This window comes from Acinetobacter sp. V115_6 (genome assembly GCF_031799025.1).
Classification (GTDB): Bacteria; Pseudomonadota; Gammaproteobacteria; order Pseudomonadales; family Moraxellaceae; genus Acinetobacter; species Acinetobacter pittii.
On sequence record NZ_JAVQNO010000020.1, the window covers coordinates 115,343 to 159,103 of the forward strand.

The window sequence follows — 43,761 nt, forward strand, 5'->3', positions numbered from 1 at the left end:
CAAATATAAATCTTGTATTAGGTACTTTGTACCAGCCTTTGATTTTAGGTTCTGATGGTAAAAACTTTAGTTTAGAAATTGCCCGTATTGCGAATAAACCAGAAATTTATAAACAAATTTATACTGACTATAGCGGTGTGGATACCTCTTATAAAGGCTCAACTTGTAACGTTTATCAATGTGGTAACCAACTAACTTTAGGCGGTAAAAATTATCAAGGCTATAATGCAACACACAGTAGTATTACCATTGGTACTGCCTTTAGTGAGGATGGCGGAAAAACTCTAAGAGCTTCAACCGATGAAGGAGCAGTAGGTATTTCGTTTGGTAAGTTAAATTCAGGTACGGTTTCACGAACAACTTATTCAAATCAGATGACTGAAGTACATTATAAACAACGTGGAGTAAATACTCAGACGTGGGTTCAGTCTTATAGTTGTACTCTATTTATTTGTGGTGCTGGTACAACAGGATATTTATATCAGTGGGAATATAATAATGGCTCAACACCTTGGGCAATTTTAGCTCCAACAACAAAGCCTGCTGATGCTACATGTTCTCCAACTATTGGTTGTAGTAGCACTTCTGGAACTACACCTATGTATGGTTCAATTGCAAACCGTGTTTGGGCAAACTCATCAGCTGTTTGGTTAACTGCAGCAAATAATGAAGTAAATAATTTAATTGGCGCTAATAATGGAATGACAGGTACAACTTTTCCAACATTAAATCAGGCGCCCACACCTGTTATAAATTCTAGCCCAATAAATAACCTGGGGTCTGCTGTCATTGACGGTGTTTTAATCCAGCACTTGAAACTTACAACTAAAGGCCTATAAGAGGAGGAGAGTGATATGAAAAAAATAACTGCTTTAATCCTCGCTCTTTGTGCAACGGTCACTCATGCAGAGCTACAAACTTTAGATAATGAAGCATTACAGGCGATTAATGGTCAGGCGGGTGCTGATTTATCTTTAATGCTTAATTTAAACCAGACAGCTAACGGTGTATTTGACAATGGTAGTGGAGGTGTCTGTGAGAACGTAGAGTTTTGCCATATTGGCTTGGCAATTAATAAGCGTTTTGTACAAGCAGATTCGACCAAACCAAGTGGTTGGGCCGAAAATAGTGATAGTGGTAATAAACTTTGGCTTGTATTTAAAGGCGTACAAGGTACTTTAAATATTCAAAAGATGGGTTTGGATGGCGCTGATTTAAAGTATTTGGATAAAAATAATACTGAAATGATTAAGCCTGCTATTCAGCTTAGTTTTAGTGCGGCACAGCCAATTTTAATTCGTAACTTTGGTTTTAATGCTTTATCAATTGAGCAAGATAACTTTACCAGCTCAACAACAGCGCAAGGGTCGAGTGCAAATATGTATGATTATGCATATTTCAAAAAGCCAACTTATGCGGCCACTGCTAATAGTGCAAACCAGCAAGTTGCTACTGCAACACCATCGGCGTATGACCATGGACGTGAAACTGGCTTTATGGGCTTGATGATGAATGGGAATTTGGCTATCCAAGGAAAAGTCATGGTCTTTAGCTGTGATGGCAGCCATCCTCGTTGTTAAGGGTTAATGTAGATTTCAAAGGAACTGAAGTGATGAAAAAAAATAAAGAAAATCACAGCTCAAAGTTTATTTTAAACGCATTAACAACCAGCATGTTGTTAGTGAGCGGACATGTTTTTGCTTTAGAAGCTTTAACAGATGCTGATTTAAGTGCTGTTAATGGACAAGATGGAATTTCGATTCAAACGACGTTTAATGAAATCAATATTGATAATGCTTACTGGGATGATCATGCAGGTACACCTAGTAGTGCTGATCAGGTCTTAAGAGCACAAGCGGGCGGGATAAAAGTTCAAAAAAGTAATGCATCTAGTCAACCTTTAAGTACAAATTATCGGTTAGATGTAGGGAGCAATGCAACTACGGGTAAAACTGGACTCGACTTTTCTATGCAAAGCAGTCCATCACTCATTACTGTAAATAGTTTTAAAGTATGTAATAATTCTGCTACTTGCTCACCGACAATGGGGCAGTTGGCTATTCAAACAACTTCTCCTCTAAATTTGGCACTTACAACCCAAGATGGTCTATTTAATGCAAATAGTCAGTCGAGCATGACGCTTGGTATTAATAATGCCAATATTTATTTAGGGCAATTAGATGCTCGTAGTCAGCTAAATCAGTTAATTTTAAGAAATTTTAACTTTAATTTTGTTGGGAAAGGGGCAATGTTGATTGACCCAACTCGTGGCGTAGTTTTACAGACAAATACTGGAACTAATGTCGCTGGTGTAGGGCAAACACCGAATAGTACCTATGGTTATGTTGATTTTAACCGTGTAGCAGATTCAGCTTCTGGTTTAACTGCGGGTACTTATGTTGACAGTAGTGGAAAAGTAACTAATTCAGGCCTGAATATTGAGGTCATGTTAAGTTCTAATGTAGATAAAACTAACCCTTATGCTTTAGATGCAACCAATAGTCCCCAAAATGCGAAAGGTTTGATTCGTTTAGGTGCTAGCGGACGTATGGTAAATAGTTATTTACAAGTCCGTGGCATGGATGGTACGGCGGACACCACCACTTTAGGCACTGCAAATACCGCTACGGGTACGGGCTCAAGTAATAGTATTTTAGGTAATTCTGGGATTGCCTTTCGTATGAAAGGTGAATTCACTAAAGACAATGACTCAATGTTGGGCTCAGATGGCAAAGCAACCACTTTAGAAATTGGTGGGGCAGGTCTGAATGCCTATGGTTTCGAATTTGGTAATTTAACAGGTCTTAACTCAGCTACACGCGGTTATTTTGACAGCGGAAATATTTATTTAAATCTTGCTGATACAAAAACATTATTAATGCCAAACAACGCGACTTTAAATGCAATTCGTTTAGGATCTGGCACTTTAACGACAGCTGCTGATTATCAGCATAATATTCACCGTGATACGGTGACTAATCCGTTTAGCTTAATTCTTGCGATGCGTGGAGCAGAGTTTCAAGCATTTTCAAGACGCGGTCGTTTTACGACAAGTGCAAATGTTGCTGCTGCCAATCAGTTTGCAGACAATGGTGCAAATAACCAGTGGGGCTTAGCATTACCTTTTTATAATTTAAATGCTAACGCTGCTGTATATGGTTTAGATGCACCAGCAAATAGTGCCTATTACTATACCAAAGATGCAAATGGTAAGCCTATTCGAAATGCTGTAGCTGCATCTGGAACCACTTCGCGTTTAGGTTTTGGTATTGCTGCTGGAACTACGGGACGTGATACGACTGGAACTAAAACAACCTCAATTTTATTAATTGATGGTTCTCCAAATGCTAATAATGGTGGTAGTCCTACTGATTATTACATGGGCTTACGTAATATTGATATGTTCCTCAAAGGCAATGGAAGTATTGGTTTAGAAAATGGCAGTCTTAATATTAGTTTAAAAGAGATGCTACTTGCTTTATCAATGGAAATTGCAGCTGGTTATTTACCAGGGGCTAAATATAAAACTTGTCCAGCGACGGGTTCATGTACTTCACCTATTGATAATTTTGCCAAAAATAATGATGTGTTATTTGGTCTAAAACTCCGTTTAGGTGGCGATCTTAACTTATCAATTGTGCCAAATAGTTCAATTGCAGATGGTAGTGCCTTAACTGTACTCGGCGATTTCACAGTGCCTGCGACAGCAACTGGAAATACGGTTCAAATTAGTGATCCGATTGATGGTTCTGCAATTGGTTTTGATAATATTACAGGAAAGCTAGCGTTTAATAGTGCTTTGGTTGTGGGTAAAGATACAACAAGTGGTTTAGGTAAAGTTGGCGTAAATACGGCGGTTTATTTTAACCCTGATAAGAGTATTGACGGTGCATTACGTGTTAAAGATATTAATTTCTATCCGCCTTCAACAGGAGCGGGAGCACGTTTAGGTGAGCTTGCAATTACGGGTGGACGTTTAAATAGTAGCTTCAGTATTGTGCCTAGAAATGGGGCCTTTAACTAATAAATAAAAGTGACAATTATCGTCACTTTTTTATATAAATTTTATTTTAGTGTGATTGGATTTGCATTCGTCGGGTTATAGAGATAATTGCTTTGTACTTGAATATTATTCTGATAGTCTGAACAAATAATAAGCGTTTGTCTCTTAAGGATTAGAGCGACATGAAGAATAAAAATATAGGGTTTTGGCTGCTACTTGCCAGTAGTTCAAGTGTTTTTGCAATGCAACCTTTGGATGATCAAAGCCTTGCAGCAGCGACGGGTCAAAATGGCTTAACTTTAGGAATTCAGGCCGATAAAGTTAAATTTAATCAAGTCGCACTTATTGATACTAATGGTATTGCTTCAACTTCTTATAACAGTAAAGCTGGTTTTGTCATTGCTGGAAACTCTACTAACCCAGTTCCTGGTATAGAGTTTATTAAAGCCGCTGTATCGGGTAATCCTTCTTTTAATATTGCAATGGATACCGATGCTGGGGGTGGAAATCCTTTTTTAAATTTAGCTATATCTATGGGGAATGATGTAAACGGAATTCGACTTCTACCTTTTTCAGTTTATTTAGCCCCAAGTACATCTTTATCTAGCCCATCCGATTATGCATTAACAAGTTATGCACCAAAATCAATTTTTAGTTCGGGAACGACAGTAAATACGGGTGTAAAAGAAATCATTCGCTCTACTGGAAATCTAGATATTAACTTTTTATCAACCAATAAACCCCGCTTAAATATTCAACTGGGTCATGCTGCCCAATCCGTTATGGTTAAATTTGGTGGAGCAATTCAGTCTATTTGTTCTGCTGCTACGGGTTGTCCAATTACTTTAGTGTCCGATAATACAGGTGCTACATTTGGGTTTAAGTTTGCAGGAACAAATACCTCAACTGGTTTTGTGTTAGATGGTTTTTATGCAGGTGTTGAACCAACTGGATTAACTTTTGGGAATACAGGCGCATCTAGTAAATTTGATGCTTCACTTAATAATGTCACTTTAGGGAATATGGGTACTCAAAATACAACAACGTTTAATAATTTACCTAATGGTTCTATGGGGAGTTTTGGTGTCACTGGCGTTTCTGTAACTGACTTTAAAATGAAAGTAAGCGGCTTTTAAAAAAGAATAATAGCTTAACCTGAAATACGAAAGAGGGCAGTTGTGAAAACAATTGTCCTCTTTTTTAAAAGGTTATGCCGAGTTAAATAGTATCTGATCTGGTGTGTTCTAATTGTTGAACAATTTCATCTAAAGCTTTAATACGTTTCACTTGATCCCATAATTCTTTCGCTTGAGGATAGGCTTTGGTCATCATGCCTAACCACTGCTTATAACGACCAACCATCCCAATTTCTGTTTTTGCTTGACCGTTTAAAAAGCGAATTTGTAAGTCAACGAGTTGTTCCCAACTAAATAATGCTTCATCCATATTTTGGCGAATGCATTGGGTTAAATCTGGAGTCGTTACCGCACCACGGCCAATCATTAAGTCTTCACAGCCAGATTGTTGCTGACAGGCTCTAGCATCAGCATTGGTCCAGATTTCACCGTTAGCAATGACATTAATTTTTAAAGCTTCTTTAATAGGTAGAATTTTTTCCCAATAAGCTGGTGGTGTATAGCCATCTGCTTTAGTTCGAGCGTGTACAGTTAACCAGCTTGCACCTGCATCTTCGACAGCGTGGGCATTTTCCATTGTATGGTTTTCATCGAGGTAACCTAAACGCATTTTTGCTGAAACAGGAATATGAGCAGGTACAGCATCTCTCACTGCTTTAATCAGCAGATGTACCACGTCTGGTTCATCAAGAAGGACTGAACCACCACGATGTCGATTAACGGTTTTTGCAGGGCAACCAAAATTAAGGTCGATTGCAGGTGCACCCAATTCAACAACTTTTGTTGCATTTGCTGCCAGCATATCTGGGTTATTACCTAGGAATTGAACATGAACAGGTGTACCGGCTGCCGTTTTACCGTCATTTTTTAGTTCAGGACAAAAACTATAATAGATGTGGTCTGGCAAAATACTGTCTGTAACGCGAATAAATTCGGTCACACACCAGTCGAAATCACCAACAGATGTGAGTGTATCCCGCATGATCGGGTCAGTTAAACCTTCCATTGGAGCGAGTATGAGTTTCACAGTCTGTGTCACCTGAGTAAAACGAAAACAGCGTTATACGGGATATGTATAACGCTGTCTAGTATCGATTAAATTTTAATTTCTCTAGCGCCCTAAGATCATCTCAAGTACAAATTTACTGCCGATAAATCCAATCGCTAAAAGTACAAAACCCATTAAGGTAAAACGAATTGCTTTTTGGCCTCTCCAGCCAAGTTTGTAATGGCCGATCAGTAATGAGCCATAGATAAACCAAGAAATAATACTAAATACGGTTTTATGAGCGAGATGCTGAGCAAAGAAGCTATCAATTGTTAAAAAACCAAATGTAAGCGCAATCGTTAATAAAATAAAACCAGTAATGATTAGGTCAAATAATAAAGATTCCATCGCCTGAATTGGCGGGAGTAAGTTGACCCAGAAACGTTTTTTTTGTTTCTTTTTGAGTTCACGATTTTGGAACCACATCAAGATCGCATGTATGGTTGCCATCAGTAAAACTGCATAGGCAGAAAGCGAAAGAATGATATGAGTATCAAGTCCTAACGAATGCTGTTCAATAAATTGATTTGGTCGACTAAAGGCAAACCCTAAAATAAGACCAATAGCTGCGACAGGAATGCCTAACAAATTTAACGGCAGAATAGGGCGAAAAGTACTAAAAATTAAGCTTAACAATAACATAAGCCCTGATGTAAAAGACATCAGGTTAAATACATCGTAGTTAATTCCCGCTGGTGTAAGCATGGCATCGCATAAAACTGTGCCGTGCAGTACTAATGCCAAGATAGTAACAAAAGCAAATAACCATGAGTTTGGTTCACGTTTTGACATTAAACGAATAAACAGATACCAGAAAGAAGTGGTATATGCGATGAGTGCCAAAATTGTATAAACCAAGGGGAGGCTAATCATGTCAAACCTTTTTCAGGATTAATTCATCTATATAAGATATAAATTCGCTGCGAACTAAAGTATCCTATAGCATTCTATGCATAAATTTTCTATTTCGAGAAAGATTTTTTTGCAACTAGCCATTTTAAGCGGATTTTGCAATGTTTGATACCTTAACAGAACGACTCACACAGAGTTTAAGAAATGTTACTGGCTCAGGGCAGCTGACCGAAGACAATATTAAAGATACCTTACGTGAAGTACGTATGGCACTTCTTGAAGCCGATGTCGCGTTACCTGTAACTCGTGAATTTATCGCGAAAGTTAAGGAAGAGGCATTGGGCCAAGAAGTGATGACTCAGTTATCACCAGGCCAGGCATTTGTAAAAATTGTCTATGACGAACTCACCAAGATGATGGGTGAGGCGAATGAAACACTTGATTTAAGTGCGAAACCTCCTGTTGTAGTATTACTTGCTGGTTTACAAGGTGCAGGTAAAACCACAACTGCTGCCAAGCTGGCACGTTTCTTAAAAGAACGTCAAAAGAAAAAAGTAATGACTGTCTCTGCCGACGTTTACCGTCCGGCAGCGATTAAACAGTTAGAAACTGTTTCAAATGAAGTTGGTGCAGGCTTTATTCCTTCAGATCCTTCTGAAAAGCCAATTGATATTGTTAATCGTGCAATTGAACAGGCAAAAATCCAGTTTGCTGATGTGTTGATTGTCGATACGGCAGGCCGTCTACATGTCGATGCAGACATGATGGATGAAATTAAAGAATTGCATGCAGCAGTTAAGCCGACTGAAACTTTGTTTGTGGTTGATGCCATGACAGGTCAGGATGCTGCAAATACAGCAAAAGCATTTAATGATGCTTTAGCACTTACCGGTGTGATTCTTACTAAAACTGATGGTGATGCACGTGGTGGTGCAGCGCTTTCTGTGCGTGCGATTACTGGTAAGCCAATCAAGTTCTTGGGTATGGGCGAGAAGCTTGATGCCTTAGAACCATTCCATCCGGATCGTGTTGCTCAACGTATTTTAGGCATGGGTGACGTACTTTCTTTAGTCGAAGAAGTTGAACGTAAAATCGACAAAGAAAAAGCCGAAAAAATGGCGAAAAAATTGCAAAAAGGCGGTAGCTTCAACTTTGAAGATATGCTGATGCAATTTGAGCAAATGAAAAAAATGGGCGGCATGATGGGCTTCTTAGACAAGTTGCCCGGCATGAGCGGTGCAGGAATTCAGCAAGCGATTGAGCAAGCGAACCCTGAAAAACAAGTCAAGAAGATGGAAGCGATTATCCAGTCAATGACTGTTAAAGAGCGCCGTAATCCAGACCTGATGAACCCAAGTCGTAAAAAACGTATTGCGGCAGGTTGTGGTATGGATGTTGCTGAAGTGAACAAACTCATTAAGCAACAAGCGCAAATGGCTAAAATGATGAAGAAATTTGCGAATCCATCTGGTATGAGCAAAATGATGCGTTCATTAGGCAATATGCAAAAGCAATTTGGCGGCGGCGGTGGCGGAATGGGCCCACTCTTTGGTAATAATGACCAAAAGAAGTAAATCCATAAAATAAAAGGCGCATATAGCGCCTTTTATTTTGTTGTGTATTTTAGTCTTTAGGATAATGAGCAATATATTGCTGTAGTCCTTTGAGTAAAAGGTCGGTTTCCACAACAGGCTTATATTTTTGTAAGAACTTGGCAAATAGTGTTGCATCGCCACCAGTTAGCAGCAGCTTTTTAGGAGATTGCTGCATAATATTTTCAATGGTACTAATGAGGCCTAATAAAATACCGTGATGTACTGCATCTACAGTGTTATTGCCCGGATTTAGGTTATCAAAAGCTGAGTCTGGAATTTTAATACCCTTGGTATTTTGAATAAGAGCATCTCGCTGCAAATACAAATTAGGCAGGATGTAACCTCCTAAATGCTGTTTACCTTGGGTTAGGTCAATTGTGAGCGCTGTACCACAACCAATAATACAATAGTTTTCATCTGCTTGAGCTACAGCGAGTACTTGTAACCAGCGGTCAATTCCGAGCTGACTCGGAACTTCATAACCACACTGTAAACCTGCATATTCAGAGTGAACTTTCGCAAAAACTACTGGAATTTCAAGCCATTTTAAAATCTGCTGAATGCGTTGATTATTCTCGGTATCAAGTACCGAAGAAATTCCAATGCGATGTAGACCTTGATGTTTAAAGTGTTGGATTAACCCAAGTAATAAATCGGCAGGAGACTGCAAATGTAGCTCAGCTGCATGTTCAATAATTTGCTGATTTTCAGTAATCCAGTATTTTAAACGAGTGTTTCCGATATCAAGCCATAAACTTTTCATGGAGAAAACACCTATTTACTGAGTTGTGTGTGGTCTTAAACGACCTTGATAAAACTGCTGTGGTTCTGGAGTTTCAATAATTACTGCACCTTCATTAGAGATTCCAACAAAACGACCATGTACCAGTCCCTGACTATGTTCAAACTGAACTAGCTGATTAATCCATGCCGCATGATGGTTAAAACGTCCCGCTAAATTGTAGCAGCCATGATCAAACCAGCGAGCAGCATTTTGAATAGCAACATAAAGCTCTGAAATTAACTCAAGACGACCCATTTGCTCTAGACCTAAATCCTCTAAAGAGGTAATTGGTTGGTCACTATCAGTCACTGGTGGTGTTTTTAAATTAATGCCTACGCCCACAATAGCTTGATGCTGGGAAAGCGGTTCGACCAAAATTCCACCCCATTTTCCATGCGTACTATACAAATCATTTGGCCATTTCACTTGCAAATTCAGCGCTTGTAACTGCGGGATTTGCAAAATATTCAGAGCAACTTCAAGTGCTAAGCGACCATCTAAGGGTGTTCGAGTTTGCACCAATGTGCTTAAATAAATGTTTCCTTCAGGTGAAATCCATTGCCGTTGATGTTGACCTCGCCCTTGAGTTTGTTGAGCACTGCAAACCAAGCCCGTTGTAATGCCTTTTTGGGCAATTTCACGAATATCATCATTGGTCGAAGTTGTGGTTGCTTTTAATAAAACCACTTCTGGAAGCTGGTTTTTTGCGCTTAAAAGTTGTTGTAGTTGGCGAGTCTCTAAATCCATGTTGAATATGAGCAGAGTGGTAAAACATTTATGGAGTTAATCATATATTTACTCATTGGCGCAATTGCTGGTTTTACTGCCGGATTGTTTGGAGTTGGTGGCGGACTAATTATTGTACCAATCCTCTATGTCGTTTTTACCCAATTGCACTACGATCCCGCGGTAATCATGCATATTGCAGTCGGAACATCGCTTGCAACCATTATTGTGACGTCTTTTAGTTCTGTTTCAGCTCATCATAAAAAGGGTGCAGTACTTTGGCCTGTTTTTCGTCATTTAGCGCCTGGACTGGTGTTGGGCTCATTTTTAGGGGCGGGTATTGCCGACCTGATGTCTGGCCAACATTTGCAACTTCTTATTGGTATTTTTGCGGTTGTGATGGCTTATCGGATGTTTAAAGGAGCACATGTAGTTGTTGATCCAACGCGTCAGCTCCCTTCAACCCCTATGCAATTCATGGCGGGTGGAGGCATTGGTATTGCCTCTGCAATTTTTGGAATTGGGGGAGGAAGTTTAACCGTTCCATATTTAAACCGTCATGGCGTGGTCATGCAAAAAGCAGTCGCGACTTCTGCCGCTTGCGGTTTACCAATTGCGGTTGCTGGAGCGATTGGCTTTATGTGGTTTGGTGCAAAAGAACAAATCTCAGTGCCTAACACGATTGGTTATGTGCATATCTATGCTTTTATTGGCATTAGTGTCATGAGTTTTGTCACGGCGAAGTTTGGAGCAAAGGTTGCTCATGCGTTGTCGCCGCAGATGTTAAAAAAATGCTTTGCTTGTTTGTTAGTCGTGGTGGGTAGTTATTTTATTTATAAAGGCATTATGCACTAGAGACTAAAATCTCAAATTTATAAGACTGCGGTGTAAGAGCTTGAATTTTTAGGAATTCGAGCTTTTTTTATTTATAAAATATAAGAGCGTTCCAAGCTTTTATTCATCTGATTTTGGTGTTGTTTTTAAATGAGTTGGCTTAAAATGCAATAAAATTGTCAGACAATGACATAGTTTTTAATCGATGGGATCAGTTAAAAACAAGGATGCGAAAGAAAAGCATGGATTAATGCATATAAAAAGTAGCGGGTGATTTATGAATCTCGAAGACACAGAAAGTCTTTCTGAGCAAATTGTCAAATATATTAGCGAACAGATCATTAGTGGCGAGCTAGTAGAAGGCGAACGTATTCAAGAACTACGTATTGCCAAAGAACTTGACGTTAGCCGAGGATCAGTTCGTGAAGCATTGTTATTATTAGAGCGTACTCATTTAATTGAGATATTTCCACGCCGTGGGGCAATTGTTTCAGAAATGTCTGCACAACAAGTTAAAGCGTTGTTTGATACAAATATGATGTTACTGGGGCATATTGTACAACGCATGAGCGAAACATGGCGTGCGCATGAAGCAGATCAATTACAGTTGTTATTAGAGCAACTTCTTGAGCATGTCAAAGCAGGTGATATCGAAAAATTTTATGATGGGGTGTTCCAATATTTAGCTGAACAGCAAGATATGGTGGGTAATCCTTATCTAATGAAATTTTATAAAGAGTTATTACCTTCATTACGTCGTAGTTATTTTTTGACCTTAAATACCTCTAAGCGGGAACTACAAGAAGCATTTGCATTATTTAAACTCGTGACTGATGCAATTTTAATCCGAAAATCACAACAAGCCGCTTTATTTATGGAAGATTTTTGTCGACACTTACGTAACCTTGTGTTGGAATCGCTGACACGAATGAAACAGATTGAATTGGCTTGGGCAAGACGCTCACGCCGCTAGTTAGGGCATTATGCGTTTAAGCAGTTTAAAACTTTCCGGCTTTAAATCTTTTGCAGATAGTACAACCTTAAATTTTAAGGCTAACCGCACAGCAGTGGTTGGTCCAAATGGTTGTGGCAAATCCAATGTAATCGATGCAATCCGCTGGGTGATGGGTGAGTCAAACGCTCGTCAGCTCCGTGGTGGTAGCATGCAAGATGTTATTTTTACGGGGACTTCCAAGCGTAAACCCGTTGGTGTGGCCAGTGTTGAGCTACGCTTTGATAATACTTATGGAAAGTTGGGCGGATCGTATAATGCTTATAATGAGTTAGCCGTTCGCCGTCAGGTGACCCGTGAAGGTAAATCAGAATATTTCTTGAATGGTACACGTTGTCGCCGCCGTGATATTACCGATATTTTCTTGGGAACAGGCTTAGGACCACGCTCTTATGCGGTCATTGAGCAAGGCATGATTAACCGCTTGGTTGATGCCAAGCCTGAAGAAATGCGTGTGTTCATTGAGGAAGCCGCGGGTGTTTCTCGTTATCAGGCTCGTCGCCGTGAAACTTTGCAGCATCTTGAACATACAGAGCAAAACCTTTCACGCTTAGATGATATTGCACTAGAGTTAAAATCGCAGCTTAAGACGCTTAAACGTCAGTCGGAAGCAGCGGTTCAATATAAAACTTTAGAAAGCCAGATTCGTACGCTTAAAATTGAAATTTTATCTTTTCAGGCAGAGAAAAGTGTACGCCTACAACAAGAATATACCGTTCAAATGAATGAATTGGGTGAAACCTTTAAATTGGTTCGCTCAGAATTAAGCACGATTGAACATGATTTAGAAGCAACCAGTGCTTTGTTTCAGCGACTTATTCAGCAATCTTCACCGCTACAACAAGAATGGCAACAAGCTGAAAAGAAACTATCTGAGCTGAAAATGACTCTTGAACAAAAACAGAGTCTATACCAGCAAAATAGTACCACTCTCGTTCAGTTAGAGCAGCAAAGATTCCAAACTAAAGAACGTTTACAGCTTTCTGAATTGCAACTCGAAACACTGAATAATCAGCTAGAAGAACAAACAGAAGCTTTAGCTGGAGTTGAGCATACAGCGACGGAGGCTGAACAAAACTTTGCTGATTTACAATCTCAGCAAAAACAAGCACAACAACAGTTTGAACAAATAAAAGCTCAAGTTGAAAAACAACAGCAGCAAAAAATGCAGATGTCAGCTCAAATTGAACAGTTGGGTAAAAATGTTCAGCGCATTGAGCAGCAAAAAGAAACTTTGCAGCATCAAGCAAATCAAATTCAATCGCATGTTCATGAAGATGAGCAGGGTGAGCTTGAGCAACTGCAACAACAGTTGTGTAGTGAAATTTCGACGCTTGAAACTGAAATTGAGCAGTATGTGCAGCATATTAAACAAGCTCAACAAGCGCATCAGGCAAATAAAAACCAGCAGCAAATACTGAAAACAGAAATCCAAGTTTTACTATCAGAGCAGAAAAACTTAAGCCAGCTTGTTGCTAAACAAAGTCCAAAGCAAAACCAAGATACGTTACGTTTAATACAGGCTCTAGAGTTAACAGAGCAAGGCAAACCGCATGCGCAGATTGTTGAGAAGTTTTTAGCAAAATGGTTACAAGCTCATATTCTTGAGACAGAACAAGTCTTTCAAGAAGGACTTGCTCGTCAGTTAAAACCTTCAGAGCAAACAAGTAAATTTAACGGGAACTTGGCTTGTTTGAATGAGTGGATTGCATCGCCACAGCTATCAATCTTTTCGAACGTAGCGATTGCACAAGATTTGACTCAAGCTTTAAATGAGCAAAAGCAATTGCAACATGGTCAGTCTATTCTGACTTTAGATGGTTATCATGTCGGGCAAGATTGGGTGATTGCTCTTATGTATGATGACGAAAGCCAAAGTGCACAAGGTATGCTGAGCCACCGTATTCGTCTAGACGAAATTGAACAAGCTCTTGAAAAGCAGCAACCTCAATTACAAACACTAGATCAAATCGTAGTTCAGCAAAAAGATGAGTTAGCGCACTTACAGTCAGGTGTGCAGCACAAACAGCAAGTTGTGAAACAAAAGCAAAAAGACTTACAACAGCTTGATGTGCAAATTGCCAAACAACAAACCGCGGCACAAGCATTTTTACTGCAAAAACAGCAATTAAAAGATCAACTTGGTCAGTTAGACATGCAGCTTGAAGAAGATGCAATGCAAAAAGACGATCTTGAAATTGATTTGCATGCATTAGCAATTAAGCTCGAAACTATTTTACCTGACTATAAAACTTTGCAATTTCGGGTAGAAGAATTAACAGAACAGCTAGACGAGCAGCAACACGCCCTGCAACATCAGCAACAAGAACGTGAAATTTTACGCCGTAATAGTACGCAGACTACTCAACAGATTGAGTTGCTTGAAAAAGATATCTCATTCTTGCAAAGCCAATATCAGCAAATTAATGTTCAAATGGAGCAAGCGAAAAAGTTTGTTGACCCTATTCAATTAGAGCTACCGAATCTTGAGTCAGAGTTTCAGCAACAATTTGCTCAAACTGAAAAGTTGCAAAAGAACTGGAATGAATGGCAGCTTGAACTCAATAGTGTGCAGGAAAAACAGCAGACTTTGACCGATCAGCGTCATCAATATCAACAAAAAGATGAGCAGCTCAGAGAACAACTTGAAGCGAAACGGTTGGCATGGCAAGCAGCCAAGTCAGATCGTGAGCATTATCAAGAGCAGCTTAAAGAGCTAAATGCCGAACTCCAAAAAGGCTTACAAATAGATTTAGCCGAGCACCAGCAAAAACTGGAAAAAGTACAGAAACAGTTTGAAAAAATTGGAGCGGTTAACCTTGCCGCTTCACAAGAGTTTGAAGAAGTTTCTCAGCGTTTTGATGAGCTGAGTCACCAGATTCAAGATTTGGAAAATACGGTAACTCAATTAAAAGATGCGATGAAAAGCATTGACCAAGAAACCCGTAAGCTGTTTATGACAACTTTTGATCAGATCAATCAAGAGTTGCAAAACCTGTTTCCAAAGGTTTTTAATGGTGGTGAGGCGAGTTTAAGTCTTGAAGATGACTGGCAATCTGGTGTTAAACTGATGGCAAGGCCACCGGGTAAGAAAAATAGTTCTCTAGCATTACTTTCTGGTGGAGAAAAGGCTTTAACAGCGTTAGCATTAGTATTTGCGATTTTTAGATTAAATCCGGCACCGTTTTGCGTATTAGATGAAGTGGACGCACCACTTGATGATGCGAATGTTCAGAGATATTGTAATTTGGTAAAAGAGCTTTCTGAACATGTACAATTCATTTACATTACACATAATAAGCTGGCGATGACCATGGCAACTGATTTGTTGGGTGTGACCATGCCTGAACCGGGTACATCAAAATTAGTCACTGTCGATCTAGAACAGGCAAAAGAATACGGGTTAGTTTCGGAGTCATAGAATGGAAATCAATACGATTATTGGCATCGTTGTTGCCATTATAATTATGCTAATTGGCTTAAAAATGATTTTAAAAAAGCCAAACCATGCTGAACCCTCATTAGACAGTGATTTGCATATTAATCCTGATAGTAATCAACCGGTTATACCTAGGCACGTGAGAGACCAGCTTGAGAAAACTGAAGCTGTATCTGTAGCGGTTACTAGTGCAGAGCGAGTAGAACCGACTTTAAGCGAAGCTGCGCCGTCACAAGTACCTGAAACAAAACAGTCAGAAATTGAGACCGTAGAACCCGCTAAAGCAATTCAAGCCGAACAAACTCAATCAGTTGTTGAAAACGCTTCTGTAGAAGAAATTAAATCTCAAGAAACAGTACCAAGCTCTGCCATTCATAAAGATGGTTCAGTTGAGTTGGTTGATACAGTTTCTGTTAAACCGGAAGCTGAAGCTTTAGCAAAAGAAAATCTGGAAGCTGAAAGCGAAAAAACTGAGCCTGAGTTGAGTTTAAATCCGAATATTGAAACTGCCGAAATTGCTGAGTTTGAAGGCGAGAGTAATATTCTGGATGTGCATTTACATGAACAGCAACGTTATGATGATGAAAGTGCATTAGCGATGGCTGAACAGATTATTGCGCTAAATGTTTATCCAAACCCTCGTCGTGCATTGTCTGGCGATAAAGCGCTTAAAGTGCTGTTGAAATATGGTTTACGCTACGGCGAAATGTCGTGCTTCCATCGTTATGAAAATACCGATGAGCCGAGTGTACTCATGTTCTCTGTATTGCGTATGACAGACAATGGACCAGCTGGTTTTGATCTTGAAACTCTATCTACTGAACAAGTTCAAGGGTTAGCATTTTTCCTTGCGCTTCCAAATAGTAAAGCCGTGACTGGTTTTGACATGATGGCGAGTATTGCAGGTTTAATTGCTCGCGAAATTGATGGCAAAGTTTACGATGAGAATAATCTTGAATTTACGCCACAGTTAAAAGAGCACTGGCGTCATCATGTGATTGATTATCGTCCGGCACAGGCGACCGCCTAGTTTTAATTTTTTACGTTCGTTGCGATAATTGCAACATATCTAGTCGCAGCTCAGGGTGGAGAAATTTCCACCCTTTTTTATGGTGAATAACATAATGGCAACAACTTCCGTGATCGAACAGATGCGTCAGCTTATTCAACTGATTGCAAAGCATAACCATGCCTACTATGTCATGGATCAGCCGACAATCTCGGACAGTGAATATGATCATTTATTTCACCAGTTAAAAGCTTTAGAAGAGCAATATCCTGATCTTGTTCAATCAGATTCACCAACTACAAAAGTAGGGGGACAAGCACTCTCTAAATTTCAAAGTGTGACTCATGTAGTTCCGATGCTTTCTTTGGGGAACGTTTTTAATCAAGAAGACTTGTTTGCATTTGCACGTCGTGTTGAAGAGCGTTTACCTAATCAAAAAGTACAATACGAAGTCGAACTAAAACTTGATGGTCTTGCGATTTCTCTCTGGTATGAAAATGGCCTATTAGTACGTGGCGTTACACGGGGTGACGGAGAAACTGGGGAGGACATTACCCAGAACGTTAAAACGATTCGTAATTTGCCTAAAGTGTTACATTCAGATCACTTTGAAATTCCACATTTGCTGGAAGTTCGTGGTGAAGTACTTATGCCAAAGTCCGGTTTTGAAAAACTCAATGCCGAACAGGAAGCCAAAGGCGATAAAACATTTGCAAATCCGCGTAATGCTGCAGCTGGTAGTTTAAGACAACTCGATCCTAATATTGCTGCGGCTCGACCTTTAGCATTTTATGCTTACGGCATCGCGCAATGTGAACCTAATCATGGCTTAACTACCATGCATGACAGCCTGCAATGGCTCACAAAACTTGGATTTGAAATTGCTGAACGTCAATATCTGTGTAATTCAATTCAAGAAGTACAGCAACGTTATGAGCAAATTCAGCAAGAACGTTCAGATTTACAAGTTGAAATTGATGGGATGGTTGTAAAGGTTGATGACTTAAAGCAACAGCAGCAACTTGGTTTTTTAAGTCGTGAACCACGTTGGGCAACTGCTTATAAATTCCCTGCACAAGCTGCATTAACTACAGTTGATCAGATTGATTGGCAAGTAGGGCGTACAGGTACTTTGACTCCAGTAGCGCGTTTAAACCCTGTGTTCGTAGGGGGAGTTACGGTTTCCAATGTAACTTTACACAACATTGGTGAAATCCATCGCCTAGATGTACGTGTTGGTGACACGGTGAGTGTTTATCGTACAGGCGATGTTATTCCTAAAGTAGAAAAAGTCTGGCCAGAGTTCCGTCCTGTTGATGCCGAAATTGTACATTTACCTGAAAACTGTCCTGTTTGTGCTTCACCAGTTGTAATGCCTGAAGGGGAAGCTTTAGCACGTTGTTCTGGCGGATTGTATTGTGCTGCACAGCGTATTGAAGCGATTCGTCACTTCGTATCACGTAAAGCTCTAGATATTGAAGGTCTAGGCGATCGTTGGGTAGAGTCTTTATTACACCTCGATTTGCTCAAAGATGTTGCCGATATTTACCATTTGCATGAGCACCGAGAAACTTTGCTCGGGATTGAAAAAATGGGTGAGAAATCGGTACAAAATCTGATTGATGCCATTGAAGCCAGTAAGAAGACAACGCTTGCGCGTTTTATTTATGCTTTAGGAATACGTGGGGTAGGCGAAACCACAGCTAGAATGTTAGCCAATACTTTTCAAACTTTAGAAGCGCTTAAAGCTGCTGATGTTGAAGCTTTAAAGAAAACGCCAGATGTTGGTGATATTACTGCCGAGTGGATTGCTGACTTTTTCTTGGCACCGCACAACATTGAAGTGCTTGATCGCTTAATTGCCGCAGGAATTCATTGGGATGCACCGACTGCACCAACACGCCAGCCATTAAATGGTGAAAGCTGGGTGTTAACGGGCACATTAGAGCAAATGACCCGTGATCAGGCAACTCAAATGCTACAAGCATTAGGTGCGCGTGTAAGCGGTAGTGTATCGAGTAAAACCAAATGTGTTGTTGCGGGTGAGAAGGCTGGTTCGAAATTAGAAAAAGCAGCAAAACTAGGTATTGCTGTTATGAATGAGACTGATTTCTTATCACTTATGGCGAGCTACGGGCAGACTTTAAGCGAATAGATCTACCGAAATAAGAACCATTGATTTTAGTTACAAATTTATAAATTGATGGTTTGAGCCATATTTTAACGCTTGTCTGAACTTATAAATTGGACAAGCGTTTCTTTTTGCAGAGGAAATTTAAATAACTTAAACTGCAAATGCGTATGTTTCTCATTTTAATTTGATAAAAATCATAAACTTAACCATTTTTTGTTTTGCAATCACTTTTAAGATTGCCCATAATAGTTCTCATACGATAGGAGATTTATTATGCGTGGCAATCCAGAAGTCATAGACTATTTAAATATGCTCATTGGCGGAGAATTGGCTGCCCGTGATCAATATCTAATCCATTCTCGTATGTATGAAGATTGGGGTTTAAATAAAATTTATGAACGTATTGATCATGAGATGCAAGAAGAAGCTTCTCATGCTGATGCGATCATTCGCCGTGTATTGTTTTTAGGTGCTAAACCAAACATGCACCGTGAAGATATCAATGTTGGTACAGACGTTGTATCTTGTTTAAAAGCTGATTTGGCGCTTGAATATCATGTTCGTGAAAAGTTAGCGACAGGTATCAAACTTTGCGAAGAGAAGGGCGATTACATTAGCCGTGATATGTTGCGTCAACAATTATCAGATACTGAAGAAGACCATACATACTGGTTAGAAAAGCAATTACGTTTAATTGAGTTGATTGGCTTGCAAAACTATATTCAATCTCAAATTTAATAAAAAACCCAGCTAAGGCTGGGTTTTTTATTGGCTCATTTTAATAAAATGAAGTCTTAACTTAGATGTTGATTTTGTCAAATTGAAGATATTCAAAGCCTTACTATATAAGGCTTTGGCAGTTACAAAAAAGTCAGAAAAATTGTATCACACCCCCTGTTTTTTTTATGAAATTGTTTATAATTTCGCCAACAAAACCCTTGCCTAGAAATTTAATGAGGCAAGGGTTTTTCTATGGAAAATCGGTTGGTATGGATCGCCAATGATTTTATGGTGAGTTCGCGAAATATGTTATTTACCAAACCTGCTGTTTTAGATACAGCTACTCTCCTAAGCACACAGCGTCTTGCAACACGACTAAGCTTTTTTAGCTTAGGTTTTGCGACTGCAGCTTGGGCACCTCTTATTCCTTTTGCACAGCAGCGTTTAAACCTAAATCATGCCGATTTTGGTTTACTTTTGCTGTGTATGGGTATTGGTTCAATGATTGCTATGCCTGCGACTGGTGCTTTAGTAAAGCGCTGGGGATGTCGTCCGTTAATTGCTTTGGCATTGATGCTGTTAATGGTTTTATTGCCTAGCCTTACGATGTGGAGCAGCATTGTGACGATGGCTGTAGCATTGTTTATTTTTGGATCGGCAGCAGGATGTCTTGGAGTAGCTATCAATTTACAAGCAGTAGTTGTTGAAAAACATAGTGTGAGAGCTCTTATGTCTAGCTTCCATGGAATGTGCAGTCTTGGTGGCTTAACAGGCGCTATGCTTGTGACAGCATTATTGGCAGTAGGTCTTTCACCCTTAATGAGTACTTTATCAGTCGTTATGATTTTGCTTGTTATTGGTGGTGTTGCGATTCCATCTTGTTTAACGTCTTTTGAACAGGACGAAAAGCCACATGAAGATACCACTCAAGCGCCCAAAAAACTTTATCGTCCTGATGGCATTATTCTGCTTATTGGCATGATGTGTTTTATCGCCTTTTTATCAGAAGGTGCAGCAATGGACTGGGGTGGTATTTATTTAACAAGTAAATATCAGCTTAATCCTGCTTTTGCTGGTTTAGCTTACACTTTCTTTGCGCTTAGCATGACGACTGGTCGTTTTGCAGGTCATATCTTGCTTAAGCAATGGGGTGAAAAAAATATTGTGACTTATAGTGCGATTGGTGCTGCTATTGGTATGGCTGTTATTGTAACCGCACCAGTGTGGCAAGTGGTTGTATTGGGTTATGCACTGTTAGGATTAGGTTGTTCTAATATTGTACCCGTGATGTTTTCGCGTGTTGGTCGACAAAACAATATGCCTAAAGCAGCAGCACTTTCTTTAGTATCAACAATTGCCTATACAGGTTCATTAAGTGGACCAGCTTTAATCGGTTTAATTGGAGAATGGACTGGTTTAAGTACGGTTTTAACAGGAGTAGCTGTATTACTATTTATTATTGCTTTACTTAACCGTTTTACATTAGTAAAGACAAATTAATTTATAAACAATAATCATCAAATAGCGAACCTCGAGAAATTAAATTTCTCGAGGTTCTTTTATTTAGATTTATAGAACCTGATAAATAGATTGATAATTATCTTGTAATAAGCGCTGAGGCTTCATTAGTAAAGTTGGTGTCTTTTCTAAATCATCCAAGAAATTGTTTCGCCAATTGGTAAGATCAGATGATGTTAATCCCTCTATCAATTGTTGATAACGATTAATACGCTCAGTTTTAGACATTTCTAAAGCCATTTTTAAAGCATCCATCATTGCCGCTCTATCTTGCGGATCAACAATCAAGGCTTGAGACATCTGTTCAGCAGCACCAGCATATTTAGATAAAATGAGCACACCTGGATTTTCTGGGTCTTGTGCCGCAATATACTCTTTAGCCACTAGATTCATACCATCACGTAGTGAACTAATCCAGCAAATATCTGCATGGCGATAAATATGCATGAGATTATGGTGTTGTACTGTGTCATAGCAGCAATCTACAGGTCTCCAGTCTTCATGTGCAAACTCTTCGTTAATTAACTCTAGCTTGGTTTTAAAACGTTGGTATAAGCGTTGATAAGCTGGAATATCGGTACGAGAAGGAATTGCCACTTGAAGATGTCGAACTAGGCCATGATATTCGGGGCTGGTTTCCAAAAAGGTTGCAAATGCATTAAATCTTTCAAGTAAACCTTTTGAATAATCAATGCGATCAACTCCAATAATTGTCTTTTGACGTGGTATTTCTTCAAAATTAAACACCGAAGAGGTTGCCAAATCTTGTTGGGCTTGCTTTTGTATAAGTTCAGGCTGAACACCAATTGGGTACGATTTAATTAATATTTGACGTTTTTTGTAGCTAATACTGTTGCTTTGAATTTTTTGAGCTTCGAGTAAATTCAGACAAGTCTGCATGCAGGCATTTTGGTCAATCTGAGTTTGTAAGCCAATAACATCATATTGACTCAAGTCTTGAATTAACTCACGGGCTACCGGAATTTTGTGCCAAATATTTAGACTGGCAAAAGGAATATGTAAGAAGAAACCAATTTTGTTTTGCATGCCTAATTCACGGCAATAGCGAGCCACACTAAAAAAGTGGTAATCGTGTACCCAAATAAGATCTTCAGGCTGAGCAAGCTCTTTTAGCTTTTGAGCAAATAAGCGATTAACCTTTTGATACGTCTTATATTCTTCTGCATCATATTCAATTAGATCATCTCTATGATGCATTGCTGGCCACAAAACTTTGTTAGCAAAACCACAATAATATTGGGCATATTGCTGATGAGTGAGGGGACAGGTAATGTAGTCAATTCCTTGAGAATAAGCCTGCTCAAATTCTGGCGCTTCACTATCGGTAATTTGCTGCCCATTCCAGCCTAACCAGATGCCGTTACTATCATTTAGTGCATCTTGTACAGCTACAGCAAGACCACCTGCCGAAGCTTTACCCGATGGCATACTTATTCTGTTCGATAATACGATTAATTTAGACATAATTTTTCTCCATTCTGATTTTGGCTATTTTTGACATATAAGCTTTTTATTTTGTTTTGAAATAAAAGAAGAAAATCCGCGACATTATCAATATCTTTTAATCTATATTTAGCTTGTGTTTCGCCTGGACCTACTTTAATACTAAGGCCAGATTGCTGATTAATATAAGTAAAACCAGATTCATCTGTTAAATCATCCCCTATAAAAATAGGTAATACACAGGGTAAATTAAGGTGATTTAATATAGTCTCAATTGCTCTACCTTTATCAGCTTGGTTTGGAATTAATTCAACAACAAATTTTCCTCTATTTATTTTTAAGTGGGAATAGTTGAGATTAATTTGCTGCATAATATTAATAGCATTATTTTCTAAGTTAGGGTTTTTACGATAATGTAAGGCAATAGAATATCCTTTATCCTCAATTAATAATTCAGGGTATTTCTCACAAGATTTCATAATATCTTTTTTTAATTTTTTGAAATTAATACTGCTTAAATCAGGCCGAATATAATTTCCTGAATCAAAATAAATATCTAAACCATGTAAACCAGCAATTGGAACTTCAATAGGATGTAGTAGTTTGCTTGCTGTATCTACATCACGACCTGTTACAGCAATAATAGGTATATTTAATTTAGTAATTTTTTTTATAACTTCTAATGTAGTCTGTGGAATAAAACTACGCTCAGGATTAATTTGAAATGGGGCTAGTGTGCCATCAATATCCAAAAATAAGCAGTAATCTTTATCGAAAGATAAGTTATTTATAATATCGTTGGGTGTAACAAAAGATGTATTTTTTTCTCTCCCATCAGATATTGTGTTTTGACTGTTCATATTAGCCTTCCTAATACTTTTTGATCAATAATTAATCTTCTAGCATTAAAATGAATTGATGAGTCATTTCTTTTAATAAAAAAACATAAGTATTAACATTAATTACATTGCATAATGGATTTATAGGCGAAGTGTGGAGTATGTTGTTTTTTGATTGGCTTCAATGTTTAGATAATTAAATTTTTGTATGTCTACTATGAATAATGCAGGTCTTGTTTATCAATATATTTCAGAATATTAAATACTCATAAATAGTTGATTTTACTTTTTGAAATCTAATTTTTATGTTGATTTTAAAAGATATTTTAAATCGATATTATTATATAATCCTTATAAAATCGGCTTTGAGCAGGCATATGAAGTTACAAAATAAAATTTTATTAATTACAGGTTGGGGAGTAGGAGTGGAGCCTTTGCAGTCTCTTAAATTGCAACTTGAAAAAGCTGGCTATCAAACACAACTTATTAATATTTTTAATATTTTAGATGGTAACTATTGTATCCAGCTTGATTTAGTTGCCGAGGTTGATGTGGTGATAGGCTGGTCTTTAGGTGGGCAGTTAGCAACTCAATTGGTTAATACTTTTTATGAGCAAACAGGTCAAACTAAAACGTTAATTACACTCGCTTCAAATCCTTGTTTTGTTGTACACCCTCATTGGCAAACTGCTATGCCTGCTGATGTGTTTAGTCAATTTAAAGCTTCTTTTTTTCAAAACCCGCAAGCCACTTTAAAGCGTTTTTATTATTTAATTACACTCGGTTCATCTCAGGCCAAACAAGATTGGGTAAGCATACAAAATATAGCAAATCCGCCTTCAATTGAATTGCTATCAGTGGGTTTGCAAATGCTTGAACAACTAAATTTGGTAGATAACTTAAAAAACTATCTAGGTCCGCAGCTTCATGTGTTTGCCGAGCAAGATAATGTCATTCCTTGCAAAATTATTGAAAATTTCAAAGATATCACGACAGAAAACATGAATTATAAAGTGTTAGAAGGCGCTACTCATGCTTTTCCATATCTAGAAGTGGACCGAACAATTGAAGAAATCTGCCAATTTTTAACAATTCATCAGCAAAGTTAATAAGCTTTGGTTGATCTCGCAATTTTCTTTCATTCTTAACAGGTTTAACATGTGCTAAATGAAAGATTTAATTGTTGTTAAAGGGTATAGAGGATGACCGATAATTTTGATTTGGAACATATTTGGCATCCATATACCTCAATGACCCAACCTTTACCAACATTTAAAGTTAAACGTGCCTATGCGGCAACGATTGAGTTAGATGATGGTACAACTTTAATTGATGGGATGTCGTCATGGTGGTGTGCAATTCACGGCTATAACCACCCTAAACTCAATCAGGCAGTCACGGATCAATTACAGAACATGTCGCATATCATGTTTGGGGGGTTAACTCATGATCCTGCAATTGAACTTGGAAAAATTCTTTTAAAAATTACTCCACCGAATCTCGATAAAATTTTCTATGCAGATTCAGGTTCGGTAGCCGTTGAAGTTGCTTTGAAAATGGCTGTGCAATTCTGGACAGCACAAGGCCAACCACAAAAAACAAATTTTATTACTACACGTTCTGGTTATCACGGTGATACATGGAATGCGATGTCTGTTTGTGATCCGGTTACAGGCATGCATCAAATTTTTGGTACAAGTTTACCGAACCGTCTTTTTGTAGCAGCTCCGCAAACCAAATTTCATGAAGAGTGGAATCAAGAAGATATTGCTGAGCTAGAGCAAGCTATTCAGCAAAATCATGAAAACCTTGCTGCACTGATTATTGAGCCGATTGTTCAAGGTGCAGGGGGGATGCGTTTTTATCATCCTGAATATTTACGTCAGGCGAAAGCACTTTGTGAACAATATAATCTGTTATTAATTTTTGATGAAATTGCGACTGGTTTTGGTCGCACGGGTAAGCTTTTTGCTTGGGAACATGCACAAGTTGAGCCAGACATTATGTGCATAGGTAAAGGGCTAACAGGCGGCTATATGACGTTATCTGCTACCTTAACGACAAAGCATGTTGCAGAAACCATTAGTCGCGGTGAGGCTGGAGTATTTATGCACGGCCCAACTTTTATGGCCAATCCACTTGCTTGCGCGGTCGCTTTAAAAAGTACCCAATTATTAATTGAGCAAGATTGGCAAGCTAATATTGAGCGAATTGAACAACAGCTTAGCCAATATTTAAAGCCTTTAAGTCAGCTTGATTATGTTGCCGATGTGCGAGTGCTGGGTGCAATTGGTGTAGTAGAACTCACCTTTAATGTTGATATGAAAACTTTACAGCAACAATTTGTAGACCGCGGAATCTGGATCCGTCCTTTTGGAAAATTGGTTTATGTGATGCCACCGTATGTCATCACGCATCAAGAGTTAAGCGATTTGCTCGAACAGTTGGCTGAAGTTGTTCAAACGATGCAGGGAGCGAATTAAGATGTCATTGCTTGATCATTTTTCTGCCGAATTGGATGAGTTAAAGCAACAAGGTAACTTTAGACAATTTACCCAAAATGTGCAGCACGGACGTTTTATTACGATTCAAAATAAAACGATGCTCAACTTAGCTTCAAATGATTATCTTGGGTTGGCTGCTGATATCAATCTTCGTCAAGAGTTTTTAGATAGCTTTCCAATCGAGCGTAGCTATTTTAGTTCATCATCTTCACGTCTATTAACGGGCAATTTTGATGAATATGAACAATTAGAAAATAGCCTAAGCCAAGCATTTGGTGGTCGAGCGGCACTATTATTTAATAGTGGCTACCATATGAATATTGGTATTTTGCCAGCTGTTGCCGATAGTAAAACTTTAATATTGGCGGATAAGTTAGTTCATGCCAGTATGATTGACGGTATACGTTTATCTGGCGCTCAGTATGTGCGTTATCGACATAATGATTTACAGCATTTGGAACAACTCCTCCAAAAATATCATAATGATGACAAGATTGAGCGAATCATTGTGGTCACAGAAAGTATTTTTAGTATGGACGGCGATGAGAAGGATTTAGCCGCTTTAGTTCAGCTAAAAAAACGTTTTGCTAAAACTATGTTATATGTCGATGAAGCGCATTCAATTGGTGTTCGTGGTCAGCAAGGCCTAGGATGTGCTGAACAATATAATGTCATTCAAGAAATTGATTTTCTGGTCGGTACATTAGGCAAAGCATTAGCGGCGGTCGGGGGTTACATTATTTGTGATCCAATAATTAAAGATTATCTCATTAATAAAATGCGCCCACTTATTTTTAGTACTGCACAGCCTCCAATTGTTATGGCATGGGCAAACTTTATTTTTCAAAAAGTATTAGTCGCTCAATCTCAGCGTGAACACTTAAAAAATATTAGCCAATATCTTCAACAAGCTGTTGTGCAAAAGGGCTACGATAGCCCATCCACCAGTCATATTATTCCAGTCATTGTTGGGGAGAGTCAGGCTGCGATCGATAAAGCGAAATACGTTCAGGAAAGTGGTTTTTATGCCATGCCTGTGCGTCCGCCAACAGTACCTAAAAACAGTTCGCGTTTGCGTATTTCTTTAACGTCAATGGTGCAGCAACATGAACTTGAAGAATTGGTGAGTTTTCTGTGAGTTTGAATAAAAACTTGGTTGCCCAGCGTTTTGCCAAAGCAGGGCAAAGCTATTCAGAGCATGCAATTGTTCAAAAACAGATTTGCCAAAATTTAACAGGTTTAGTTCAACAGTTTTGTCCGACTACGATGTCGCGTGTCTTTGAAATTGGTTGTGGTTCTGGCAATTTAACTCGTCTTCTTGCTACATCTTTTCAGTTTGAAGAGTTAATTTTGAATGATCTATATGCAGATGTGCAGCAGCACTTTAGTCATCAAGAAAATTTAAAATGGTTGATTGGGGATGTTGAAACTTTAGATTTTCCCCAGCAGCTCGATATGATTGTTTCAGGTTCAGCTTTACAGTGGATGCAAGATTTACCGCACTTGCTCGAACGTTGTAATGAGGCTTTAACTGAGCGAGGTTGGTTATGCTTTTCAACATTTGGCTATAAAAACTTATTAGAGATTAAAGAATTAACAGGACAGGGTTTAAGTTACTGGTCAGTTGAAAATTGGAATAGTGCCTTAATTAAGGCTGGTTTTGAGATTTTGTATTTGTCAGAATCAGAAACTCAACTCTATTTCGATTCACCTAAAGACGTGTTAAAGCATTTAAAAGCAACGGGTGTAACAGCAACGGCGCAGCATCGTTGGACTAAGCAAACTTTACAACAGTTTTATCAAGATTATGAGCTGTTTAAGCATGCTGAAGGATATTCCCTAACGTATCATCCGATTTATTGTATTGCCCGGAGAATGAAGTAAATGAGTGCCCAGATCTATTTTGTGAGTGGGATTGATACCGAAATTGGTAAAACCTACGCGACAGGTTTCTTAGCAAAATTATGGACTGAGCAGGGTAAAAAAGTGATTACCCAAAAACTCATTCAAACAGGTAACGCTGATATTTCTGAGGATATTGAAAAACATCGTGAAATTATGGGGCAGGGCTGGTTTCAAGAAGATCATGACAAGCTAACCATGCCTGAAATCTTCAGTTATCCTGCTTCACCTCATCTTGCAACACGTCTTGATAACCGAGAAATTGATTTTCAAAAAATTGAAGATGCGACCCAAACATTGGCAGAGCGTTTTGAAATCGTATTGTTGGAAGGTGCCGGAGGCTTAATGGTGCCATTAACCACTAGTTTGCTTACCATTGATTATGTCGCTCAGCACCAGTTTCCCGTTATTTTAGTAACATCAGGTCGTTTAGGAAGTATTAACCATACTTTGCTTAGTCTTGAAGCACTTAAGTCTCGTGGGCTGAAGTTGCATGCCTTGGTTTATAACCTAAAAGATGAATCAAAAGATCCATTAATTTCTCAAGATACTTCAAATTATTTGAAAGATTATTTAGCTATTCATTTTCCTGAAGCTAAATGGATCGAATTGGCAAAAATGAATTAAGTTAAACAAACTATAAAAAACCGCTCAAATTTGAGCGGTTTTTTTACATCTTATGAATGTTTAGAATTTCTTTGAACCACGGTTAAAACCAGTCGCTTTACGTTGGTTGCCCGTGTTAGTTGGCGCTTCTTTTTCATCATCACGACGTTGTTGACGTAAGTAACCGCCACGACGTGCTGCCATTGGTTTTTCAGTCATACGATCAGTACGGCGTTTTGCCATACCAAATAAACCTGTACCTTGACGTGGTTTTAACTCAACTGATTTTGCTAAGTTGTCGATGTCAGTTTTGTCGAGTTCCATCCAACGACCAGTACGTAATTCGCGCGGTAAAATAACTGTGCCGTAGCGTGTACGTAATAAACGGCTTACTTTAAGATCTTGCGATTCAAAAATACGACGTACTTCGCGGTTACGACCTTCTTTTACTACAACTTGGTACCAGCGGTTAATACCTTCACCACCAATTTCAGAGAATGATTCGAATTTGGCAGGGCCATCTTCGAGCTCTACTCCGTTGACCATGTTTTGGCGTAGTTTTGGCGTTACTTCACCCATTACTCGAACAGCGTATTCACGTTCGATTTCATTAGATGGGTGCATTAAGCGGTTAGCAAGTTCACCATCATTTGTGAATAGTAATAAACCAGTACTGTTAATATCCAGACGACCTACCATTACCCAGCGGTCATTGGCAATTTGTGGTAAATGATCAAATACGGTTGGGCGTTTTTCAGGATCATTACGTGAACAGATTTCACCCTCAGGCTTATAATAAATCAGTACACGACGACGAATTTCGTCTTCAATCTGAAACTGAACTTTACGGCCATCAATGCGTAATTCATCGCCTGGTTCAATGCGCTCACCCACTTGGGCAACACGACCGTTTACACTCACGCGTCCTGCGGCAATAACCTCTTCCATATATCGGCGGGAACCTAATCCGATTCGCGCTAATACTTTTTGCAATTTTTCACTCATGACAGCACAACCTTAGACATAATGATCAACAGTCCACCTCTTTATGATTTCGGTGCATTTGCATCGAGAGCCATAAAGGCTTCCTTGGCGTTCTGTAGGGGAGGCAATTGGCCTAGAGAGGCTAGACCAAAAGCATTCAGAAACTGAGGCGTTGTAATTAGCAACGCAGGTCTTCCGGGTAAATCTCTAAAACCGGCTTCTTTAATCCAGTTCCAGTCAAATAGTGTTCTAAGAATCTGACTATTATTAGATACACCACGAATTTGTTCAATATCAGCTCGGGTAACCGGTTGATGATAAGCAATGACAGCCAGGGTTTCTAGTAATGAAGGCGACAGTTTTGTTGGTCGCTCTGGCCAAATTTGCGCAATAATACTACGATATTTAGATCTTACCTGAAAGCGAAACCCTTGTGCTGTTTCAATCAGCTCAATAGACCGACCATGTTGCAATAGCGCGAGCTGTTGCAAAAGTTGACGAAGCTGTTGTTTATTATATTGATTGTTAAATGCTTCTTTTAAGCGGGCAATTGAAACAGGCGCTTCACTGGCAAAGATAATTGCTTCAAGCTGTAATAAGACTTCATGATGTATGTCAGCTAATGACAAATCACTATTATTTTGTTCAAAACTACTCATATTGAAGATCCTTGAATTGCTAACGGGGCTTCAATACCAGTGGCAATAATTTTAATTTTCTGTTGGCGAGTCAATTCTAAAACTGCCATAAATGTAACAACCATTCCCATACGGCCTTGCTGGGGATTGAGTAATTCTTTAAAACTTAACACGTCACCAGACTCTAATTTCTCTTCAATATATGCAATACGTTCTTCGAGTAAAACAGGTTCTTGAGCGACAACATGGGTAATAGGTTCGGGGCGATTAAATACACAGAACAACGCATCATGTAGCGCAGAAATATCGTAACCTTCATAAACAGGTGAGATGTGTCCCAAGCTTACATTGGCACTAAATGTATCGCGCTCGAGAATTGGCATTTGGCCTAAACGCTCAGCTGCTTGCTTAATGCGTAGATAGGTTTCAAGACGATCAATAAGCTCCTGCTTAGGATCTTTTTCAATGCTTATAATTGTAGGTTTTGGTAGAAGTAGGCGAGACTTCAAGTCAGCTAATAAAGCAGCCATCACCATATAATCTGCTGTCAACTCGATATTTAAAGATTTCATGCTATCCATATAGGCCAAATATTGAGTCGCTATAGGAGCAATATCGAGTTGAATTAAATCGAAACCGTTTTTCTGAATCAGATAAATTAAAAAATCTAATGGACCTTCAAACCGCTCGAGCAAAATCTCAAATGCAGCTGGAGGTATATAGAGATCTTCTGGAATTTTGTCATGCCACTCATCTAAAACACGGATGTGTGGAGCGTCTTCCATGGATTGATGAAGTGATTGATTCATTACGATTATAAGCCACGCGAATTTTCAAAAGCATGAGACTTGTTATTCAAGTCCTAGACAGCTGTAAGTAGAAGAACAGCAGATAGTGAAAATCATTCTAAATGAATTGTGTCTTTTAATAAATTACTTAACGACTAAAGTGTAAAAAAAATCCAAAATAAATAAAGAGTATTTTTTTGAGTGATAATACTTTTTTTTAAACTATTGGTAAAAAAGTAAGTGCTTATTCAAAAGCACTTACATCGCCAACACCACGGCGGATAATTTCAGGATGTTCGCCCGATAAATCAACAATACTTGTACTTGTTAAGGTACCAAAACCTCCGTCAATAAATACATCAATTCGTTTATCTAACTGATTTTCAATATCGTAAGGATCATCTAGGGGGTCTTCTTGGCCTGGTAAAATTAATGTACTGGTGAGTAGGGGCTCGCCAAGTTCTTGTAATAAAGCCTGACAAATCGGGTTACTCGGAATACGTAAGCCAATTGTTTTCTTCTTAGGGTGCATCAATCTACGAGGAACTTCACTTGTTGCAGGTAAAATGAACGTAGTAATAGCCGGTGTATTCGCTTTCAATAAACGATATGTCGCATTATCAACTTTTGCATAAGTTGCAATATCAGATAAGTCACAGCACATAATGGCATATTGATGTTTAGGCCCTAAGCCACGAATCTGTGCAATGCGTTCCATGGCATTTTTATTACCGATTTGACAGCCAATCGCATAGGCAGCATCGGTAGGGTAGACCACAACATCTCCTGCTCGGATACGTTCAACCGCTTGGGCAATGAGGCGTTGCTGTGGATTTTCAGGATGTACATGTAAATGCATCATATTTTAGAGACTCCATCACGCCAGTGTTAAAAATAATTATTAGGCTTTTTAAATGGCCTAGGCAAGCAATTAACGTAGCTTTTTTGTCAATTAATCAAGGAGTTCACGTTTAAATTCATTTAATTGTAAAGGTGTACCCGAACGTGTACATTGGCAAATAAAACCAATAAATGCTGCTGCATCACGTGGCAACTTAGTTTCACCCGAAAAGTAACGTTGCACTTGAGCATAAACGTTATCTTTAAATAGTTTGCCATCTCCGCCATCACCTGTAAGGTTATCGAGTGAAACTCTAAATTTTCGGCCAAAAGATTGCGCAAATAACCATTCAATTGCTTGAGGCTTAATTTCTACTTGTTCAAATAAACTTTGCTGCTCTTGGGTGCGACCATCAGGTGCATACCAATAACCTAAATCTGGTAATAGACGTCTTTTTTCACCAGCAATAGTCCAGTGACTAATTTCATGCAAAGCACTATTAAAGAAACCGTGAGCAAATTGGATCTTGGCTGGTTCTTTATTTGTCGCTGGGAAATATTCAGGTTCAAAATCACCACGAACTAATGTCACATTATGGTGGGAAAACCAGTGATTAAAGTGTAAAATAAGCCAATCAACTTGCTCAGACTCCGATTTTGAGCTTGACCATGGTGAGAGTTGCACTAGGTCAGGTACAAGAGTGTTCTGATGAGTTGAATGGGTGCAAACGAGTAATGAAGTGTTAACTTCAGGTTGCGGCTGCAACAGGTGCATTGCTTAATTTACCCCGAGTTCTGTCTAAAGAAGTGCAAAATTGTATCTTAATCTTTGACAGAGTACCGATGAATTTGTAGAATTGCCGCCTTAATTATGTCAGCAAATACCTTTCCGGCACAGATTGAGCCGTTTAAATGGGCTGAACAAGGCTTTACATGGTCAGGTCAACTGCCCTTGTCTCGCTTTGCTCGTATCGCTCGTGAAGCTGTTGGATCAATTGATAACCAATTGATCAACATAGACTGTAAGCTATCAATGGATGCATATCATCGCATTGTGTGGATGGACGGTCACATGGACACGAAAGTTCCAATGGAGTGCCAACGTTGTTTGGAACCTGTTGAAATGCCTCTTGTCTTGGACTTCCATATTGCATTAGTGGATGATGAGTCACTGATAGAGCGCTTGGATGAGGATGCTGATTTCATCGTTTTAGGTGAAAGTGAGTCTTCGACGAAAGGCGATTATGATACGCCTGCCTCGATTAACTTACTCGCATTACTAGAAGATGAACTGTTATTGTTGATGCCTTTATCTCCCAAGCATGATGCTTGTGAACATAAACATCAACCTACCATTCAGAATGTTGTCGAAGAAAAGCGGGATAATCCGTTTGATGTTTTGGCAGGTTTGAAGGGTAAACTTAACTCATAATTTGTGTTATAATTGTGAGATAAGACAACTGAATTTGTTCTGATCCATTTTTTCGATCTTTGTAAGGAGCCATCATGGCCGTTCAGCAAAACCGTAAAAGTCGCTCTCGCCGTGACATGCGCCGTTCACATGACGCTTTAACCGAGAATGCATTAACAGTAGACCAAGCAACTGGTGAAACTCATCGTCGTCACCACGTGACTAAAGACGGTTTCTACCGTGGTCGTCAATTATTCGCTAAAGCAGCTGATGCTGAATAATTGCATGATATGCATTAAGCGTGATGCTTAAGTATAGAAAAAATGGGAGCGAAAGCTCCCTTTTTTTGTTGTTTTTCGCAATTATAAATATATAAATAACATGTTAAATTTCCGCTCCAGAAATGAGTGAAAACCCAAAAAAGGATTTCTTATGTCTGCTAAACGTCTTGAACAAGTAGCTTTAGCCACAAAAACTGCATTTGTGTTTCCTGGTCAAGGTTCACAAAAAGTCGGTATGCTTGCTGAACTAGCAGAACAGTTTAGTGGGGTCGGGCAAACTTTTGCAGAAGCTTCAGATGCTCTTGGATTTGATCTTTGGCATATTGCGCAAAGTGGCGAAGGTCTCGACCAAACAGAAAATACCCAACCTGTGTTATTAACTGCCAGTATCGCTTTATGGCGTGTATGGCTTGATTTAGGTGGTCTGGCACCTAAATACCTTGCAGGACATTCACTAGGTGAATACAGTGCATTGGTAGCTGCAGGCTCTATGAGCTTGGCGGATGCAGTTAAATTAGTTAACTTGCGTGGCAAGCTCATGCAAAGTGCTGTACCTCAGGGTCAAGGGGCTATGGCTGCAATCCTTGGCTTGGCTGATGAGAAAGTGGTTGAACTTTGTCAAACCGTGAGTGCATCAGGTGAAGGTTCTGTAGAAGCTGCAAACTATAATTCACAAGGTCAAGTTGTGATTGCAGGAAGTACAGCTTCTGTACAAGAAGTTATGGCTTTGGCAAAAGAGCAGTCAGCTAAAGCAATTGCTTTACCAGTGTCAGTTCCTTCTCATTGTTCGTTGATGAAACCTGCCGCTGAGAAATTTGCAGAAGCTTTGGAACAAACTGCCATTGAGCTACCTACCATTCCTGTAATACAAAATGTCAACGCGGGAATAGCTACCGATGTTGCTCAATTGCGTCAGGCATTAACTGCACAATTGTACCAATCAGTACAATGGACACGTACCATGCAGTCTCTACAAGACCAAGGTATTCAATACATTGTTGAGTGTGGTCCAGGTACAGTATTGAGTAACCTCGCAAAGCGTTTACCAAATATTGAAAAAGCTTTTTCTATTGATAGTAAGAGCAAAATGGAAGATGCCCTAAATGCTGTTTTAGTGGCAGAAGGAAAAATTGCATGACACAAGAACGCAAAGTTGCATTAGTAACGGGCGCGAGTCGGGGTATTGGCGCTGCCATTGCCCAGCAACTTATTCAAGACGGTTATTTTGTTGTAGGTACTGCGACTTCTGAATCTGGTGCACAAAAGTTAAGTGATAGCTTTGGTGAACAAGGTGCAGGTTTGGCGCTCGACGTGCGTAATCTCGATGAGATTGAAGCAGTTGTTTCTCATATTGAACAGAACTATGGTCCTGTACTTGTTCTAGTTAACAATGCAGGTATTACGAAAGACAATTTGTTGCTTCGTATGTCTGAAGATGATTGGGATGACATTCTCAACATTCACCTTAAAGCAGTTTATCGTTTATCTAAACGTGTGCTTAAGGGTATGACGAAGGCACGTTTTGGTCGAATTATTAATATCAGTTCTGTTGTAGCTCATTTTGCAAACCCAGGCCAAGCGAACTATTCTGCTGCTAAAGCAGGTATTGAAGCATTCAGCCGTAGCCTTGCAAAAGAGATGGGTAGCCGCCAAATTACTGTAAACAGTGTGGCGCCAGGTTTTATTGCAACAGAAATGACAGATGCACTTAGTGAAGACATTCGCAAAAAAATGAGTGATCAAGTGGCTTTAAATCGCTTAGGTGAGCCACAAGATATCGCAAATGCGGTGAGTTTCCTTGCAAGTGATAAAGCAGGTTACATTACTGGTACGGTATTACATGTAAATGGTGGTTTATACATGGCCTAACGCCGATGTATAAACTTTTAAAAATTTTTATATTCAATTAAACTAGTGGCAAATTAAACGCCACAAGCAATGAGGAGAATTCCTGTGAGCGATATCGAACAACGCGTTAAACAAGCGGTTGCAGAACAACTTGGTCTTAAAGCTGAAGAGATTAAAAACGAAGCATCTTTTATGGATGACTTAGGTGCTGACTCTTTAGATTTAGTTGAACTTGTTATGTCTTTCGAAAACGACTTCGACATCACTATCCCTGATGAAGATTCTAACGAAATCACTACAGTTCAATCTGCAATTGACTATGTAACTAAAAAACTTGGTTAATTCGCATATTGCTGAATAAAAAGAAGGCCACCGTAAGGTGGCTTTTTTTATTTTAGAAAAAATTTAAGAGATACATATTTTTACAAGATCAACCTCAATTGATAGCAGAGGTATAACTTTTTTGAAGTATAACAATAAAGGTCAGTTTAATGACTTTACTATAAACAATAATATGAGGACTAAAAGATGGGTCTTTTTGATTTTGTAAAAGGTATTGGTAAGAAAAATACCGCACCCGCAGAACCACAACCAGCTCCAGCAACACCAGCAGAACCTTCTGCACAAGAAGTTGCAAATAAATTATTAGGTTTAATTAAAAGTTTGGGCTTAGGGGTAGAAGGCTTATCTGTAACCTATAACGGTACTACTGATACTGCAATTATTAAAGGGCAGGTAAAAAGCCAAGCAGATAAAGAGAAAATTATTCTTATTGTTGGAAACATTGATCATGTGGCACAAGTAGATGACCAGATGACAGTGGCAACTCCTGAACCAGAAAGTAAATTTTATACAGTGAAATCTGGTGACAACCTTTCAAAAATTGCGAAAGAAGTTTACGGTGATGCAAATCAATATCCAAAAATCTTTGAAGCAAATAAACCAATGTTAAAAGATCCTGATGAGATTTTCCCAGGACAAGTTTTACGTATTCCTCAATAATTAAGATTAATAAAAAAGGCGCTTTAAGCGCCTTTTTTGTGCTTTTAAAAACGCTTTGGAATCTTTTGTCCGTTTGGTACAGGGGTGTCTGCATTTTTTAAAACACCGAATAACCATGTTTCAGCATGCTGTACTGCAATTTTTAAAGAATCACCTAAAGCTAAACGGCCAGCGATAAAGCTAGCTAAAGAACAACCTGAACCGTGATATTCACCTTCAAGGCGAGGACAGCTACTACTCGCTGCTAGTTCACCATCGATATATAAACTATTTTTAATATAATTTGGTGTATCTTCATGTCCACCTTTCACTAGAACAGCTTTAGCACCCATTTCAAAAAGCTTTTGAGTGGCTTGATCTAAATCAGTAATACCTGTTAGAGCACGTAATTCAACGGTATTTGGAGTAATAATTGTGGCTAGAGGAATAAGTTCAACGAACGCTTTAACGAGAGTTGCCTGATCACCTAAAGAGCCGCCACTGTTTGCGACTAAAACAGGATCAAGTACATATTGATAGTCAGGATGAGCACGTAAAAATTCAGCTAGTGCCGCAATATTATCTGTTGTGCCAAGCATGCCTGACTTAACACATTTAATGGGTAAGTCACCTACAACTGCATTTGCTTGTGCTAATAAGAGTTCTTTTGAGGTTGCTTCAAAGCCAAATACTTGTTGTGAGTTCTGAATGGTGAGGGCAGTACATGCAATTGCTGCATGGGCACCACTTTGTCCAATTGCTTCGATATCGGCTTGTAAACCTGCACCACCTGAAGGGTCTAAACCCGAGAAACAAAGTACGGTTGGACGCACGGTTATTTCCTTTTCAATTTAAATTTACGTTAGTATAAGAGAGTTTGATTAAACTCTCGACCAATTGAATTAAATACTTTACTGGGTTAATGATTGAATGGCTATAAAACATATTTTGATTGATTTAGATGGAACCTTAACAGACCCAAAAGTTGGAATCCATACTTCAATTCGCTATGCAATGGAGAAATTAGGCTATCCATTGGCTGCCGATTTAGATATTGACTGGACAATTGGCCCACCATTAAAGCCATCACTCGCAAAATTATTAGCTACTCAAGATGATGCTTTAGCTGAACAAGCTTTACTTGCTTATCGCGAGCGTTTTTCGGTGGTTGGCCTGTTCGAAAATGAAGTGTATCCATCTGTTGCCAAAACGCTTAGCGCTTTAAAAAAAGAAGGATATCGTTTATTTGTCGCAACTGCTAAACCAACGATTTATGCAAAACGTATCTTGGATCATTTTGAATTAAGTCAATACTTTGTACATATCTATGGGAGTGAGTTAACGGGTCAGCGGACTAATAAAGCTGACCTTATCCATTATATTTTGGAACATGAGCAATTAAACCCAGAAGAGTGTTTAATGGTCGGTGACCGCCAATATGACGTTTTGGGTGCTCGTCATAACGGTATTGAGGCGGTAGCGGTGACTTATGGTTACGGAACAGCAGAGGAACTTGCTCAAGCACAGCCAAAAGCAATGATTAAGCAGTTTTCTGAGCTTTTGGACTATGTTGAAGAACTGGCAGCACAAAAGAAAGTTTCTTAAATATTATTAAATTTTAATTTGAAGGTTTGGCTTTGATCTAAAGCCAAACCTTTTTTATTTAAATACCGTGTTGCTGGCGGTATTGAACAAGTTCTTCAATCGTAATCACCGTTAAGTGATGAGTTTGAGCATATGCTAAAACTTGAATGCCCGATGCCATCGTGCCATCTGGATTGGTTAATTCACATAACACACCAGCAGGTTTTAAACCGGCTAATCTTGCTAGATCAATTGTTCCCTCGGTATGACCTCGACGAGTAAGGACTCCACCATTACGTGCACGTAATGGGAAAACGTGACCCGGACGATTTAAGTCACTTGCAACAGCGCCATCTTTAATAGCAGTTTGAATAGTTGTTACACGGTCTTTAGCAGAAACACCAGTGGTAACGCCTTGAGCTGCCTCAATGGTCACTGTAAAAGCGGTATGAAACTGACTAGAGTTTTGAGAAACCATTGGTGGTAGTTCTAGATGGTCTGCTAGCTCTTCTGTAAGGCATAAACATACGATACCTGAGCCATCACGAATCATACGTGCCATTGTTTCTACCGTTAAAGTTTCGGCTGCAACAATTAAATCTGCTTCATTTTCGCGATCAAAGTCGTCCATAACCAAGACAGGCTTGCCTTGACGGATATCTTCTAATGCTTGTTGAATGCGTTGCTCAGCAGGAGAGAGGGCTGAGAAAAAAAGTTCTGGTTGAATTAAGCTAGACATAATGAAACGCTCTCGTAAAAAATACGGTTGAACATTTCAGGACTGATGTAAAAACAGGCTGGCACTGAAATAAAACGGATTTATCCCAGTTCGTCGTCTTCTTTCATCCGGACTATACCGTCGGCTTTGGAGTTTCACCAAATCTGCTCAAATTACACAATTTAAGCTCGTGGGCTTGTTAATCTATTTATAAAAATTAACTTTACCACCGGTGGGGAATTGCACCCCGCCCTGAAGCGATGGGTTTTATTATAGCGCGCTTGATAGAATTGGCTAGATGCTTTTATAGAATGCTAAGTTTCTTTATGAATAAGCATTTTCATAAATCGAAATAGGCTTTTTAACAAGAGCTTACTTGTTGATATGAAAATGGAATGCTATGTTTTTTATAGAAAATTATAAATAAAATAGGTGTTTCATGCAGATAAGAGACTATTATCCTCTAACCAATAGCTCATTTATTCAGCATCTCCATATTTTCAGTTATGTATTTATGGCAGTAAGTATCCTTTATTTAATTGCTGCCAACTGGTTTATGCTTCCAAACAGTATTCAACTCGCGATCCCGCCCGTTATATTAGTTGTTACAGCTTGGTTCAGCATAAAAGATACATTAAGTGATGGGGTTAGGCAGACCTTACATAGCGTTAGTGGTTTGATGATAGGTTTAAGCTTGGCTGTAATTGGACAGGTTTATCAAACTGGTGCAGACAGTTATTTGCTTTTTTTAATTTGGACATTGCTTTTACTGCCGTGGTTATATCGGCCGAATATTGGAATCTTTGCTTTAATTTTTATTACCAGCCAACTCACACTTTTTTTATTTTTTAAACAGACTTTCTGGTCTGAAAAGTTTCCTTATTTATATTTAATCGCTCTAAATTTATTAAGCCTTATTGAGTTTTGGGTATGTATAAAGAAATATCGTGCTTTACGATTTGTCTTTATCGCTTGGTTCGCCGTTATTTCGATTATTGGAATGATTCAATATTTATCGAATGAGAATATTCCTTATCTGATTTCTGCCTTCTTTTCCGGAATAGTCGTTTTTTATTATTTCTTCAAAAAAGATGATCAGCTATGTGCTAGTTTGATGGCAGCTGTTCTTGGTGTGACTGCAACGATATGGCTTGTAGATGGGATTAATAACCTATTTAAAGACTCTAATGAGTTCATATTTTTATTGATTGCAGGCATTATTTTTATTTGGTTTGCGCTGATCAGCTATCTTTTAATAAAAATTTTTCGTCAAAGCCGCTTTTATGTCATTCCATTGGCAATTGGTGCTTGGCTTGCTGGCTTGGCACTTGCAGCTTTTACGCTGGTGTTTTGGGAGGCTATTTCTTTAGTTATTGGAGTTATTTTTGTTGGATTGGCGTTTATTCTTTTAAAGAAATCACAAAGCTATTTCTTTCGGCAATTTGCCTATTGTTTGTTTATCAGTGGGCAGACCGCTTTCTTGTTTCATCTTGGTTCAGAAACAGATCAAATTCTATGGGTTTTAATTGCACAGATTTTTATTCTATGTATTAGTTATTTTCTTAAACCACATTGGTTCTTCATTTTAATTCAAATGCTTGCTACGTATGGCATAGCTTTTATCTATTTGCTACAACTGGACCATTCATTGTGGTCAATACATTCTACTCAGACTTATTTAAATTTAACTTTGCTTAGTTACTTGGTTTTTAGTTTGGTGCTCTTATCTAAGAGGGAATCAATAGCACTATATGAGCGTAGTATTTTTTTATGCGTGCTGGTCGTAATTCTTGTAGCTTCTTTTTTCGATACTTTTATGGGGTTGGTACCAGAAAATTCGATAGATCAGCAGTTATGGGTTTTATATTTGCTACCTGTTGTTTGGTTACTTTGCTTTAGTGTTCTTCATTTATATCGACAACTTAATACACTCACTTTTTGCGCCTTTTTAATATTTGGTGTGTTACTTATTGTGTTGGGATATTTTGAAATTTTCATCCTGCTTATTATTTTAACGTGGGCATTAAAAAAGAAAGATTATATTGTGTATGGAGTGAGCTTAACTGTATTCGTTTTTGTGTTCTGGCAGCTCTATTACAACCTACAAATAACTTTTCTAGCTAAGAGTGCATCTATTTTTATTTCGGGCATTGTTTTGTTGGCTCTGTCTTGGTTACTTCAACGTGAAAATAAAAATGATCTTGTTAAAGGAGAGAAAGAATGAAAAAGTATTTTTCTCTTATTCTTGCTGTTATCACGCTATTATTTTTTGCAGGTTTAGTGGCGAAAAACGAATGGCATTTGCACCATAGTAAAAGTATTTTTATTGAGCTTAAGCCAGTTGACCCTCGTTCAATTTTACAAGGTGACTATATGGCACTGGCTTATGAATTACATTTACAATCTCTTAAAGCTCTTGCAGGAAGTGAAGGTGAGGCTCTGGAACAGGTGATTTTTAATCGCTTTTCCGTTCCCGCAAAAGTTATTTTGGATTCACAAAATCGCGTAGTTCGTACCATTTTAGATATCAATAATTCATTTGCTGGGCAGAGGTTAATTTTAAAAAATCCTGAAAATCGTTTGGAGGCTTTATATCCTGCCTCTCGCAGTTTCTTGTTTGCAGAAGGCTTGGCTCAATGTTATGAAAAAGCCAAATATGCTGAATTTAAGGTAAATCCTGAAGGAGAGGCGATATTGTTCGAATTACGAGGAGAGCAGCTTCAACCATTAAATTGTGAAAAACAAAAGAACTGGTGGGAAGGAACTATTAAGGATTTATAAAATAATAAAAGCCCGTCAATGCGGGCTTTTTATTCTTAAAATAAATTAGGCAACTTGAACAGGAATGCAATTCGCTGTGTGGTTGACTGTATTATTTGGATTAGCATATACCAAACGTGGTTTATGAATATTTGCTTCAGCTTCAGTAAAATCACCAAATGTAGCAATAATTACTAAATCGCCAACGTCTGCTTGATGTGCAGCACCGCCGTTTACTGAAATAATTCCAGAGTTATCTTCACCACGAATCGCATAAGTTGTGAAGCGTTTGCCATTGGTTACATTCCAAACATGAATTTCTTCATATTCACGAATACCAGCTAAGTCCATCAATACGCCATCAATTGCACAAGAACCTTCATAGTGAAGTTCAGCATGGGTTACAACTGCACGGTGAATTTTGCATTTTAATAAACGAGATAGCATGGCTAGCGTCTCCTGAGTAGACCTAAGATGTAGATCTTATGGTGAAATCTTTAGCTTTTGCGGTTGGCAAAGTGGCTGATGCGCATTTTGCTCCTAAAAAAGCAAGATAGCAAGCATGATTGTTCAACAATTTAAGTGGGTTTATATGCATTAATTTGATTCATGGCCTGTGGAACTTGTCCTTGAACAAGTAGCTTCACTTTAGAAAGGGCATGATCAATTGCTGCATCCATCAGACTTTGTTCACTACTTGGTGCTTTTCCAAGTACGTGACCTGAAACTTTCTCTTTCGAGCCAGGATGTCCGATACCAATACGTAAACGGTGAAAATTTGGACCAATATGAGGGACAATGTCACGTAAACCGTTATGACCACCGTGTCCACCGCCTGTTTTAAGACGAATTACACCTGGGTTCATATCAAGTTCATCATGAGCAATCAAAATTGCTTCGGGAGCAATTTGATAAAATTTTGCAAATGGAACTACACTTTGTCCAGAACGGTTCATAAATGTAGTGGGTAGAAGTAGACGGACATCGTGTCCTTCTATATTACCACGTCCACTGATTCCGTGAAATTTCGGATCATTTTTTAATGTAATGCCATATTTGTCTGCAAGCTGTTCAATGAACCAAAAACCTGCATTATGGCGGGTTTGGGCATATTCTGAACCAGGATTGCCCAAACCAACAATTAGCGAAATATTTGACACTAATCTACGCCTTTAAACACTTATGCGCGTTTGAAGTCAGCGTGCATAGGAGTGTTTTTAGATGGGTGACGTTGTAACGCTTGGATTTTAACGTTTTCAACTTTGTCGCCCACTTTGATTTCTACAACTTCTTCAAAGAAAGCATTGCTTTCTAAAGCTTTTACAAGCTCACGAAGTTCTAAAGTAACAGTTACAGGCTCAGCGTTGCCACCATAAATGATAGCTGGAATTAAAGCTTCGCGACGAAGGCGGCGGCTCGCACCTTTCCCTTGTTTGTCTTCAGCACGCGCTTGAGCGTTTAATACGAAGTTTGCCATGAGTAAATCCTCATTAAAGTTTAAAAGACTAAACTTGCGACCAGTTTAGTGATAGAAAACCCCAGCCAAGGCTAGGGTTTATAAAAAGCTGCAATATTATAAACTATCGAACATTGCACTGATAGACTCTTCGTTATTAATACGACGAATCGTTTCAGCAACCATGCTAGCAACAGAAACCTGACGGATCTTGCCTAAGGTCAATGCTTCTTCAGAAAGAGGAATGGTATCAGTCACAACCAGTTCATCAATAACTGAATTACGTAAGTTTTCAATAGCCTTACCTGATAGTACAGGGTGAGTTGCGTATGCAACTACACGACGTGCACCAAATTGCTTAAGCGCATCAGCTGCTTTACACAATGTACCGGCAGTATCGACCATATCGTCTACGATAACGCAATCACGATCTTTTACGTCACCAATTAAGTGCATAACTTGCGACTCATTGGCTTTTTGACGACGTTTATCAATAATTGCTAAATCAATGTCACCCATCTGTTTGGCAACAGCACGAGCACGTACTACACCACCAACGTCAGGAGAAACCACCATAAGGTTGTCATGTTGTTGTTGACGTAAGTCAGCAAGCAAAGCAGGAGTACCGTAGATGTTGTCGACTGGAATATCGAAGAAACCTTGAATTTGGTCAGCATGTAAGTCGATCATCACGACACGGTCAATACCAACAGTGGTAAGCATGTCTGCGACAACTTTAGCTGTAATCGGCACACGTGCAGAACGTGGACGACGGTCTTGGCGAGCATAACCAAAATAAGGGATAACAGCGGTAATACGACCAGCACTTGCACGACGCAAAGCATCTGCCATAACCAAGATTTCCATAAGGTTATCATTGGTAGGGGCACAAGTAGGCTGAACGATAAATACGTCTTTACCACGAACATTTTCAGTAATTTCTACTGAAATTTCTCCATCAGAAAAGTGACCGACTGATGCAGCACCTAGAGGGATATGTAAGTGACTTACGACTTTTTGAGCGAACTGTGGATGAGCATTTCCACTAAAAACGACAAGATTGGGCATGAAGCACCCTTGGCGGTTGGTATGTAATGAAATAGATGGCAGGGGCGGCTGGATTCGAACCAACGGATGCCGAGATCAAAACCCGGTGCCTTACCACTTGGCGACGCCCCTAATGCGGCAGAACTTTAATATTTTTGCAATGCAATGTCAAGATTAATCAACAAAAAGCATAGCAATTAAGTCTGTCTTTAAAATAAGAGAATGGCAGGGGCGGCTGGATTCGAACCAACGGATGCCGAGATCAAAACCCGGTGCCTTACCACTTGGCGACGCCCCTAA

43 protein-coding genes, 2 tRNA genes and 1 riboswitch (1 of these 46 running past the window's edge) are annotated in these 43,761 nt (G+C 38.9%); of the genes, 26 read left to right on the top strand and 19 right to left on the bottom strand.

Going from position 1 to position 43,761, the window contains the following annotated elements; all coding sequences use genetic code 11:
* The 4 genes from RMA94_RS08200 to RMA94_RS08215 form a co-directional block, all read left to right on the top strand.
* Positions 1–839, top strand: the end of a protein-coding gene (locus RMA94_RS08200) for a hypothetical protein (protein ID WP_130174116.1). Its footprint begins 1,255 nt before the window's first position; the window shows 839 of its 2,094 coding nt (coding positions 1,256–2,094); its start codon lies off the left edge, out of view; it ends in the stop codon at positions 837–839.
* Between the two features lie 15 nt (positions 840–854).
* Positions 855–1,580 carry a DUF6160 family protein gene (locus RMA94_RS08205; RefSeq protein WP_311082492.1) on the top strand — a complete coding sequence of 242 codons (726 nt, stop codon included), beginning with the start codon at positions 855–857 and terminating at the stop codon, positions 1,578–1,580.
* 32 nt (positions 1,581–1,612) lie between these two features.
* Positions 1,613–4,024 (top strand): DUF6160 family protein, encoded by a 2,412-nt coding sequence (locus RMA94_RS08210; protein WP_202733354.1) that lies wholly within the window; start codon positions 1,613–1,615, stop codon positions 4,022–4,024.
* A 161-nt stretch (positions 4,025–4,185) separates the two neighbouring features.
* Positions 4,186–5,139, top strand: a complete 954-nt coding sequence (locus RMA94_RS08215; RefSeq protein WP_202733353.1) for a DUF6160 family protein — start codon at positions 4,186–4,188, stop codon at positions 5,137–5,139.
* 82 nt (positions 5,140–5,221) lie between these two features.
* Here RMA94_RS08215 and RMA94_RS08220 read toward each other — a convergent pair whose 3' ends face one another.
* Entirely contained in the window at positions 5,222–6,166 is a 945-nt protein-coding gene (locus tag RMA94_RS08220; protein WP_202733352.1) for a tRNA-dihydrouridine synthase, read from the bottom strand.
* 84 nt (positions 6,167–6,250) lie between these two features.
* On the bottom strand, positions 6,251–7,060 hold the full coding sequence (locus tag RMA94_RS08225; protein ID WP_238517133.1) for an inner membrane protein YpjD: 810 nt from the start codon (positions 7,058–7,060) through the stop codon (positions 6,251–6,253).
* Positions 7,061–7,200: 140 nt separating this feature from the next.
* Between RMA94_RS08225 and ffh the strand changes: the two genes are divergently transcribed.
* Positions 7,201–8,613 carry a signal recognition particle protein gene (gene ffh / locus RMA94_RS08230; protein WP_002120334.1) on the top strand — a complete coding sequence of 471 codons (1,413 nt, stop codon included), beginning with the start codon at positions 7,201–7,203 and terminating at the stop codon, positions 8,611–8,613.
* Positions 8,614–8,662: 49 nt separating this feature from the next.
* On the opposite strand, the gene RMA94_RS08235 is transcribed toward ffh, so the two are convergent.
* Both RMA94_RS08235 and RMA94_RS08240 read right to left on the bottom strand, forming a co-directional pair.
* Positions 8,663–9,397 carry a pantothenate kinase gene (locus RMA94_RS08235; RefSeq protein WP_039756295.1) on the bottom strand — a complete coding sequence of 245 codons (735 nt, stop codon included), beginning with the start codon at positions 9,395–9,397 and terminating at the stop codon, positions 8,663–8,665.
* Between the two features lie 15 nt (positions 9,398–9,412).
* Positions 9,413–10,165, bottom strand: coding sequence for a biotin--[acetyl-CoA-carboxylase] ligase (locus RMA94_RS08240; RefSeq protein WP_233735037.1), 753 nt, complete (start codon positions 10,163–10,165; stop codon positions 9,413–9,415).
* A 30-nt stretch (positions 10,166–10,195) separates the two neighbouring features.
* Between RMA94_RS08240 and RMA94_RS08245 the strand changes: the two genes are divergently transcribed.
* From RMA94_RS08245 to RMA94_RS08275, 7 genes are all read left to right on the top strand, one after another.
* Complete coding sequence (locus RMA94_RS08245; RefSeq protein WP_311082497.1) at positions 10,196–10,999, top strand: sulfite exporter TauE/SafE family protein; 804 nt, start codon at positions 10,196–10,198, stop codon at positions 10,997–10,999.
* Between the two features lie 256 nt (positions 11,000–11,255).
* Complete coding sequence (locus RMA94_RS08250; RefSeq protein WP_002120391.1) at positions 11,256–11,951, top strand: GntR family transcriptional regulator; 696 nt, start codon at positions 11,256–11,258, stop codon at positions 11,949–11,951.
* A 10-nt stretch (positions 11,952–11,961) separates the two neighbouring features.
* A complete protein-coding gene (smc, locus tag RMA94_RS08255; protein WP_311082499.1) occupies positions 11,962–15,411 on the top strand; it encodes a chromosome segregation protein SMC in 3,450 nt (1,149 codons plus the stop codon).
* A gap of 1 nt (position 15,412) precedes the next feature.
* Complete coding sequence (locus RMA94_RS08260; RefSeq protein WP_311082501.1) at positions 15,413–16,459, top strand: cell division protein ZipA C-terminal FtsZ-binding domain-containing protein; 1,047 nt, start codon at positions 15,413–15,415, stop codon at positions 16,457–16,459.
* A 94-nt stretch (positions 16,460–16,553) separates the two neighbouring features.
* A complete protein-coding gene (ligA, locus tag RMA94_RS08265; RefSeq protein ID WP_014205932.1) occupies positions 16,554–18,593 on the top strand; it encodes an NAD-dependent DNA ligase LigA in 2,040 nt (679 codons plus the stop codon).
* 252 nt (positions 18,594–18,845) lie between these two features.
* Positions 18,846–19,310 (top strand): bacterioferritin, encoded by a 465-nt coding sequence (gene bfr / locus RMA94_RS08270; RefSeq protein ID WP_001214863.1) that lies wholly within the window; start codon positions 18,846–18,848, stop codon positions 19,308–19,310.
* Positions 19,311–19,598: 288 nt separating this feature from the next.
* The gene (locus RMA94_RS08275) at positions 19,599–20,792 is read left to right on the top strand and encodes an MFS transporter (RefSeq protein WP_078225478.1); all 1,194 of its coding nucleotides are present in this window, start codon (positions 19,599–19,601) and stop codon (positions 20,790–20,792) included.
* A gap of 69 nt (positions 20,793–20,861) precedes the next feature.
* Here the strand turns inward: RMA94_RS08275 and RMA94_RS08280 are convergent, their stop codons facing one another.
* Together RMA94_RS08280 and otsB are read right to left on the bottom strand one after the other, a co-directional pair.
* On the bottom strand, positions 20,862–22,295 hold the full coding sequence (locus RMA94_RS08280) for a trehalose-6-phosphate synthase (protein WP_311082504.1): 1,434 nt from the start codon (positions 22,293–22,295) through the stop codon (positions 20,862–20,864).
* The gene (gene otsB, locus RMA94_RS08285; RefSeq protein ID WP_311082506.1) at positions 22,283–23,134 is read right to left on the bottom strand and encodes a trehalose-phosphatase; all 852 of its coding nucleotides are present in this window, start codon (positions 23,132–23,134) and stop codon (positions 22,283–22,285) included. Before otsB ends, RMA94_RS08280 begins: the two co-directional genes overlap by 13 nt.
* 356 nt (positions 23,135–23,490) lie before the next feature.
* On the opposite strand from otsB, the gene RMA94_RS08290 reads away from it, so the two are divergent.
* The 5 genes from RMA94_RS08290 to bioD all read left to right on the top strand — a co-directional run bounded on the left by RMA94_RS08290 (position 23,491) and on the right by bioD (position 28,146).
* On the top strand, positions 23,491–24,222 hold the full coding sequence (locus tag RMA94_RS08290; protein ID WP_311082508.1) for a hydrolase: 732 nt from the start codon (positions 23,491–23,493) through the stop codon (positions 24,220–24,222).
* Between the two features lie 93 nt (positions 24,223–24,315).
* Positions 24,316–25,596, top strand: coding sequence for an adenosylmethionine--8-amino-7-oxononanoate transaminase (gene bioA / locus RMA94_RS08295; RefSeq protein ID WP_311082510.1), 1,281 nt, complete (start codon positions 24,316–24,318; stop codon positions 25,594–25,596).
* A gap of 1 nt (position 25,597) precedes the next feature.
* Positions 25,598–26,755 carry an 8-amino-7-oxononanoate synthase gene (locus RMA94_RS08300; protein WP_311082511.1) on the top strand — a complete coding sequence of 386 codons (1,158 nt, stop codon included), beginning with the start codon at positions 25,598–25,600 and terminating at the stop codon, positions 26,753–26,755.
* Positions 26,752–27,501 (top strand): malonyl-ACP O-methyltransferase BioC, encoded by a 750-nt coding sequence (bioC, locus tag RMA94_RS08305; protein WP_311082513.1) that lies wholly within the window; start codon positions 26,752–26,754, stop codon positions 27,499–27,501. Before RMA94_RS08300 ends, bioC begins: the two co-directional genes overlap by 4 nt.
* Positions 27,502–28,146 (top strand): dethiobiotin synthase, encoded by a 645-nt coding sequence (bioD, locus tag RMA94_RS08310; protein WP_202724704.1) that lies wholly within the window; start codon positions 27,502–27,504, stop codon positions 28,144–28,146. It abuts the gene before it with no gap.
* Between the two features lie 60 nt (positions 28,147–28,206).
* Here the strand turns inward: bioD and rluB are convergent, their stop codons facing one another.
* The 5 genes from rluB to RMA94_RS08335 all read right to left on the bottom strand — a co-directional run bounded on the left by rluB (position 28,207) and on the right by RMA94_RS08335 (position 32,150).
* The gene (gene rluB, locus RMA94_RS08315) at positions 28,207–29,130 is read right to left on the bottom strand and encodes a 23S rRNA pseudouridine(2605) synthase RluB (RefSeq protein WP_032036759.1); all 924 of its coding nucleotides are present in this window, start codon (positions 29,128–29,130) and stop codon (positions 28,207–28,209) included.
* A gap of 41 nt (positions 29,131–29,171) precedes the next feature.
* Positions 29,172–29,768 carry an SMC-Scp complex subunit ScpB gene (gene scpB, locus RMA94_RS08320; RefSeq protein WP_002120355.1) on the bottom strand — a complete coding sequence of 199 codons (597 nt, stop codon included), beginning with the start codon at positions 29,766–29,768 and terminating at the stop codon, positions 29,172–29,174.
* Complete coding sequence (locus RMA94_RS08325; protein WP_017387236.1) at positions 29,765–30,556, bottom strand: ScpA family protein; 792 nt, start codon at positions 30,554–30,556, stop codon at positions 29,765–29,767. Before RMA94_RS08325 ends, scpB begins: the two co-directional genes overlap by 4 nt.
* A 223-nt stretch (positions 30,557–30,779) precedes the next feature.
* Positions 30,780–31,397 (bottom strand): L-threonylcarbamoyladenylate synthase, encoded by a 618-nt coding sequence (locus RMA94_RS08330; protein WP_002120255.1) that lies wholly within the window; start codon positions 31,395–31,397, stop codon positions 30,780–30,782.
* Between the two features lie 90 nt (positions 31,398–31,487).
* Positions 31,488–32,150, bottom strand: coding sequence for an elongation factor P hydroxylase (locus tag RMA94_RS08335; protein WP_311082514.1), 663 nt, complete (start codon positions 32,148–32,150; stop codon positions 31,488–31,490).
* Positions 32,151–32,246: 96 nt separating this feature from the next.
* On the opposite strand from RMA94_RS08335, the gene RMA94_RS08340 reads away from it, so the two are divergent.
* The 6 genes from RMA94_RS08340 (at position 32,247) to lysM (ending at position 35,917) form a co-directional block, all read left to right on the top strand.
* The gene (locus RMA94_RS08340) at positions 32,247–32,807 is read left to right on the top strand and encodes a DUF177 domain-containing protein (protein WP_002120393.1); all 561 of its coding nucleotides are present in this window, start codon (positions 32,247–32,249) and stop codon (positions 32,805–32,807) included.
* Between the two features lie 74 nt (positions 32,808–32,881).
* Positions 32,882–33,067 (top strand): 50S ribosomal protein L32, encoded by a 186-nt coding sequence (gene rpmF, locus RMA94_RS08345; protein ID WP_000290730.1) that lies wholly within the window; start codon positions 32,882–32,884, stop codon positions 33,065–33,067.
* Positions 33,068–33,218: 151 nt separating this feature from the next.
* Positions 33,219–34,205 carry an ACP S-malonyltransferase gene (gene fabD, locus RMA94_RS08350; protein ID WP_002120357.1) on the top strand — a complete coding sequence of 329 codons (987 nt, stop codon included), beginning with the start codon at positions 33,219–33,221 and terminating at the stop codon, positions 34,203–34,205.
* On the top strand, positions 34,202–34,936 hold the full coding sequence (gene fabG, locus RMA94_RS08355; protein WP_002120395.1) for a 3-oxoacyl-ACP reductase FabG: 735 nt from the start codon (positions 34,202–34,204) through the stop codon (positions 34,934–34,936). Before fabD ends, fabG begins: the two co-directional genes overlap by 4 nt.
* Before the next feature lie 84 nt (positions 34,937–35,020).
* A complete protein-coding gene (gene acpP / locus RMA94_RS08360) occupies positions 35,021–35,257 on the top strand; it encodes an acyl carrier protein (protein WP_001279871.1) in 237 nt (78 codons plus the stop codon).
* 186 nt (positions 35,258–35,443) lie between these two features.
* Positions 35,444–35,917 (top strand): peptidoglycan-binding protein LysM, encoded by a 474-nt coding sequence (lysM, locus tag RMA94_RS08365; RefSeq protein WP_002120434.1) that lies wholly within the window; start codon positions 35,444–35,446, stop codon positions 35,915–35,917.
* Between the two features lie 44 nt (positions 35,918–35,961).
* On the opposite strand, the gene RMA94_RS08370 is transcribed toward lysM, so the two are convergent.
* Positions 35,962–36,729: a hydroxymethylpyrimidine/phosphomethylpyrimidine kinase gene (locus RMA94_RS08370; protein WP_311082516.1), complete on the bottom strand. Its 768-nt coding sequence runs from the start codon at positions 36,727–36,729 to the stop codon at positions 35,962–35,964.
* Between the two features lie 97 nt (positions 36,730–36,826).
* Between RMA94_RS08370 and RMA94_RS08375 the strand changes: the two genes are divergently transcribed.
* Positions 36,827–37,501 carry an HAD-IA family hydrolase gene (locus RMA94_RS08375; protein WP_311082518.1) on the top strand — a complete coding sequence of 225 codons (675 nt, stop codon included), beginning with the start codon at positions 36,827–36,829 and terminating at the stop codon, positions 37,499–37,501.
* Between the two features lie 58 nt (positions 37,502–37,559).
* On the opposite strand, the gene ribB is transcribed toward RMA94_RS08375, so the two are convergent.
* A complete protein-coding gene (ribB, locus tag RMA94_RS08380; protein WP_005070969.1) occupies positions 37,560–38,219 on the bottom strand; it encodes a 3,4-dihydroxy-2-butanone-4-phosphate synthase in 660 nt (219 codons plus the stop codon).
* Positions 38,220–38,310: 91 nt separating this feature from the next.
* A riboswitch (FMN riboswitch) is annotated at positions 38,311–38,461 on the bottom strand.
* A 176-nt stretch (positions 38,462–38,637) separates the two neighbouring features.
* On the opposite strand from ribB, the gene RMA94_RS08385 reads away from it, so the two are divergent.
* Positions 38,638–40,422, top strand: a complete 1,785-nt coding sequence (locus RMA94_RS08385; RefSeq protein ID WP_311082521.1) for a DUF2157 domain-containing protein — start codon at positions 38,638–38,640, stop codon at positions 40,420–40,422.
* Complete coding sequence (locus RMA94_RS08390; RefSeq protein ID WP_311082522.1) at positions 40,419–40,979, top strand: GDYXXLXY domain-containing protein; 561 nt, start codon at positions 40,419–40,421, stop codon at positions 40,977–40,979. The genes RMA94_RS08385 and RMA94_RS08390 overlap by 4 nt, the downstream gene beginning before the upstream one ends.
* Before the next feature lie 45 nt (positions 40,980–41,024).
* Here RMA94_RS08390 and panD read toward each other — a convergent pair whose 3' ends face one another.
* The 6 genes from panD to RMA94_RS08420 form a co-directional block, all read right to left on the bottom strand.
* Positions 41,025–41,405: an aspartate 1-decarboxylase gene (gene panD / locus RMA94_RS08395; RefSeq protein WP_002120296.1), complete on the bottom strand. Its 381-nt coding sequence runs from the start codon at positions 41,403–41,405 to the stop codon at positions 41,025–41,027.
* 131 nt (positions 41,406–41,536) lie between these two features.
* Complete coding sequence (gene pth / locus RMA94_RS08400) at positions 41,537–42,118, bottom strand: aminoacyl-tRNA hydrolase (RefSeq protein ID WP_002120328.1); 582 nt, start codon at positions 42,116–42,118, stop codon at positions 41,537–41,539.
* Positions 42,119–42,138: 20 nt separating this feature from the next.
* The gene (rplY, locus tag RMA94_RS08405; protein ID WP_002120443.1) at positions 42,139–42,435 is read right to left on the bottom strand and encodes a 50S ribosomal protein L25; all 297 of its coding nucleotides are present in this window, start codon (positions 42,433–42,435) and stop codon (positions 42,139–42,141) included.
* 96 nt (positions 42,436–42,531) lie between these two features.
* Complete coding sequence (locus RMA94_RS08410) at positions 42,532–43,482, bottom strand: ribose-phosphate pyrophosphokinase (RefSeq protein ID WP_002120445.1); 951 nt, start codon at positions 43,480–43,482, stop codon at positions 42,532–42,534.
* 36 nt (positions 43,483–43,518) lie between these two features.
* Positions 43,519–43,593: transfer RNA gene (locus RMA94_RS08415), tRNA-Gln, on the bottom strand.
* Positions 43,594–43,684: 91 nt separating this feature from the next.
* A tRNA-Gln gene (locus tag RMA94_RS08420) sits at positions 43,685–43,759 on the bottom strand.
* Between the last annotated feature and the right edge of the window lie 2 nt (positions 43,760–43,761).

Bases quoted from the DNA above. Each gene is read 5' to 3' on its own strand.
- RMA94_RS08205 (WP_311082492.1), top strand. From the start codon at position 855: ATGAAAAAAATAACTGCTTTAATCCTCGCTCTTTGTGCAACGGTCACT.
- RMA94_RS08210 (WP_202733354.1), top strand. From the start codon at position 1,613: ATGAAAAAAAATAAAGAAAATCACAGCTCAAAGTTTATTTTAAACGCA.
- RMA94_RS08215 (WP_202733353.1), top strand. From the start codon at position 4,186: ATGAAGAATAAAAATATAGGGTTTTGGCTGCTACTTGCCAGTAGTTCA.
- RMA94_RS08225 (WP_238517133.1), bottom strand. From the start codon at position 7,060: ATGATTAGCCTCCCCTTGGTTTATACAATTTTGGCACTCATCGCATAT.
- ffh (WP_002120334.1), top strand. From the start codon at position 7,201: ATGTTTGATACCTTAACAGAACGACTCACACAGAGTTTAAGAAATGTT.
- RMA94_RS08235 (WP_039756295.1), bottom strand. From the start codon at position 9,397: ATGAAAAGTTTATGGCTTGATATCGGAAACACTCGTTTAAAATACTGG.
- RMA94_RS08240 (WP_233735037.1), bottom strand. From the start codon at position 10,165: ATGGATTTAGAGACTCGCCAACTACAACAACTTTTAAGCGCAAAAAAC.
- RMA94_RS08245 (WP_311082497.1), top strand. From the start codon at position 10,196: ATGGAGTTAATCATATATTTACTCATTGGCGCAATTGCTGGTTTTACT.
- RMA94_RS08250 (WP_002120391.1), top strand. From the start codon at position 11,256: ATGAATCTCGAAGACACAGAAAGTCTTTCTGAGCAAATTGTCAAATAT.
- smc (WP_311082499.1), top strand. From the start codon at position 11,962: ATGCGTTTAAGCAGTTTAAAACTTTCCGGCTTTAAATCTTTTGCAGAT.
- RMA94_RS08260 (WP_311082501.1), top strand. From the start codon at position 15,413: ATGGAAATCAATACGATTATTGGCATCGTTGTTGCCATTATAATTATG.
- ligA (WP_014205932.1), top strand. From the start codon at position 16,554: ATGGCAACAACTTCCGTGATCGAACAGATGCGTCAGCTTATTCAACTG.
- bfr (WP_001214863.1), top strand. From the start codon at position 18,846: ATGCGTGGCAATCCAGAAGTCATAGACTATTTAAATATGCTCATTGGC.
- RMA94_RS08275 (WP_078225478.1), top strand. From the start codon at position 19,599: ATGTTATTTACCAAACCTGCTGTTTTAGATACAGCTACTCTCCTAAGC.
- RMA94_RS08280 (WP_311082504.1), bottom strand. From the start codon at position 22,295: ATGTCTAAATTAATCGTATTATCGAACAGAATAAGTATGCCATCGGGT.
- otsB (WP_311082506.1), bottom strand. From the start codon at position 23,134: ATGAACAGTCAAAACACAATATCTGATGGGAGAGAAAAAAATACATCT.
- RMA94_RS08290 (WP_311082508.1), top strand. From the start codon at position 23,491: ATGAAGTTACAAAATAAAATTTTATTAATTACAGGTTGGGGAGTAGGA.
- bioA (WP_311082510.1), top strand. From the start codon at position 24,316: ATGACCGATAATTTTGATTTGGAACATATTTGGCATCCATATACCTCA.
- RMA94_RS08300 (WP_311082511.1), top strand. From the start codon at position 25,598: ATGTCATTGCTTGATCATTTTTCTGCCGAATTGGATGAGTTAAAGCAA.
- bioD (WP_202724704.1), top strand. From the start codon at position 27,502: ATGAGTGCCCAGATCTATTTTGTGAGTGGGATTGATACCGAAATTGGT.
- rluB (WP_032036759.1), bottom strand. From the start codon at position 29,130: ATGAGTGAAAAATTGCAAAAAGTATTAGCGCGAATCGGATTAGGTTCC.
- scpB (WP_002120355.1), bottom strand. From the start codon at position 29,768: ATGAGTAGTTTTGAACAAAATAATAGTGATTTGTCATTAGCTGACATA.
- RMA94_RS08325 (WP_017387236.1), bottom strand. From the start codon at position 30,556: ATGAATCAATCACTTCATCAATCCATGGAAGACGCTCCACACATCCGT.
- RMA94_RS08330 (WP_002120255.1), bottom strand. From the start codon at position 31,397: ATGATGCATTTACATGTACATCCTGAAAATCCACAGCAACGCCTCATT.
- RMA94_RS08335 (WP_311082514.1), bottom strand. From the start codon at position 32,150: ATGCACCTGTTGCAGCCGCAACCTGAAGTTAACACTTCATTACTCGTT.
- RMA94_RS08340 (WP_002120393.1), top strand. From the start codon at position 32,247: ATGTCAGCAAATACCTTTCCGGCACAGATTGAGCCGTTTAAATGGGCT.
- rpmF (WP_000290730.1), top strand. From the start codon at position 32,882: ATGGCCGTTCAGCAAAACCGTAAAAGTCGCTCTCGCCGTGACATGCGC.
- fabD (WP_002120357.1), top strand. From the start codon at position 33,219: ATGTCTGCTAAACGTCTTGAACAAGTAGCTTTAGCCACAAAAACTGCA.
- fabG (WP_002120395.1), top strand. From the start codon at position 34,202: ATGACACAAGAACGCAAAGTTGCATTAGTAACGGGCGCGAGTCGGGGT.
- lysM (WP_002120434.1), top strand. From the start codon at position 35,444: ATGGGTCTTTTTGATTTTGTAAAAGGTATTGGTAAGAAAAATACCGCA.
- RMA94_RS08375 (WP_311082518.1), top strand. From the start codon at position 36,827: ATGGCTATAAAACATATTTTGATTGATTTAGATGGAACCTTAACAGAC.
- ribB (WP_005070969.1), bottom strand. From the start codon at position 38,219: ATGTCTAGCTTAATTCAACCAGAACTTTTTTTCTCAGCCCTCTCTCCT.
- RMA94_RS08385 (WP_311082521.1), top strand. From the start codon at position 38,638: ATGCAGATAAGAGACTATTATCCTCTAACCAATAGCTCATTTATTCAG.
- RMA94_RS08390 (WP_311082522.1), top strand. From the start codon at position 40,419: ATGAAAAAGTATTTTTCTCTTATTCTTGCTGTTATCACGCTATTATTT.
- panD (WP_002120296.1), bottom strand. From the start codon at position 41,405: ATGCTATCTCGTTTATTAAAATGCAAAATTCACCGTGCAGTTGTAACC.
- rplY (WP_002120443.1), bottom strand. From the start codon at position 42,435: ATGGCAAACTTCGTATTAAACGCTCAAGCGCGTGCTGAAGACAAACAA.
- RMA94_RS08410 (WP_002120445.1), bottom strand. From the start codon at position 43,482: ATGCCCAATCTTGTCGTTTTTAGTGGAAATGCTCATCCACAGTTCGCT.